This is a genomic window from Chitinophaga sp. sic0106 (genome assembly GCF_019219075.1).
Lineage (GTDB): Bacteria > Bacteroidota > Bacteroidia > Chitinophagales > Chitinophagaceae > Chitinophaga.
Map to the genome: position 1 here is coordinate 1 of NZ_JAHUWJ010000004.1, position 57671 is coordinate 57671.

The following is a 57671-nucleotide window of genomic DNA, read 5'->3' on the forward strand; positions in this document are numbered from 1 at the left end:
CTACCATCACGGTAACACCTGGTGATCAGGTACAACTGACCTGGACAGTCACCAGCATGGTAAATGGTGTAGTAAACACTAACTGCCCAGCTACCACTGATGTAGTAACTATCTATAACTACGCTGCTAACCCGGCTGCCAACGCAGGTTACGACCAGGTGGAATGCGCCAGGACTACTGCCTTCACCCTGAATGCAACTCCGGTAATATCTACTGGTAACATCCAGCAAATTGGTACCTGGACGGTAGTATACACTGGTACTAACATAGCTCCAACTGTAAGTGATGTACACAATCCGAATGCAACAATCGTTGTACCGGTAGGGGATAGCGTTCAATTGATCTGGACTGTTACCAGTATGGTGAATGGTACAGTCATCGAAAAATGCCCTGCTACACAAGATGTAGTTGCAATCAGAAACTTCGCTGAATCTGCCATTGCAGTCGCAGGACCTGATCAGGAAGATTGTGCAAGAACCAGCGCATTCAGACTCAGTGCCACTCCTGTTGCAAATACAGGTAATATCCAGCAAACCGGTACCTGGACTGTTAACTATCTCGGCTCGAATCCTGCGCCAGTAGTAAGCGATATTCATGATCCGTATGCCACCATCGTGGTGCCTGTTGGCGACAGTGTTACCCTGATCTGGACCGTTTCCAGCATCAACGGAACCTGCGCCGCTACTATGGATCAAATGATCATCCGCAACTATGCCATCGCTGCGAAAGCAAATGCAGGCAAAGACCTGACCGATTGTAACAGAACGACCGACTTCACACTCGAGGCAGAACAACCAAGCCTCGCCACTGCAAGCGGTATCTGGACTATCATAAAGGGTAATGCTACCATCCGTAACAAATTCCTCCACAATTCCGGAGTGTACGTTGCGCCTGGCGACACCGTTACTCTACGCTGGACGATCACAAATGGTACTTGTGCATCTACCGAAGATGAAATGACCATCATCAACTACCTGCGACCAGTAACCGCAGTAGCCGGCCCTAACCGCGAACATTGCGATGTGGATACCTTCCACCTCCACGCAAGTGATCCTGGTGTAGCAGGTGCTATAGGAACCTGGATTGTAACAGGTGGAGACAGAACAAAAGTCACTATTGACAATATAAACAGCAAAGATGCAATCGTAACCGTTGAAGCAGGGCAAACTGTTCAGCTCACATGGGTGGTAAGCAACGGCGTCTGCGATGCTACCAGCTCCAGCCTCACGCTGATCAACCGCAAACCGATCCTGGGCAACACCATCAGTTCAGATCAAACACTCTGCTTAACTGAAGCTGCTCAAGGTCTCACCGGTGCTCAGCTGACAGGTGGCGACGGAACCTATACCTACCAATGGCAGTCCAGTACTGCAGGTGCTAACGGTCCGTTCACCAATATCAACGGTGCCAACAGCGACACCTACCAGCCTGGTACGCTGACTCAGAATACCTGGTACAGAAGACTGGTAACATCCGGTCAATGTATCGACAACATCAGCAATGTGGTAAGCATTGTGGTGATCACGATACCTCCGATTGTAGTGTCTACACCGCCGTCCTTCACTACTGAATGTGTACTCAATAAAGATTACACCACGATGTTTGGTACACCGGTATTCAGTCACGCTCCTTATATCAATGAGCAACTGCAAATCACCAAGAATGATGTAGCCGTAACCGTGAATGCTTGTACCAGAACCATCACCCGCACCTGGACCGCCACCAACAGATGTGGTACCAGCGTGAGAACATCACAGACGATCACCATCGTGGATACAAAAGCACCAGTGTTTACCACACCTGCTCCACAGGATATCACTGTTGATTGTGATAAAGTACCTGGATTAGTAAACCTGACCGCTAAAGACGATTGCGGTGGCGACATCAACATCGCTCCGGTTGAAACCAGAAGAGATATACCTGGCAACTGCGCTAACAACTACCAGCTGATCAGAACATGGACAGCAAAAGACGCCTGCAACACCGGCGTAACACTGACCCAGATCATCACAGTGGTAGATAGAACAGCTCCGGTATTCAATATGCCTACACCAGCCAATATCACGGTTGATTGTGATAAGATCCCTGCGGGTCAGCCACTCACAGCCGCCGATAATTGTACAGCAGGTGTAATCACTGCTCAGCCAAAAGACTCCATCGTTCACAAACCTGGAGACTGCCAGAGCAACTACCTCATCTATCGTAAATGGACTGCGCTGGATGAATGCGGTAATGGTAACACCACCGTACAGATCATTACTGTACAGGATACTACCAGACCAGTATTCTCCATGCAGGCACCTAAAGACACCGTGGTAGATTGTGATAAGCTGCCTGGATGGCCTGTAATCAGCGCAACGGATAATTGCACCGGTAGCGTACAGGTTATCACCAGCTCCAAAATTGTGAAGATCCCGGGTTCCTGCGCAGGTAACTACATCGAGATCCGCACATGGACAGCTACAGACGCTTGCAACAATATCGCTACCATGCAGCAGCGTGTAACCGTACAGGATACCATCAGACCGGTATTCACGATCTTACCGCCAGCTGATACCACCGTAAGCTGCGATGCTATCCCTGCACCTGCTCCGAACGTAACGGTAACAGATAATTGCAGCACCGGAAATGATGTGAAATTAATCAGAACGATTACCACAGAACGTATACCGGGTGCATGTAACAACTCTTACCGCATCATCAGAACATGGACCGCTATGGATGCTTGCGCTAACAAAACAGTTGTTCGTCAGGTGATCACCGTGGTAGATACGACCCGTCCGGTTGTAATGCCTGCCCCGGCTGATATCGAGATCTTCTGTCAGGATAAGATTCCATCTTCTCCGACACTGATCGCAACAGACAACTGTGATCCTTCATTCCCGAAAAAAGTGACTTATACAGAAGATCCGTTTGTAAAAGATATCTGTAACGGTTACACCATCATCAGAAGATGGACCATCACTGATGCATGCGGCAATAAAGCAAATGATGTGATTCAGCGGATTATCATCAAACCTTGTGATAAACCGAAACTGAACGCTAACCTGCCACAAAACTGTTCTGATAATCCAAGAATAGTGCTGCAGCCAATGGGAGGCGTTACCCGTCCAACTTACACCCTGGTAGGCATCACGCCATCCAACGCTGTAAACGGCCTGCCGATCACACAAAGCAGTAATATCTTCAACCTGAACGGTGCAACAAGTGCATCCTTCATCGTAACCGATGGTAAAACAGGTTGCTCTTCCGACACCGTGACCTATGACCTGAAATACACCCAGAAACCAATGGTAAATCTTGGAAAAGACACTACCATCTGCGGTGGCAACAGCCTGGTACTCGACGCGGGTGCAACCAACTTCGGATACAACATCCGCTGGAATACGGGAGAAACCACACAACGTATCAACATCACAAAAGCTGGTACTTACTGGGTGAACGTTTCCAACGGTATGTGCGGAACTACCGATACCATCAAAGTTGGTCTGATTCCTACACCACTGGTAGATATTCCGGACACCACCATCTGCCGCGGACAGTCAGTGAAACTGGATGCATTCGTAAATGGTGCCACTTACCTCTGGAGCACCGGCGCAACCGCCGCTTCCATCCTGGTAGGGACACAGGAACAGTTCTGGGTGAAAGTAACCAAGAGCGGATGTATCACCATCGATACCGTGAAAGTGAGTGTGAATCCGCCACCAGACATCAGCCTGAGCCGTGATACGACGATCTGCCCTGATCAGTCCATCATGCTCACCGTTAACTCTAACGGCGGACGTATCCAATGGCAGACCGGCGAAACCGGCAACTCCATTGTGGTGAACAGACCAGGTAACTACTGGGTAGCCGTAAGCAGAGACAACTGCGTGGTAAGAGATACCGTTAACGTTCGTATGAAACCAACGATCAGCGTAGATCTTGGCCCAGACAGAAATATCTGCCCAGGCGCTACCATCACCCTGAACGGTACCACTGAAAATGCTATTTCCTATCTGTGGAATGACGGAGATCCTAACCCGATCAAAAACATTACCGCATCAGGTAGTTACAAAATCGCTGTAATGGATAAATTCTGTCAACGCGTATTCATGGATAGCGTGAAAGTAAACGTGACAGGATTACCGAAAGTGAACCTTGGTAACGACACCGTAATGTGTAAAGGTGAAACACTCACCCTCCGCGCATTCGGAAACGGTATCACCGCAGTACGTTGGGATAACGGATCTTCCGCACCAACACTCAATGTAAGAGATGGCGGTACCTACACAGTAACGGTATTCAACGACTGTGGAAGCGCTACGGATCAGATCCGTGTAGACTTCACAGAATGTGAACCTAAACCTGAATTACCAAATGCATTCTCTCCAAACGGCGACGGACGTAACGATGTGTTCAGACCAGTGGTTCGCGGACCAATGTATGAATACGAACTGCGCATCTTCAACAGATGGGGTGAACTGATCTTCATCTCCTCCGATCAACACAGAGGATGGGACGGTAAACACAGAGGCGTTCCTGTAGAAGTAGGCACCTACGTATGGTGGCTCACCTATAAGAAATATGCCGGTGGTACACCAAATGTCCTCAAAGGTGAAGTAACTGTTATCAGATAATACCAAACCCGAATAGTCAAAAAAGCTGATCTCTCCGGAGATCAGCTTTTTTGTTTTAAAAAGAACATTCAGATTTGCTAAATTGTATAAGACAAAAAAGGGAACTATGAAATCATATGAGACAGTAACAGAAGCACTGCAGGACCTACGCCAACGTGGTTACACCACTGACTTTAATCTGCAGTTTGATTGCATTCAGTGTGAGCAACAGAACAAGAAATTGAATCCGGAAGAATTTGATATTGAAGAAGTTTACCGCTTCGAAGGGGATACTGACCCGGGCGATGAAAACATTGTATATGCCATCAGAACCCTGGACGGTACGCTGGGTACGCTCATGCACGGTTACGGCGTATACGCGGAAGATGTATCAGATGATATGATCCGTAAACTCGGAACGGAATAATTGTGTCAAACAGGACAGCACTTACTCACCTGACGCAGTACGTGTCAGGTGTTTTATTTTATTTGAAATACGCTAAATGCTTTGTCCCACTCAATTGCAGGTATTTTATTTTTCGGGTAGATGCCAACCATCGTTGATCCACTACCACTCATAGTCGCATAAATGGCTCCGCTGCCATACAGTTCCTCCTTAATCTTCGCTAACTCCGGATGGGCAGCAAACACAGGGGCTTCAAAATCATTACTCACTATATCTTTCCACTGTTCCACCGGCTGCTGTATAGCAGTTTTCAACGCGTGCAGCGGCGCGGCAGGTGTCAGCTGTTTGAACGCCCAACCCGTATTTACGTGAATGCCCGGATAAATTAACAATAGGGAATAGCCGGATAAATCCAGCGATAGCGGTGCTAGTATCTCCCCACGACCAACAGCAAAACATGGTTTATTAGGAATGAAAAAGGCACAATCACTCCCTAACTGTGCCGCATATCCGATTAACTGCTCCTCGCTAAGGCCGAGTTGAAATTTATTATCCAGCAATTTCAGCATGAAAGCCGCATCAGCACTGCCTCCACCAAGCCCGGCACCAATGGGAATATGCTTATGCAAATGAACCTGTACCGGCTGCACGGCAGGATAATCGCGCTGCAGCAGCTCAAATGCCCTGATGCAGAGGTTATCGGCGCTGTTGCCTGGTACCGCTATCCCCGTACTTGTAAACTGAAGGGCAGGAGCCGTTAGTATCTCCAGGGCATCCTGAACCTGGACCGGATAAAACACCGTTTCCAGGTCATGAAAGCCATCCGGGCGTTTGTTGGTGACATACAGCCCCAGGTTGATTTTGCAATTAGGAAATACTACCATGGGAAATATTTTACATAGTAACGGCAGCCAGGACATCTAAACCCCGGAAACCACCTGCTGACCAATAAATTTTGGATTATCTGCTTTTACGACTGTTGATCTCATCCCGGATAGCAATGGCGCGGATATAATCTTCCTGCTCCAATACTTCCTGCAGCAACTGCTGGAGCTCATCCACATTCAGGGCCTTCAGGTCGTCTTCTGCGCCTTTTTCATGCTCCTGGATAGTAGGTGTAACTGGTTTGTTGCTCTTTTTGCCAGCCGGATCATCCAGCAGGATGCCAGCACTGTTGAGAATATTTTCGAATGTGTATATCGGACAGCCAAATCTAACGGCTAATGCGAGCGCATCTGAAGTCCTGGAGTCTATTTCTATGGTTTCGTCGTTGCTGGAACAGATCAGTTTGGAGTAAAATATGCCTTCCTGCAAGTTGCTGATTACTACTTCATGTAATTCAATGTTAAATGCATTCATGAAATTCTTCATCAGATCGTGTGTTAGGGGCCTGCTGGGTTGCATTTTTTCAAGTGCCACGGCAATCGCCTGCGCTTCAAAGCCGCCAATCACAATCGGCAAACGGCGTAACCCATTGACCTCTCCCAATACCACGGCATATGAATGAGTTTGCGTAATGCTGTGCGATAAAGCAACTATTTCCAGTTCTATTTTTCTCATATCTGTCGTGCGTTGTCGCTGAAGGTTTTATAAGACCGTGAAGTTAGAAAATTATTTTTTATCTAAAAAAAAACTATAAGATTCGGGGCACATTTATCAAAATCAGCGTACAACCACAAAATTGAAAGGAGATGATGCATTGCCTTTGCGGTAGCACCATCTCCTTAATTATTTAGCCTAGTTCAGGCCTTTATATTTCTTCACTGCCTCGGTAAGCTTAGGAACGATTTCGAAAGCATCACCCACAATGCCATAGTCGGCTGCCTTAAAGAACGGCGCTTCGGGATCTTTGTTGATCACCACAATCACCTTACTACCGTTTACGCCGGCCAGGTGCTGGATCGCACCGGAAATGCCGATTGCTATATAGAGGTTAGGACGAACCGTCAAACCAGTTTGACCCACATGCTCATGATGCGGACGCCAGCCGGCATCAGCCACCGGGCGACTACTAGCCGTTGCCGCACCCAGTACATGTGCCAGGTCTTCCACCATGCCCCAGTTTTCAGGTCCTTTTAAACCACGGCCACCGGATACAATGATTTCAGCCTCTGTTAACGGAATCTCCCCGCTCAGGGTGTTCGTCTTCACCACCTTCACTTTGAAGTCCGCGTCATTGATAGCAGGGGAGAATGCCTCTACCGCCGCAGTTTCAGCGCCCGGACTTACCGCAAAAGTGTTTGGTATAATAGAAATGATTTTCTTTTCAGAAGTAATGTTGATGTTAGCAAAAGCCTTTCCGGAAAATACGCTCTTTTTCACCACAAAGCCATTGCTGGTATCAGGATAGGAAATGGCTCCAGCCACCAGGCCTGCTTTCAGTCGCGCTGATACGCGGGGCGCAATTGCTTTACCATCAAAGTTATGTGGGAAGATGATCACGGCAGCACCTTCTTTTTCTGCTGCTTCCGCAATCACTTTGGTATACACGGTGGATTCCACTTCGTGGAGGCGTGCATCTGCCGCATGTAATACTTTTGTAGCGCCATAGTTACCCAGGGCCGCCAGTTCTGCTGCATCTGCTGCGCCCAGTACCACTGCGGTAGCGGTAGTACCCAGCTGTGCTGCTACCTTGGCGCCGTATTGTACGGCTTCCAGGGCCGCCTTTTTGATTTTACCTTCTGCCTGATCTGCAAATATTAATACTGACATTGTTTAATTTTTTGAAGTGGGAAATTGGTTAACCTTGATTCAGCCTTAGATCACTTTTGCTTCTTCGTGGAGCAGCTTCACCAGCTCGTCCACATTGTCGGCATTGATCAGCTTCACGCCACTCTTGGCAGGAGGCAGCTCAAAGCTTACCACACTGGTCAGGCTGTCTGCGGCAACAGGTTCCACCACGGTGAGAGGTTTAGTTTTAGCCGCCATGATACCACGCATATTAGGGATACGCGCTTCCGCCATCCCTTTCTGACAGGATACCACCACCGGCAGTTCCACTTCACATACTTCCTCGCCGCCTTCAATTTCCCGGTTGATGGTAGCTTTGGTACCACTCAGGTCAAATTTGGCTGCGATGGAAACATAGGGTAATTCCAGCAGTTCCGCTACCATGCCACCGATGCCGCTACCATTGTAATCAATGGTTTCTTTACCGGTAAAGATGAGATCGTACTGCTGTTCTTTGGCATGTGCTGCTATCTGCGATGCGATATAAAAACTATCTCCACTGCTGGCGTTGATGCGGTAGGCATGATCGCCACCCAGCGCCAGTGCTTTTCTGATAATTGGGTCGTTATCCGCTCCTCCCACAGTGATCAGATGTACATCGGCTCCAACTGCTTCCTTCAGTTCCAGGGCGCGTACCAGGGCATACCATTCGTCATATGGATTGATGATGAACTGGACCCCAGCTTCATTGAATTTCGTGTTATTGTCCGTGAAAGCTATTTTTGCAGTCGTGTCCGGAGTTTTACTGATACAAACTAAAATCTTCATGGCCGTAAACTGTTTTGTTTAATAATGCGGTATTAGCAAATATATTTAAATAATATAAGCCAACCGCCACCATGTATTATGATTTTACTCAGTTTTAAGTTATAGCTAAATTTGGCAATATGATTATCTTGCGGACTGAAAAACAATTACTTATAAATTAATTGCAGAATGGACAGAATCGCGCAGCTGAAGCAGTTCCTGGAAGCTAGCCCTAACGACAGCTTCCTGAAACATGCACTTGCTCTCGAACATATTAAGCTCGGAGATGATATTACAGCAAGGAGACTATTTGAAGAATTGCTGGCTTTTGAGCCCGGCTATACCGGCTCTTACTATCACCTGGGCAAGTTGCTGGAAAGGGCGGGAGATAAGGATGCTGCCGTAAAAACATACGAAACGGGAATGACTATGGCCAAATCGGCCAACGAACGTCATACCTACAATGAATTACAGTCGGCCTACGAGGACCTGCTTTACTAATCCAACAACTATTGTATGCCGCATCAACTGCTTACGAACTTTTTAAATTTCATCAGGGAGCACGGATTATTTGACCCATCGCAGAAAATTTTGCTTGCCGTGAGTGGGGGAGTGGACTCCATGGTAATGGCCTGCCTGTTTAAAGAAGCTGGCTTTAACGCCGGCATTGCCCACTGCAATTTTCAGTTGCGGGATGAGGAGTCAGTAAGAGACGAGTCTTTTGTACGGGACCTGGCCGCGCGACTGGAACTGCCCTTCCATGAAACACGTTTTGATACTGCTGAATATGTAGCCACCCACAAAGTGTCTATCCAGATTGCAGCCAGGGAGCTTCGCTACCAGTGGCTGGAAGGGGTGCGCCTATCCAATGGTTACGCCTATATTGCCACTGCCCATCACTTGCAGGATAGCGTGGAAACAGCGTTGATGAATTTCGCTAAAGGTACTGGTATTGCTGGTTTGCACGGTATACTGCCAAAATACGACAAGATCATCCGGCCGATGCTGTTTGCCGAAAAGGATACACTGGTGGCCTGGGCAACCCGCAAAAATTTGCAGTTTGTGGAGGATAGTTCCAATGCAACTGACAAGTATACACGTAATTATTTCCGTCACCATGTAATCCCGGTAATACAGGACAGCATTCCGGCGGCGGTAAAGAATATGGCGGGTACCATTGAAAAAATCAGGGAAGCTGAAATGCTTTACCAGGAATCCGTAGTCCGGCATCGCAAAGGCTTACTGACGGAAAAAGCGGATCATTGGGTGATCCCTGCGCTGAAGCTGCAAAAAACAGTACCCCTGCAAACTATTGCCTGGGAAATCTTCCGGGAGTTTGGCTGTAGCTCCGCACAACTGCCGCAGGTATTGAATTTGCTGGAGAGTGAGTCAGGGAGATATGTAGAGACGCCCACACACCGTATCCTGCGTAACCGCGCATGGCTGCTGATTACAGCGCTTCAGGAAAAGGCGGCACCGGTTATTGCTATCAGCAGTGAAACAACCAATGTACACTATGGCGGAGGGCAACTACACCTGCGTCATATCGATAAATCGCATGCGGGCAGCATACCGCAGTCGCCTGAAACGGCCTGGGTAGACGCCTCGCAGCTGCGTTACCCCCTGATTCTCCGTAAATGGAAACAGGGCGATTATTTCTATCCTTTAGGTATGCGCAAGAAAAAGAAGCTAAGCCGTTTTTTCATCGATCAGAAATTATCTATTCCGGAGAAAGAACAGGTCTGGGTACTGGAGTCGCAGAAGAGAGTGGTGTGGGTCATCGGAATGCGCATTGATGACCGGTTCAAGATTCTGCCATCAACAGAAAAAATTCTATCCTTAGAATTACATAAATAAATTGAAAAGAGGGTGTATCAGGAGTCTGATACACCCTCTTTATATTCGGGTGCCTGACGGAGTCAGGTCGTCAATTAAGTCGTTCGTTTACTATTATCTTTTGAGTAGTGTATCCAGGAAGTTTTGCGCCAATTCCGGTCGCAATACAATGGGCGCTACAAACCCAAATATTGCACCCCAGATGTGTGCATCGTGCCCGATATTATCCATCCCGCGTTTAGACATATAGCTGGAATACGCCAGGAACAGCAACGCATAAATTACTGCCGGAATACCGATGGCAAAATACAGGTAGATTTTTTCCCATGGATACAGGAGGATTGTGGTAAATAATACCGCAGAAACCGCACCACTGGCGCCTATAGCCACATAGTGACTGTCGTTCTGATGCTTAAAGAATCCAGGAATGTTTCCGGCGATGATAGCCAGAATATAATACACTACATAAGTTACTTTTGAACCGGTGATAGCAAAGAATAACATCTCCGCATACCTGCCAAAAAAGTAAAGTGTAAGCATGTTAAAGAACAGATGCATGTAGTCGCCATGGAGGAAACCGCCTGTAATAAAGCGGTACCACTGGTTATGGTGTTTTACCATGTAAGGTTGCATGCTCAGCTTATCCCATTGAGAGCCGTTGCTGAAGGTGGTAATAGAAACAACGCAGGTAATGATTATAATAATAAGTGTTGTAGACATAGATTGCGGGTTGTTAGACAGAATGTAAATGTAATTATTGGTGATGATATTTTTCACGGTTTAATACAGTATATGCCCTGTATAATTGTTCTGTGAAAATCAGCCGTACCAATTGATGCGGAAAGGTAAGAGGGGATAGGGACATGGTAAGTTGCGCCCTTTGCAGCACCGTTTGGTCGATGCCAAAAGCGCCGCCAATGAGGATAATCAGCTGCCTGGTGCCGGCGTTGGTACGCTGTTGCAGGAAGTCGGCAAACTGCACCGTCGTCATCATTTTTCCCTTTTCATCCAGCGCCAGCAGGAAATCTGTAGGCTGAAGGAGGTCCATGATAATTTTAGCCTCCGCTTTTTTGAGCTCAGGAATGGAGAGACTCGCCGCTTGTTTTACAGTAGGGATGAGTTTTACGTCAAAATCCACATAATGTTGCAGGCGTTTCTGAAATACCGCCATGCCTTCCCGGATATAGGGATCATGTTCCTTTCCAATGCTCCAGAGTTGAATTTTCAATTCCTATAATTATTTAATGACAGCCGTAAAAGTACGTGGAAATCAGAAATTTACGAGGGAATGAAAAAAATATTTGGCGAAATAGAAAAAACACATACCTTTGCAATCCAATCACAAACGAATGGCTGCGTAGCTCAACTGAATAGAGCATCTGACTACGGATCAGAAGGTTTCAGGTTTGAATCCTGACGCGGTCACCAAGGATTGCAAAAGCCGCTAATTTAGCGGCTTTTGTTTTTTGTACCCACACTCTTTTTTGCCCACATTTTTCTGTCTGGTCAGACTGCCAAACAACGATTTTTTGGATACTCGTCAAGTATTCACTTTGATATCCTTTTTCTTTTCGGAGAGATATAAAATTCGCTGCTAATACCCAATCGCTCCTGCATAAAAAGTCGGATTTGTATAATACAAAGTCTTGAATGCCGCTCTGATTTTATTGGCATCCTTGCTATGTTGTGGCCAATATTCATTTCCACGATAACTGAAACTCTCATGAACAGAAGAACATTATTGCAACAACTGGCATGGTCAGTGCCGGCACTCGCATTATCCAAACAACTCCAGGCAGCAGCGGCTTTTGTGCCGGCTCCCAAAGGCCCTTTCCATGCGTCCTGGGAGTCACTGGGTGCTTATAAGGTTCCGGACTGGTTCCGCAATGCCAAGTTTGGCATGTGGGCACACTGGGGGCCGCAGTGCCAGCCGGAAGCGGGCGACTGGTACGCCCGTAATATGTATACAGAAGGCAGTGGACAATATAAAAAGCACCTGGAAAAATATGGACACCCCTCCACCTTCGGATTTAAAGACGTGATCCATAGCTGGAAGGCGGAAATGTGGAATCCGGAGGAGCTGGTGACGCTATATAAAAATGCCGGTGCCAGGTATTTTATGGCCATGGCTAATCATCACGATAACCTCGATTTGTATAAAAGCAAATACCAGCCTTCCTGGAATTCTACCCGGGTGGGACCACAGAAAGATATTATTGGCGGATGGGCAAAAGCTGCCCGTAAAAATGACCTGCCATTTGGAGTGAGCGTACATGCTGCCCATGCCTGGAGGTGGTATGAATCGGCCCAGGGAGCAGATAAACAAGGGCTGTTTGCTGGTGTGCCTTACGATGGTAAACTCACAAAAGCAGATGGTAAAGGCCTGTGGTGGGAGGGACTTGATCCGCAGGAACTTTATGCGCAAAACCATCCCCTCAGCAAAAAAAGTGAAGACCCCCACAGTATCCACCCGCAATGGCATTGGGGAGCAGGAGTATATCCACCCTCCACCGCCTATTGTGAAAACTTCTACAACAGAACAATAGATCTGATCGACAGCTACGACCCTGCCTTTATTTATTTTGATGATACCGCCTTGCCACTATGGCCTGTAAGTGACGCCGGACTCCGCATCGCCGCACATCTGTACAACAAAAGCATTAAGGAAAAAGGAAAACTGGAATCCGTGGTATTTGGAAAAATACTGGATGAGCAACAGCGCAAATGCATGGTGTGGGATATTGAACGGGGACAAAGTAACGAGATAGAACCGCTGCCATGGCAAACAGATACCTGTATTGGCAGCTGGCATTATAACCGGGAAATCTATGATAAAAAGCAATACAAAAGTGCTCAAAACGTGATTCATATCCTTTGTGATGTAGTGAGTAAAAATGGTAACCTGATGCTGAACATCCCGGTCAGAGGCAATGGAACTATTGATGAGCAGGAACGCAGTGTGGTAGAAGAAATCGGCCGCTGGATGGCGCTCAACAGTGAAGCGATTTATGATACCAGGCCATGGCAGGTATTTGGAGAAGGGCCGGCGATGGAAGATGCAGCGCCACTTTCCCATCAGGGCTTCAACGAGGGTAAAGGAAAACCATTCAGAGCAATGGATATACGGTTCACTACAAAAGGAAATAGCGTATATGCGATCGCGTTAGGGTGGCCGGAGAATAACAAGCTGACCATAAAAAGCCTGCAATCATCCAGTCATAAAAATATCTCTGCTGTAACCATGTTGGGAACCGGGCAGCAACTGGCTTTTACCCGCGATCAGGAAGGGCTGCACGTGACCTTGCCCTCACAAAAACCAGTACTTTCTTATGCATTCGCCTTAAAGATTTCAGGATAATTTTTCGGTGCAGATTTTACATCTCCCTAAAAAAAACTAAAAAAAATTTGTTCAATTTAAAAACATTCCTACATTTGCAACCCGTTACACACGGAATGGCTGCGTAGCTCAACTGAATAGAGCATCTGACTACGGATCAGAAGGTTTCAGGTTTGAATCCTGACGCGGTCACAAAAAAGGACAAGCAAATCGCTTGTCCTTTTTTTATTGATTTATCCATACATTACTCGTTGGCGCCCGCTCCACATAACGCGGCGGTTCATTATCCCTGCCAGGCTCCAATACCTGTGTAGACGCAGGGAACACTGTAGGCGCCACCCGGTTCATTCTCGCAAAATTCGGGATCGCAAGCAGGGGAGTGCCATCGCTCCATTTACCGGTAATGACCATCACCCCATCCAGCAAATCCGGACGCCATTGTAACGTCAACGGCTGTACGCTAATTGCTTTATTGATGTTCTGATCCGCAGCCTCCACATTGTAGATGAGTGGGCCGTAACGTAGTGCCACCATGCCTTTGTCGGCAGTAATTTTAGGGTCAGCAGTAACGCGCTGTATCTCCATCGGCAATTCCAGTTCAATATGGTCACCCTTTTTCCAAACCTGGGTAATGGCAGCATAACCGTTTTTAATAACCGGTGTGATTTTTTTTCCATTCACAGCAAGGGCTTTCAAACCTTTAACAGTGGGGAATGCCGTATAAAGCTCACTGGTACTGCGATCCGGCACGCGGATATACACCGTAAATGCCTTGCTGTCTTCCGGATTAACGGTAATACTTACCTTGCCACTCCAGGGATAATCCGTTTTTTGTACCATCTCTACGTTGGTACCGGCTACCTGATCCACTTTAATGGTACTGCCCGCGAAGAGGTTTACATACACGCCGTCATCCCCGCGAACATAGGCCCAGGTGGGCATCATGAGCAAGGTGCGGGGGATGTTGCCCACACAGCAGGGACATACATGCCACTCATATCGCGGTTGCGAAGTAGACAATGCATTGGTATAGGTGAAATCTTTACCATCCAGTGAAAGTGAACCAAGTAGCGCATTGTACATGGTTTCTTCGTACAGATCCGCATATTTTGCATCATGATAGGCGATGTTCATTTTATGCTGAAAAAAGATCAATCCGCAGCTCGAACAGGATTCGCAATAGGCATCGTTGCCCAGGGAATAGTTGCCACCAAAGCCTTCTGAGGTTTCACCGCTGCCGATGCCGCCGGTGATGTAATATTTTTTGTTCACCATATTATCCCAGAGCGACATCACTGCACTCTGATAGTCGACATCGCCGGTTTCAGCGGCTACATCGGACATGCCGGAGTAGTTGTAGGTAGCGCGTACGGCATGGCCTACCGCTTCGTACTGTTGCTGTACGGGGAGGTGACTCTGGTCGTATTCGCTTCCGCCACCTCTGCTATCCAGCAGAAACTTGGCGAGCTGAATATAGCTGTCGCCGTGACTTTGATGCCCTTCCATATCATTCACAAAACGTCCGAAGCGCACCAGTGCCTGTTCCATTTCCTGGTGGCCGTCGTACCATTCTTTTTTTCCGGGGCCGATGTTGGTGACCCAACAGTCAGCGAGTTTCTTGGCGGCATCATACAAGCGTTTGTCTTTACCTTCCGTAAGGGTGTAGTGGTTAATGGCTGATTCCAGGAAGTAACCGGCTACGTAGCCTTCGTGGTTACCGCGACTCTCAACCGGGGACCAGCGTTGGTGCCAGTGGCTGGTGTCACGCAGCGTCCAGGCGGTTTGCAGGTAACCATCTGGTTCCTGTGCTGCAAGGATGATGGGAATCCATTTATCCAGTGTACCCTGCATGTGTTGCTGTGCGGCAATAATGGCGGTATCACCCTGTGGGTCTACCATCAGCGCTTCGCAGATAGCCTCCACGGTTTGATGTACCCAGGCGTTCGAGAATACATAGCCTTTATGTTTAGTGTGTGCCTCTCCGCGGATAGCTTTGGCAGCTTCCAGAAAATTATCGATGCCGCCTTCGCCGGTATTGAGGTCAGTGCGTTCGCATTGCGCAATGCAGAATGGTATCCAGTTTACGATCATTGCTTTGGCGCGGGCATTCCAGAGCTTGCTGTCGATTTTGTAGCGGCGGGTGTATACCACATCTAACCGCTTTGCTGGCGGTGGTGTTACTACTTTTACTTTTAGGGGAGATGTAATGGCTTTGCCATTGGAAGCTGTCAGTGATAAAATGTAATTCCCTGGTGCGGAGAAGGTGGCAGTACCAGCGCTGTTGCCGGTGTTACTGAAATTTACATTTCCCGGGCCGCTTACTTTTTTCCAGATAATACTTTGTATAGGTGTAATCGATTTTATTTTTCCGGAGAGATATGTTTTACCATTTAGCATAACTGCGCGGTCGGGCCCGGCGGCTACTACCGGAGGGTACGCTGTACCGGGCGTCTGGTAAACAATCCATTCCTGCAATGCGGATACATGCAGATCGGTGGAATCAACTACTAGTCGCAGTTTCGAAGTTTTTATTTCATCAAAGGAGGCCTGGTTCATTTGGTGATTAATAATGCCTTCGTTCTTTGCATTCTTCACAGGTACAAAACGCTGACCATCCCAATATTGGATGCGGTAGGAGAGCGGGAGTCTGGTAAAATGTTGCTGGTGCCAGTACAGGGCTATTTCCCGGATGGCTACCGGTTGTTGCCATTCGTATTGCACCCAGTGTACACCGGGTTTCGGTGCGCGCCAGCGGCTTGCTACAGGAGCGTTGGCCGGCATTACACCATCCTGGAGATGCTGATAGGACTCGTCAGGATTTTCGCCACTGGAGGTGGCGATGGTAGCCAGATTGGGTTTGTGAGCGGCGGATTGGGCGTTTGCTGTCAGTGCTGTTATCAGCAATATGCAGAAAGCTAAAATCGTCTTTTTCATAACGGTGGAGCGGTCTTGTATCTAATATAATCATCAATTTAATAATTCTGTAGCCGGTATTGCGCATGAAAATTACCCGGTAATATAACAGCGTGTATTCGTTGCAGTTACATCTCTCTAAAAAAAATCAAATAAAATTTGTTGATTTAAAAACAATTCCTACATTTGCAACCCGTTCAAGCGGAATGGCTGCGTAGCTCAACTGAATAGAGCATCTGACTACGGATCAGAAGGTTTCAGGTTTGAATCCTGACGCGGTCACAAAAAAGGATAAGCAGCTTGTTTATCCTTTTTTTATGTCCTAATATAATAATTGTAGATTTAACAATTATAATATTAGTTGATAGTTAAAAAGAAGACCACATTTCTCCCCCCCCGTAGCACCTTTTAAACTGTTGTTATTTTAGCATAAAACGCTGTCGCTATGACAATGGTTTATGATAAATTATAGTTACCTTGTTTGGTGAAAACAGACCTCAAATATTTTTTGTATAAAATTTAATTCTTTGCGTGCCTTTGTGGCTTTGCGAGAAAAAACCTGTTGTGACATGCCCACTATTTCGCTCTGCATGATTGTTAAGGATGAGCAAGAGGTGCTACATCGTTGTCTCTCCTCCATAGCAGCCTTAGTTGATGAGATCATTATTGTAGACACGGGTTCGGTAGATGATACGGTGGCCATCGCCGGCAGCTTTACGGACAAGATATATCATTTAACCTGGCAGCATGATTTTGCGGCTGCCAGAAATTTCTCTTTTAGTAAGGCGACTGCCGATTATATCCTTTGGCTGGATGCAGACGATGTAATAGAACCCGCATCACTGCATGCATTGATGGAACTCAAGCCCGGCCTCTCCGCTGATGTTTATCTGTTAGGCTACGATTATAGTCAGGACGAATATGGCAATAGCACCTGTACACTTACCAGGGAACGTATCGTCAGAAACAATGGCATCTTCCGGTGGAAATATCCTGTGCATGAGGTGATCGATAACATACACGCACATTTTGTGCAGCAGGTGGAAATAACGGTAAAGCATGTACGAACCGTGATGGGGGTAGCAGCAGATCAAGGGCGTAACCTTCGCATATTGGAACATGCCATGCAACAATCTCAATATTTCAGCGACTGTAGAATATGGTTTTATTACGGGCGCGAACTACAGGATCATCAACAATTTGAGCAGGCTATTAAGGTGTTTGGCCGATGTCTGTTGTTTGAAGAACAATGGCACGAAGAGCGCATGATCACCTTATTCCGGCTGGCGCAATGTCATTGGCAGCTGAGGGCTGTTGACGAGGCTCATTTAGGATTATCCACCCGCTACGCACAGCAAGCAATTGCTTTTGATAGCCGGTGGGCAGAACCCTACTTTATGCTTGGAGAAATTGCTTACCACCAAAATAATTATGAAGCCGCTGCCAGCTGGTTTAAACAGTGTCTCCGGGAAATTCCACCCGTGCTGAATGCTGTCAGTCGCGCGTTATATGAAGTGATGCCTGCATTGTACCTGGTATTTTGTTATGATCGCCTGCAGGATTATCACCAGGCCTGGTATTACAATGAGATAGCGCTTGGCTACAAAAAAGATGATAAAGGACTGTTGTTTAATCGTGCATCTATTGGTAAACAGCTATCAGCGAAAACACCGGTAGTATGGTACGGAAAGAATATCTCACCTATGTTTCCTGCATACCGAATCCGGGCTTTGCGGATGCATCATACATTGCAATGGATGGGGGTAGGGAATGATATGACAGACGATGCGGGTGAATTATATATGTACGAGGTGGTCATCTTTTTTAAATATTTTACGGAAGAGGAATTTGAGGTGATGTCCCGGATGAAGGCGTTGGGCAAAAAGGTGGTCCTGGATGTTTCGGAAAACCTGCTGCCACACGCCAATGAGCGGCCCTGGTATTTGCCTATGGTGATGCTGGCTGATACGGTGATCTGCTGTTCCGCCGTGCTGGCCGATCTGCTACGGCCATATAACGCCGTTGTTGTGGTAATAGAAGACGCCACGGAACCTGTTACGCATCGCAGTGAGCTGCGTATTGATAAACCAATGCGTGCCGGGTGGATAGGGATGCCTGAAAATGCAGTGCATGTAGAAGCGCTGCGACCATTGCTCCTCGCTAACGGCTGTGAGCTGATAGCCATCCATAATGGCCCCGGACACGACCGCTACTGGACGATAGAAAGCTGGCAGTATCATCTCGCCGGGTGTGACTTTGTCATCGCCCCACAGGACATCAGCCGGCAGCCTGCCAAGTCGAATAACAAAGTTACCACGGCCATGGCCATGGGGCTTCCTGTCATCGCCTCCCCACTGGATGCCTATGCATCAGTCATAGTACATAATTATAATGGTTTCCTGGCAAGTTCTCCGGAAGAGTGGAGAGAAGCGGTTTTAAAGCTGCAATCAGCCGCGTTAAGGGCTTCTTTTCGTGATGCAGGCTATCGGGCAGCCATGCGGTTTCGTCAGGAAAATATCGCCTTAAAATGGTGGAGGGTATTGCTAGATAATTATAACGATACGGCCGTGGATATCATCATCCCGACCATAAACGATACATCGCATTTGCATCATTGCATAGCCAGTGTTATCGCCTGTACACAGGTGCCATATCATATCATTGTTGTTAACAGTGGCTCGCATGAGCTGCAACTAGATCCGGATATACGTGTGATAAAAACGGACGCGCTCAACTATGCGGCAGCCCTGAACATCGGCATCGCCGCATCGAAGTCGCCCTACATCTGCATGATGAACGATGATGTCATCGTATCCGATGGCTGGTTGCCCCCTTTAATCGCGGATATACGTCAGGGTGCTGGTTGCAGCAATCCATTGTCTAACTGCGACAAAGGCTGGCTACATGACTATGATCTCCGTTGCGAAGGTATTTCCCTGGGGCCCGCTACCAACGTGCTCCATGATGGCCTTATCTGTGAGCGGGAAAATATAAGCCGCGGCATTGACCCTTCAGCAATCTGGAACTGGCAACCCGGTATCAAACAACGGATATTCCAGCGGGAATGGGTGCCTTTCTTTTGTACACTTACCAGCAGAGAAGTGATCAATAAAACTGGTGTCCTGGATGATGCTTTTCATAATGGTTGTGAGGATGTAGATTACTGCACACGTGTACAGAAGCAAGGCTATCACTGCGTAGTAAATGAACATAGTTTCGTATTTCATTTCGGCGGTACCAGCACAGCTGCATTAGCAGAAGCCAATCCCGAACGGAACAAGGCAACACAGCACTATTTAAAGGAAAAATATCAATTACCCCTCTTATGTATACACGCCGGCTATGCTTTTGAGAGCTGGAACGCGGCAACCATCCGACATACTGGTATGGGTGGTTCTGAAACTGCCGTGGCGGCCATGGCAGAGGAGTTTAAAGCCAGAGGTTACAGGGTAGTGGTTTGCTGTGAATGCGAAGGCAATGAAGGGATGGTAGATGGTGTGAAATACCTGCCACTGGAGGGTTTTCGTGATTTTATTGATCGCCATTATATCGATGTGATGGTTATTTCCCGCGTTGCCGCCACGCTGAATTTTCCCATCAGAGCTGGCAAAACCTATTTCTGGCTCCATGATATCTATGCGGTAGCCAGCGCAGAAGAGCATGTATTGATCACCCAAAATGCAGCGCAACTGGATGGCATATTCTGTTTGAGTCCCTGGCACATGCAGTTTGCGGCCAACTTCTATCAGTTGCCAGCGGATAAATTTATCCTTACCGGTAATGGTATAGATCTGGAAAGATTTACATCTGTAGTAGAAAAAAAAACCAACCGATTTATCTATTCATCCAGCCCGGACAGATCACTGGATGTTGTGCTGCGGCTATTTCCGAAGGTCCGCCACCTGATTCCGGATGCCACCCTACACATCTACTATGGTTTCGAAAACTGGGAACGCAATGCATATCTGCATAATGATTTGGCAGCAAAGGAAAAGATCAGCGAAATAAAACAACTGATGCAGCAGGAGGGCGTGTATTATCATGGACGCGTAGATCAACGCCGCCTGGCAAAAGCGTTTCAGGAGAGTGATGTTTGGTTATATCCCACTACTTTTACTGAAACCTACTGCATCACTGCGTTGGAAGCCCAGGCAGCGCGCACATTATGTGTTTGTACAAATCTGGCAGGGCTCAAAAGCACTGTCGGGGATCGTGGCATTCTGCTGGATGTTTTACCAGATGATCCTGCTTTTGAAACAGTCCTGCTAACGGAGATCATGGCCATACAACAGGATACCTCACGGAAAAATTGTTTGCTCGATCATGGTCAGCAATGGGCCAGCCAGCAGTCATGGTGGCACATTGCTGAGCAGTGGCAGCAATTATTTGAAGGCCGTTCAGCTGAAGTCGATTATGTTGGTAGGCAGATAAACGCCCTCCAGTGTTAATACCGGGTGATGCATATCCCCACTATTGGCAGCAAATAGCGTAATGATAAATGCCAGCTTTCCTGAACCTGCGACGCCTACCACAGACTGTTGCGTAAACCAATGCAGAATGGCTTCCGCGAAAGGCGCGGTAAGGGTTCCGATGGTATTGCCGGTAACAGGATGTGGTATGGTAAGTACGACAGGGAGTGTAGGACCTAATTGCACTGCTGCTGTATTGTTTTGTAACTTGTACGCATATCCCGCCTGTAGCTGTAAAGTAACTTTCCGTTCCGGATCGGCTGCAAATAATGCAGTAAAGAAGTTCTGTAAAATAACAGGCAGCTTCAGTTTGCCGCTGCTGAAATCGGAGTAGTCGGCCATATTGATGGCCACGTCATTCAGCAGATTTGGATAGCATATACTTGCAAAACGTATATACGGCGTAATATATCTGAAGTCGGTATTGGCAGGTTGTCCTGCTAGTTCTTCATTGCGGTGTACGGCTACGCCTGCCCATCCGTTTTCATCTACAAGCACATTATTCCCCCTGATGATAATTTCCCGTTCACTGAATTTTTTGCGTTCACTAAATAGCAATGGTGCTGGAGAAGAGGTGGTTGGCTCCTCAAAGGAGTAAGTCTGCTTGTTATTCACCAGTTCTCTTTTGATAGTGTTAAAGCCAGGTATAGCGATAAGCGGCATCGTTATCAGCCCGGGTGCCTGATCCACGGCGGATATGGTGATCAACAGATTGCCTGTCTTATCTTCTGCGGCTTCACTGATGGTAAAGTTCAGGATCTTAGTATTGGCGGCAATTGCCTTTGCCTTGGTCGGGAACCATAATGGCCACGCATTTGAGATCTGTTGAACAATCCAGGCAAATGACTGCAAAGCTACAATACTGTTGGCGTCGCCTTTGGCAATATCATCCATCATGGCTTCGTGGCAGGTGTTGAACTGCACCAGTGCCTCGAACAAATCAAGTGGGTCGGCCGTGAAACCATCGCGTTGCGACTGATCGGCTGTGTTGAGCAGGATGTTCAGATAGATGAGGTCCTGCCGTGCGATGATATAATTGTAGGAGAACTTGTAATCCCAGAGGAGCGCACTTTCCAGGTCGGCACCATCGCCGTCATCGGGTGGTGTTGGTGTGGCGTTTTGTGTTACCAATGCAGGTGCAGTAGGATAGGCCTTGAGCGGAACCGGAATATCTGCATGGATCAGCGGTGTATTGTCTTTACCTTCCAATACGATTGGAATGGCAAAGGTGAGCCAGGAAGAAGGGATGTATCCATTAATTGGTGTACCGAAATTATGTTCCAGCCCCGTAATCTGTAGATTCAGCCCTCCCTTGAACTGATCGGTGAGGTCTATATCCTGCCCGGCGCCAGGTGCTTCCTGCCTTACAGAAAACAGAGAGTTGAGGTCTTGCTTTCCTTTGGTGAGGGATACTTTTACCGGTGTAAAGCTATATGCATGGTTGGGGGCCACTTCATCGGCGAACACCAGTTGTCCGTACAGGCTGGCAGTAGAAGTGGCGAAGCCCTGACTAACGGTAACGGCTGTTTGTACAACCGCATCTGTTTTATACATATTGTCCATTAGCACCAGCATCTGCTGCTCCATGGCGTTTTGCGCGCTGCCAATACGATCGAGGTCTACACCCTGTAATATATTGGTGAGCTGTGTATTAGCAACGGTGTGGGATATACTGCGTTTGGCCTTTTCTAACGATTCAAATGGGGCAGGGAAGTGATTGCAGGTACCCGATTGCGCTACCTGCCATGCCTGGGTGCTATTCTGCGCGGAGAGGAAGTTATCCATGGAGGCGATAAACGTTCGTGCCAGCAGTTCTATATCCACGCCGGAATAGGCCTTGCCCTCTGCTGGTGCTGTACCGAGATACTGTCCACTGGTGTAAGTGCGTACAGGAACGGGTCTGGTGTGGGTATCATCCGGTCTTGATATCAGGGAGGTCGACAATGGCCTGATGCCAAAGCTGGAGAAGGTATTGTTGACGCTAAAGCTGATACCTGCCGCTGTATCCGTTGCAAAGCGTGCCAGCCATATCTCTTTGTCGATATCTTCTTTGTGGCCCGCACCTGCTGCCACTTTCATTACGGGAAGTGCTAATTCAAGTGCTGCCGCAAATTTTGACAGCGCTGTTTGTGAGGCAGTATTACCATGGTACAGATCGGGTGGTATCGTAGTAGTAGCTGTGGAGATGGCCGTTTCTGCCACAAACTGCGGATCGATGAACTTTGTTCGGGAGATCGTCATGGTTACGCTCAGCTGGAATATTAGGTTGGCGTTGAGTTGCTTGGTGTCAATACCATACAGTAATACCGCAGTTATGGGTTCATCGGTAACGATAGGAGTTATACCTTTTAGGAAGGTGATAATCTCTGCTACATAAGTTTGTAGTTTTTGTAACGCAGGGGTACCTGGCGTTTCTAATGCGCCGATGGTACAGGCGATGGTGGCGGTAACTCCTTCCTGGGTGAGCTGCCAGTATATCTCCTGATAACGTTTCAGGTCCTGCCGAGCGAGCGTTACCGGATCGGTAGCGTTCTTGTATCGGGAAGAATCGAAATGTAAAGTGATGGTCAGCGTTGGTTTACCAGAAACGGCATCCTGGCTGATATCATAAATTCGGGATACATTAATCCATTGATCGATTCCCACAACCGGGTCAGTGTAGCCAGGTGTTACGGATTGTGTAATACCACTGTCGCCTTCGGCTGTTAAGGTATTGCCGAATACGTCGAGGAAGTTGAAATACACGTCGGCCGTTTTTCCATTGGCACCATAAGGATCGGTTGATGGGTTGCTGCCGTTATCAACGAAAGGATAAACAGGCAGTACGGCACTGTAATTCCATACCTGATCCTGCTTTGGTGTAGGTAGCCTGGTGATGGAAACCTGTGGATTGTCGCTGGTGTCTAGTGGCCCGGCGGGCAATGCGTAATGGGAAGTCTTATACACGCCTGGTTTGGCGGTTATGGAGTATTCCATTAGCTGAAACAGTTCACTGATCTGTTGGTTGGCACTGCCAGCCATTGTTGCCGAAAGCATTGTTTGCGGATTGGTCCTGCTGCCTTTGAACATGCTCGTTCCTGGCAGTATAGTAGCCTGTATTTGCTGCAATACCGGGTTGAAGTTCTGTTGCTGTTGGGCTGACAGTGTAATGGTTGCCAGCAGTGTATCCGTATCCGTTAGCGGCTGCTGCATCACGGCACTATTGGCATACGGAGGCAGCAGATATCCGCCGGAGGCGTTATCTATGGGCACATGATAGGTAACAAGTATCCTGATGCTACCTATGCCATCTTCATCAAAAATAAACCCTGGCAGGCCACTTCCGGTGCTGGTGGCATAATGTAGGTAATACCCACCGGAGCGCACAATGGAGCATTCCCATAGATAGGTCAGGAAGGTCATGGCCTCCATGCCTAGAAGGTTGGGATTACCGGATGCTGTTGCGTTGGCGCTTGAGCCGGGATTGGAAATCGTAGAGAAATTTGTTTGTAGTAAGAAGGTCTTATAATTTTTTATGCCGATAGATATAAGTCCGTTGACTTGCTTGCCCTCATTGGGTTTGGTGGTATTGTCGGCATAGAGCACGTCCAGCGAAGTGATGACCTGACTACTGGTAATTAATTGCTGTAGCAGCTGTCCGTCGGCCTCACTACAACCCTCCACCACGTACACCTTATCGACGTAACTGCCAGGCGTAGCAGCATCCGGCACCCGGCGAATACTAACGGTAACGAATGAACTCCAGCTCATTACCGGCGTGTTGGAGGCTACTGTTTGAGTAAATGCTGTTGTGGCCGACTGTACTTGCAACTGATAGGGGATGTTATCATAACTGTTCAGGTATTGCTGTAGCTGCGCAGGGAAGGTGCGTATAAACGTTTCTCCGGCAGTAGTTTTAACTTCCTGGAGGTTAGGATCCTGCCATTTGAAGGTAGTGGAGATGGCAAAGGTTCTTGGTTGCAGTTTATATCTTTTTACTGCTCCCTGGTCATCCAATGTTATAGCCGGTACATAAGTGGCACTAAGCAGCTGATCGGCTGCATCCGACATTGCCTTGTTAAACGTGAAGGTAAGCTGGTCACTCAGCCCTAATTTCAGCCAGGCCGGATTGCCTTTGGTGACAAGCAACGCTACTTGTTGTCCTTCAATATTACCGACCAGGTTGAATTGCTGCCCACTGCCTTCGTATAATCCTATACGTTCGTCGCTACTAACGGTTTTGGGTATACGTAGTCCGCTCAGGAAGAATCGGCTTACTGTACCGCCGAGGTTCGATAGCTGATGGGATGCATCCTGCTGCAGCTCGTCCAGTATCTGCTGTACCTTTTTAGTGGCCACAAAAGCATGTATAAGGCGTGTGCCTTCGTTGAATATGCTTTCTTGTGTGATATTGATCGCAGCGAGGGAGGCTGTATCGGAATTAAACTTACCTGCCAGTGACTGTAGTGTATGCGTTTCCGTTACAGGAAGGCTATATGTGAACGATGGTATATACAGAATGCCTTGTTCGTTGGCCTGTAAACTGTTGCTGACCTGAAATTTTGCCGACAGCATTTCCACTGTTTCGCCATCTTTTAGCTGATAGCTAAAGCCTGGTATATGTATTTTTGCAGCTGCCCTCAGCGGTTGATGCCTGTTGTCGTGCGCCAATGAAGTGGGTGTAACGCCATAGGAATGGTATCTGTTGGCTACAGACTGAAGGCTGTCGTTTTTCCGGGTAGTGATGGCCATTTCCTTAAAACTATTGATAATATCCTGGAATGCCGATTTAGCCATCATCACAAAATAGTCTGTGAAAAGGAACTCCGCCATAGTGAGGCTTTGACTTTCCCTTATGAGTTTTTCTTGCTGTTGGTGCTGAAACTGCACTTGCATCTCCCTGAAATAATCGCGGATATGTTGCAGGTAATCCGGGCTGCAGGTATTGTAGTCAGAAAATTCGAGGGCAGGACCTTTGTTAACTTGCATAGCCAGCATAGGAATGATAGGGAAGTAGGCCACTTCCACTACGGTATCCTGCGAAATGTTTGCTGCACTGGCTTCCTGGGTAGTGATACTAACGCCTTTAAATGCTTTTGCAAGGAAATAATCATAGAGGTCAGTTGTTTTGAATGCATCAATCGCACCACTGGCTATTTCCGGTTGGTTGAAATATGCAGCAATGGCATTAAGGTCGTCAATGGTAACTTCTTGCTCCAGGATTTTCCCACCGCTAATACCTTTTCCGGCGAAATAGGCATTGAATACCCATGCCAGAAATGCCCTCGATAATATCGTAAAATTGCTACTGTCAGCCGAGTCAGTAAGGTGCTGTACGTAGAGCAGACTGGCAGCTACGGCCTGTTTTCTGCTGGTTGCATCCGCATCATATTTTAAGGAGAGTTGCGGGATAAATAATAAATTCAGTTGCTCCGTTGGATAATCCAGCGCTGCGGACCATATCATTTCTGGAATAGTAAAATTGACCGGGGCATCAAGTGGGGTGAAGTAAGCACTGTTGTCGGCTTGCGGTAAGGTACCCCATGGTGCCGATGGATCATTTTTGCCGATGGTAAAAGCGTCAGAAATGGTAGCTCTGAACGAGCAGCTGATGGAGATCTTAAAGAGCCCGAGGTTGATACGTACGGTAATGGAGGCAAATACTTCTGCAGAAAATGTAATGATTGTTTGCCGGTAGGCTTCCAATGTAAGCTGTGCCATGATACGCGCCACCACATCAAGAGAAGCACTGATGATCACGAAATCTATCTCCCCGTAAATACGCCCTACGAGTGCTGCCTGTGCCGACAGTTTGTAGTACAATACTTCGTTTTTTCCGGATGGTACCAGCTGATCCTGCGTAGGATTGAGCTCAAACCAGGCGAGGATACCTTCGAGGATCACTTGTATAGTCAGACTCAATTCAGCCTTTAATACTCCTTTGTCAACAGACTTGCCCAATCCTGCTCGTATACCGATGCCAAAGATGATCACCGGGTTGAACTGCCCCTTACTGGACTTGAGCATAGTGGCGGTTTCGCTGCTTAGCTTTCCGAAATAGAACCCGCCGGCACCAGTGAAGATGGAAAACTCCAGACCAAAAGAGCGGGAGAAATCGGCATTTTTAGGGAAACCCATATCAATGACGAAATCACCGTTCGTATATACAGACAGCGTCAGAGAAGGTAATGTTACGGCTACCACACCAAACTGTTGTTGTCTTACAAAGTCTGGCAACGTAAGGTTTATCTGGAAAACTCCAACGTTATCATTTATTTTTTTATAAAGAACTTCAAAAGAGAGATTTTTGAACTGCCCGTCTTTCACATCGATGCTAAGTCCATATAGCTCCGGATCGTAGAACACCGCGGCTATACGAATATATTTCACGAGGATAAACTGTACACCGAAAAGTACGCCATAGTTCTTATCGAACTTTAGTGATACAGGGAGCTTGTCGGTATTGCTTAGATCAAAAGCTTTGGACATATTGTCGATGGCTTGCACCACGGTTGCCGGAGTTGCTTTGCTTTTGATGGCTACCTGGTTGCCTATACCCAGGAACTCGAGTTTGAATTCGCTATCGCCAAAGCCAGGAACAGCAGGCGCTTTGGCTGGATCGCGCAGGTCCCAGTCAGGCTTGTCTTGTGGAGGCACTTTATCTATTGGCATTCCCAGGAAAGTACCTTTGGTAATAGCAAACATGACCGGCCCGTTTTGTCCGTTTTCTTCTGGCTGGTAGCTCAGGCTGATTTGTTCAATATTTACAAAACCGAGGTTGATATTGGTATCCCACAACAGGCTAACAGTTTTTTGTTGGGTGTCGTTGTTGAGGATATATTCGAGACTGAAATCATTGATGCCGATGTTGAGGATGAAATCCCATGGGGCGGGGATTACCACCACATCGCCGGTAGCGGCTTCGATCATGGCTGCAATGACATCACCTAAGGTCAGTTGTTTGGTAGGGTCGGTATTCTTCAGCGTGAAAGTAAATACTGTTGTGTTATTTACAGGCGTAACAGCTGCAATGGCCTCAATATTTTTGAAGGTAAGAATGTATTTATATTCACTGAACTTATTTCCTTTGTAGGTACCCACTGCTGAAAAGGATAAACCGCCAAAAGTAACGTCGCCGCTGATTTCGGTACCGTCATACGGACTCGTTGTATTGCGGGAGTCGCACATGATATTCATTTTCGCTTTGATCAGCAGGTTGCGGAGGTCGGGAGCACTGAGCTCTCCGGCGATAATGTATTGGAAGGTATTATAGGCGGTGTTGGTGTCGGTAGTACCTTTTTCTATCGCCACCAGTATTTTTGTAATAGAAAGTTTTGGTATAGATGTGCCGTCGATACCTGGAATATATTCTTCCAGGATCTCGTTGATGGTGATGGCGCCAACAGTGCTGTTATCATAGGTACCATTGAAATTCCAGCTGCTCTTGCTATACTGGGCTGTCAATGTAACGGTAGCCTCTTTTTTGGCGCTAACCAACGTGAAGTTGCCGCTGGCAGCGAGGTTGAGGTTGGTGTCATATTTCTGTACACTGAACCCGATGTTGTCCATGTTGATATTGAGCGAGCCGATGCTAAGGATGGTCCATGTTTCCACAGTAGCAATGGTCATCGCGATGGAGAATGATCCGGTGGCTGGTTCTATGGAAAGATCAAATTTTGTTACTGTAAGGCTTGGGAGCAGGTCTATTACTGATTGTGGCGTTTTCAGAGCCATAAGCAAGTCCTTAAGGATCAAGTCTTCCGTCAGGCTGCCATTGAATTTCCATGGAGAGGCAGAAGATGTTTTACTGGCGAGCATATAGAGTACCAGTTTACTTTTCGTTTCCGGATTTAGTATCCAGGTAACGGTGGTGCCTATATTTCCTGAAATATCTTTATCACTAACGGTTTTATTTTCTATAGCAAAAGAGATAAATAGATCAGATAACACGAAGTAGCCTGGTACAAGGTTCCAGGCTGGGGTACCTGGTGTGGATTTTACAGTAAGACCAAAGAACTGTAGTTTGGATGCCGCTCCGAATATCCAGACCAGCTTCAGGTTATAGATCGCAAAGTTGCCGATGCCCATCAGCCCTGATGGAGAGGCTGATTCCAGTACGCTAAGGCCCATAAAGCCGGATAAGGTACTAAGCGAAGGAATGGGTATCTTCTCGCTGGTTACCAGCAGCGACCAGTCTGTATCGGTGGGCGATTTGGACAGTTTGATGGGTATAGTTACCTGGCCGCCGGCAATCTGAATAATGCCGGATAGTTCACCTGTCATGGTTGCAGTAGTAACCGGGAAAGGCACGTCCAGCTGCATTTTGAAACCCTTGTCCAGGTAAATGGCTTGTTGTAGGCCTGGTAGTTGCCATGCTGCATTGGAATAGATAGCGAATGAAATATTTGTAAAGGAGAAGCCATTGTCGAATTTAAACCGGATGGTGAGGTAGTCGAGGATGATATCATTCAGTTTATCGTATACTCCCGGAGGCAGGAAGCTATTCATGCCGGGAATGAGTATAGCTAGTTTCCCTATGCCTAATGGCAAGGTATCGTTTTGCAGTGTAATCGTCCATTCTCCCTCGCCAATAGGGATGGGAATGTTGGCGCTGGCTTTTACTTCTTCTTCCGGATTGCCATAATTTAAAGCGGCGGTGCCTTGGAGGTAGCCGGAGTAGGAGAGTGGTTTGTTTTCCGCTTCTCTTTGGCCATTTAAAACTAAGGTAATACCTTCTGCCAGTTTCAGTTTGTCCTGGATGATTACCCAGTCGGCAGTGGTTGTTACGAACAGCTGCGTTTCATAGAGTGTATTTGTTTTAGGGTTGAATCCGGCAGAGAAAGAACTGATCTCAATCTCTGATAGGCGATCGGTAAATCCTTGTGGGAGTATAGATGTAAGGTCAACACCAGTGAGTGCGTCAATAATACCCAGCCCGTTAACTAAAGAAGCTGGTCCTAGTGAAAAGCGCCATCCCAGGATACCAATAGGAAGTTGGATGGATACGGGGATATTGACATTTGCCGAATCACTTTTCAGTGTACCGGATACGTTCCAGTAAAATTGCTGCGATTCATTCTGGTAGGTGTTTACCAGCGTTAGCGCCGGACTGCCTACATACAGGCCGGTATAGCCTAGGAAGGTCCATTTATCACCCTGGCCTTTTAAGGTGAATGCGCTGGCGGCCGAATCAAATACAAAGGAAATACCACTGATACCTACCGGAGGGATGTAGTCTTCCGACGAGCCGCCAGGTACCACCCCTGATGAATAAAGGATTGCCAATGGCAGGTCAATATCCACATAAGGGTTCATTGTCATCGACAGCTTATTTGCCTCATCCATAACAAAAACTGCTGTGATCTTTATCTGTTGGGTAAATAGTGTAGCCGTAGCCGTTACCTGCAAAGTGTTGTCATTGGGGTTGGAAAACTCCAGGCCGGATAAAGTGATGGCTGTTTGGTTCAGTAACAATGGAAACAGGCTGACAATACTGTCGTCTTTGATGCTGGCAGCGCTGAAATTGTTATTGGCAGTTATGTCTTGCTCCAGCTCCTGGATACGAGGAAGAACGGCGCTGATTACCGGGGTGATGTCCTTTGTCATACGATCAGTTATTGTGCGCGGAAAAGCGCATCGTGGTCGTTATTTAAACCATAGAATTCATGAGTGTTACCGGCAAATGCTGTTCGGAGTAGTTCAAGGTCATTGGTTTGCTGGTAAAATACCGTCATCCAAACCGACCAGTTACCGGCCCACCAGGCTGTTAATGCGATCTGATTGACAAGAAGTTTCCTTAAAGCTGCAAAGTTTGGAATGGAGCCATCATTGGCCTGGTCCGCCTCCTTCAGGCGATTAATTGAATCCAGTGCGTCAAACCAGGTTTCCGTCCTTTTAAACATTCGGTTATCCAGCCTTTGCTGATGAACGGACAAGGGTACACGTAATTCACCTTTGGCCTCCTGGTAAAACTCAAGTTGCATGTTTAGCTGGAAATGGGTGATGGTGTTGAACGCCTTCTCATATAATACTTCGCCTGCATCTTTCGCCGCTACAACAAATACCAGTTCTTTCATCTCCTGAGAGATGATTTCACCTTCATTTTCTACTATATAATTTACTTTCCGCAGTTCATATTTCAGTGGACTATTAAACAGCGAAAAGCTCGGGTCTTTATCCGGCCATAACATGGCTGCTGCACTAAGATCATTCAGTTCCGGTATGCGTATGTGGGTGCGGCAATCATTACAGATCAACAGCAGTTCGTCCCATTGACGGAAGGTTACCTGCTCCGGCCATGCGGCGTGGAATTTCAGGTGTTCTACGTGGTAACCACTCAATGGCATTTCACAATAGGAGCAATAGTTGCCTAACGATTCAATTAGCGCGTGATGGACGGCATTGCTTTCCTTTTGGCCACCAATAGTGTCATCTGTGGAGATGTTTGCCGGAAGTGTTTTAATTATTGGTCTCATGATTCAAAAATTAAATTAATCAGTAGTGAGTAAGCGTGCAGCATCTATCCCGGTAGAATAAGTATTAGCTGTTGGGTCTATAACATACTGCCTGATCTCGAGGTAGGCAGATTGTGGCCCGAGGTTACAGGGAGAAATCCTGTATATCAAACGGGACCAAATTTCCAGGAATCCTGAATATTTGAAGGTTAGCGCCATCTGTTTGATCATTATCTTCCAGAGGGCAGGATTAGTGGCAAATGATTGAAGATCATTCATGGACGACAGCGTATCAAACCAGAGAATGGTACGGTTAGTTGCGCGTCTGTCGGAGCTACTGTCATCTTCATAGATATTTATCTGGGTCGCCTTTAAGAAGTTGGATTCCTGTTTAGCTAATTTATCATCACCAAACGATTCCGCTCTAACCTTGGCAACTACAGGTATTGGATCTGTAAAACCTTCCACTTGTGCTTTCACCACATTTTTTTTTACTGATACTACTTTGTTATTCAAATTTCTCGCATCGCTCATATCTATGTCATTCTCCGTTTTACTGTTTATCATATACCCCACAAGGCCGTCCCATGCATGGTCGGAAATAGGCCAGATGAAACTGTCAAGACCTCCGGCGAGTATCTGAGTCATGGTGGGTTTCTTTTTTTTAGAGATATAATCAAATGCCCAGTCGTAGGAGGTGTCGTAATCAGGTCTGGTGCCTTTATAGGAATTGCACACCGGGCAGGCGAGGAAAAAATTTTCGTATTCAAGGATTTTACTCGGGAAGGCAGCTTTTGGGAGCCGGTGCTCCACCGCCAGTGCGGAATCTCCTACAAACATGCCACAATACGCACAGTAATTTCCGTAATTGTTGATTAGTGTCGACCTGGCTCTGCCATATTTAGCGTAGTCATTTTCCGAGAAATATTCTATCAATGCTGGTACAAGTATCTGCCCTTCTGGAGCTAATCCTGACCATTTTTCCTTGATGTTATTATCTCCTGTCAATTCCTGCAACAGGTCTAGTACTTTCTGAGTATCAAAAAATGTTTTTTTCCGTTTCGGCATAATATTATAGTAAGCCAGGTTGTCTACGATTTCTCCTTTGATGGCCTGCATCTCATCTGGGATCTCATACGTGGTTTGTGCCGTATTCATTATTACTGGTCTCATAACTTATAGATTTATATATGCACTATACCATCCCAAATTGCCAGGTTGGTCAGCATCTCCCACTAATACCAAATTTGTATTACCGGCAGGAGGAAGCTTAATACCAAAGAGACTTATGGAAAGGTTGATTAAATAGAAATTATAACTGATGTTGTCATTGCCTTTCACCTGCGTTAACTGGAACGGGCCTGCAGACAGCTTCAGTACATTTTGAATACTAAAGGTATTTGCACTGCCCGATCCTGGCAGTTTTACAAATATTTCTACATTGACTGCGGCGGCACCCGGGCTCCAGGATAATAGAAGCTGTGGCAGGAAGCCAGCAGCACTGGCCAATCCGCCGGGGCCACCCCAGTGCAGATCGAAGTTGATCGCATACCACTGCGATTGTATTCCTCCTGTTACAAAATCGACCGGTGGTACTACAGAGAGGTAACGTAATTTTTTAGGATTATTATCGCCACTGCCGCGCAGGATCGCATTGGGACTCACCGGAAATGCTGCTGCAAAGCTTTTGGTACGATATGAACTCATCGACTGGTCAAAGGAGGTATTATCAGGGTTGAGCACAATTGCAAGGCCGGCGGTGGTATTGTTTTTTGTGTTCAGCGTGAAGCCGACATCCAGCGCGAGGTTACTGAAATATAGTCCTCTTTGCTTTATCAGTGGCTGATCTGCTTCGCCGCCATAAGAGAAGCAGTCAAATTTATCCAGTGGATTAAAGTTCAGGTAACCATAAAAGCTAAACCTTGCATTGACTGTTTCAAAATCGGGTGAGTTAGGATTTACTACCGTAGCTGTAGTCTGGAACTGTGCTTTCACAAACTCAATGTAGTTGAGTACACCGCTGGTAAGGAAATATTGATAAGTGAGATTTTTGTCTGTCAGAAAAGTATAGGTACGATGTCCGTCATGATTCTCATAATGTCCGTTGAAGATCATGGCGTAATTCGCCGGAGGATTTTCTTTATACTGCCCCGGCACATTTAAAGTGGCGGCATCTTCAAACCATTTGCGGGCAGTGAGTTGTAGCTTGCTGTTAAAGTTGGTGATAACAGTATTGGAAAAGATGACTTGTAGTATTAGTACCTTATATGCGTAGCTGATATCATCCGTTGTGTTTTGCGCAATCTCCAAGCGGAGGCCGGAAGCCAGCGCTGATGCAGTGTCGCCACCCTGGTTCTGCTGGTAGGTGGGGTCCATGTAACTAATCAGTCCAAAGAGGTTGCTCCTGTTTACATCCAGGGATTGACTACCCGTATTTTGATTGCCCTGTGCAACGAAATTCACCTGCACGCCAATATGGTGTGCATAGAATCTGGAGAGGTCCATGGCGCCCAACAGGCCACGCAGGTCTTTCGGGAAATTGCCAAGGTCTATATCGGTTTGTAGTGCCAGTATGCCATACCAGTTTGGATCTTGGATGATTTTTGCAAATTCGGCGAAATGATCGTTAGTAGCCGCCATCTCGATTGCATCCTGACAGTATTGGGATAACCAGGTAGAGATAGCAGTTTGTTGGTCGGTATCGTAGTTGAAATCTACACCTGCTGTCCACTGGTTGGTTTGCTGAACCAGACTGGATATAGTGCCCTTCCTGAATTTTAGGATCAGGATATTTTTCAGGTCGGGGGCTGCATCCGGGTTTCTCGTAGGCACGTTTACGTTAAACTGCCATCCTTCTATGGAGAGCTTATTGTCGAAAGTGCCTATATTTTTAGTGTCCGAAATAACCAGAAAGAGGTCTTCTGTTTGGAGTGCAGATCGTAATATGGCTGGCACGTCGGTAAACCTGAAATTGACAGGTAGTTCTGTGTTTTTTGCCAGTAGTACTTCTTGCCAGGTAAAACCATTGATGGTGGCTAACAGCCCTTGTGGTGTAGTAGTGGTAACTGTTTCCGCAACATCGCTTTTCTCTTTTGGTGGCGGCATTCTGTTCATCACTGCCTCCCGCGTAGTGGCTAGTAACCTGCTTTCGAAGGCAGGAATATATTGTTCAGGAAATGCATTGTCCGCTACAGTGATAATACCTGCGTAGGGTACCAGTGGGAAGCTCAGGGCATTGTCGCCAGTGGCAGGCAGCTCGGCAGCAGGAGCAGGCCAGGCCTCCAGTAGTCCGGTAGTAGCAGAAGGTTTGTACAAACTGGCTACCGCAGGTGCGGTAGAGTATATGGTGGGTGCGTTTGTTTGTGCAAGGATAAATGCGTAAGCGGCAGTATAAGTTGTGTCAAGCGTTGGACTCGACAACCCGGATGCTGCATTGGCTGCATTACCCGGGAAAAAGATGATCGCATCACCAGGAACAAACTGAATGCTTTCAGCACCAGATAACCCTGGAAGCAGATAGCAGCGGCCAGTGTCATTAGGTTTCGCTTGTAAAATAAAGGTTCCTTTTGGTGCCAGGTAATAGGCTATTGGTTGGACTGGGTCTGAATAGGTCTGGAATACAAGCTTTGCCGGGTCACCACCGGTGGTAACCGGTTGCAGGGTAATTGGCTGGCCATAGATGGTACGCCACCATGATTCCATAACGGCGTTGTTTTCCGGAACGATCTGGAACCTGTCTGTTGTATCAGTGATTTTTTCCAGTCCGAATGATATGCCGGTGAAGTTCATATATGATCGGCTGGGGTCCAGTGGATGTAACGGATCCCAGTGAATGCCCATATGCCAGTAGGTTTCCGGGTTGTTGTTAAAGATCGGGTAGTACTGACTGCTTGGGAGGGATGTCTGCGGGTCGGGCATATTATAGCGGAAACCCGCTGCCCATCCGGTATAGGAGTTGTTGGAGAAATCATTGATCATGGCTTCTCCAATAATGACGCCTGCCTGGTCGCCTATAACGTTGATGGATAAACTTTTTGAAGGGGCTGCATCCTGGGCACCCGCTACTGCCGGATATCCGGCAGCAATACCTCCTTCCTCAGTGAATAATAATGGAGCACCCTGAAATATAGGTAGCTGGTAAGTGCCGAAGCCTAGATGGAGGTTGGTGTATACAATTACGTTATCATTTTCAACAGTAGCTTGCAGAATGGATTGAACAGTGGCGCTTGCCGGATTATTTAGCAGCCAGCAGGCACCGGTATGTAATGGTTGCTGGAGATCAGTGATGTCAGCGATGCTAGTTTGTAGTGTTTTGAGTGCCGTGGTATCGCTGGCGGCAATCGGTGTTAGCAGAAAGAAGTAGTAACCTTTATAGGTACTCCAGCTTTCTGATAAAGACATAGTTTCCGGAATATTATTTCCAGGGAGGTAAAAGCCCGCTGTTATATTCTCCGGAATGGGGGTAGGGAGAAACAAACCTGTTTTATCGAATGAAGCGTACGTCATTGGAAGGAAGGTTTTCAGAAATTACGAGAACATTTATGAAAGAGGTATTGCCACGATATTGTCTTCGTTCCATGCGCCACCACCGAAGTTCATGATCGCCAGTGTACCGAAGTTGATGGTCTGTGTATGCCCGGCGATATAGTTATATGTTCTGAGCCCACCGGAGGTGTTGTTTACGATGATCATACCACTGAGAGTAGTAAATATGCTGGTGCCGGGCAGATTACCGCTGATCAGTTGGGAACCTACGATATCTGCACTTGGTGCATAAATGTTGCGGGTATCGCCGAAGGAGGTGCGCAGCCAGAAGGAGGAGTTATTTGGGGTTTGTGTTGGTATTCGCATGAGCATGGATACCATAATTACAAATTTTCCTGGCGGCAAAGTAATATATGAACCACTAAGAAACCAGGTGTTAATATTAGAAATGATAGGGATTGGATTGCGTAATACCCCTTGAATTGCAACTGCGCCAGTGGCACCGCCAGCAGGTCCGGTAGCACCCCTTGGACCGGTTGATCCCGGAATGCTAAGTCCATTCAGTCCAGTAGTTCCTTGCACACCAGTAGTCCCTTGTATGGATTTGCCATCTAGTCCGGTAACACCTTGCACACCGGTAGTTCCCTGCACACCAGTCGTTCCTTGTATGGATTTGCCATCTAGTCCGGTAACACCTTGCACACCGGTAGTTCCCTGTACACCAGTCGTTCCTTGTATGGATTTGCCATCTAGTCCGGTAACACCTTGCACACCGGTAGTTCCCTGTACACCAGTCGTCCCTTGTATGGATTTGCCATCTAGTCCGGTAACGCCTTGCACACCGGTAGTTCCCTGTACACCAGTCGTTCCTTGTATGGATTTGCCATCTAGTCCGGTAACACCTTGCACACCAGTAGTTCCTTGCACTCCAGTCGTTCCTTGTATGGATTTGCCATCTAGTCCGGTAACACCTTGCACACCGGTAGTTCCCTGTACACCAGTGGTACCTTGTATGGATTTGCCATCTAGTCCGGTAACGCCTTGCACACCGGTAGTTCCCTGAGGCCCTGTAAGTCCGTTCATTATAGCATAGCTCCAGGTGGTGCCTGGAAACCCGGTGACGCCCTGTACACCAGTTGTTCCCTGTACACCGGTACTGCCTTGCACGCCCGTAGCACCTAGAAGGCCGGTAACGCCCTGGATGCCGGTAGAACCCTGATAGCCCTGATTACCTTGCAGGCCTGTAACGCCCTGGATTCCAGTGACACCCTGTATTCCTGTAGCGCCCTGCGGGCCTGTTGAACCAGGTAAGCATGTACTGCCGTTAATAGCTGTGCTGCCTATAGGATTGTCGGATGATAATGCCATATTCCATGTGAGGATTTAGTAGGAAGTGTGGATATTTTGAAGTATACAACGATCAGTAAATTATTAATTTATCATGAGAAGTTACAACAGAATTGGAAATATTGTTTCTAAATATTTTTATGATTAGCCTGAACAAATAACCAAATAGTTTGATAAACGAGGTGGGCTGCATCGTGGCACGGTTTCCGCAGATAATAAAGCGTGGCAAATCTGCATCGGACAGACGTCCCACTTTAAGTCCAGCAGATGAGGTATATTCTTATCCGTTATAATGATTTTACTGCATTGTTATCCCGGCAATCATAACTTCCCTCTTTGAGCATATTTCACAAATCCGCATAGGTCGCAGCCATGAAATCGTTGGAAACATCTAAGCCACCACTTTACCAAATACTGCCAGCCAACTTTTTTACCATCACCTGGCTGTAAAACTGCCTCCCATTAAATTGAAAGTGGTACGATGATGTATCATCTTTAGAATGATATCATTACATCTAACTAAAAAAAACCAAATAGTTTTTGCTGATTTTAAAACAATTACTACATTTGCAGCCCGTTAGATACGGAATGGCTGCGTAGCTCAACTGAATAGAGCATCTGACTACGGATCAGAAGGTTTCAGGTTTGAATCCTGACGCGGTCACAAAATATCAAACAAAAACAGGTCACTTTCCAAATAGTGACCTGTTTTTGTTTATGATAACTTATACCTTTTTCCTTGAGGCTCTCACTTGGATACTTTGCCTAATGGTATGTCCTATGATATTGAAGCCTATAACAATGCTGTTAGTGAATGGGTAATCAAAAAACTAGATGATGATACCAGCAATGATGGCACACCATATCCAAGGATGAGTGATTATTTTGATGCCACTTACGGTCCATGGTTTGAGGTGATTTATTATGGCCAGTTTGTAAGAACACAATCCAGTCCTACAACAGTGGCGATTGCTCCGGGTACTTATGCTCCCAGAGTGCCTCTCCCTGTTACCTGGTAAAGTATTGTTGATAAACACCGCAGTATGGACAGTGTTTATGACCCGATCAGAAGGTTTCAGGTTTGATGCTTGACGCGGTCATCGCATAAAAGAACCGGTTGTCTTTAAGAGGTAGCCGGTTTTTTTATGCGATGTACGTGAGGGTATTTGCACCCATGCTATTTTGCGCATTTTTATTTCAAATCCCATATCGCGCAGGATTAGAAATTAATATATAAAAACTGGTTCACCACTGCTTTCCCTTTAATCGTCCAAACGACCTCGTAGCTCCCGGCTCCATCACTATTGCTCATAAAAAGATACAGGGTGCCTCCATCGCCTTCGGCTATCCCAAAAAAATCCTTCAGCTTCGTTGGATTCAGCATATTCTTAACGGCAGTGGCAGGAAAAACGAATGCGGCACCATTCCTGTCCACCGTAATGGATTTGATTTCAGTTACTGCTTCTGATATATATCCGTCAATTCCCCATGGCACCTCATTATCTATTTTAGAAACGAAACCTTCGCTTTTAGTTATTTTGTGTTTGTCAGCAAGGAACTTTCCAATGCGGATAGTTACAACTGATGTTCCTTTTCTAAGCAGGAGGGCTGTATCAGTCACTCTTTTCTCCCACTGTGGCAGATCGGATAAACGCTGTATCCTGGTGGCATGAATCAGACCTGAAATGGAGTTGGAAGAGCGTACAAATGCGGTGGATGCAGGTTTATAATGTGGGTAGTCAATGGAAATCCACTTGTCTTTTTCATCCTCCCCCGGGCTGATTGCAAATACCTGGTCGCGAAATAAAGTATCAATAACAGCCTTGCTTTTTTCCGATCGGATGTTAGTGTAACCATCACTGTCTTTTATAATCGCAAATGGGGTAATCTGACATAGTGCTGTGACCGAAAAGTTAAGCAGTAAAAGAGTGAATAGGATTTTACGCAGGTAAGGGAGATGATAGATCATACTAAAAATTAAGTAATCGGAATAAACGTCGCAAATATAGATTGTTATTTTTTAGCGGTGAGTTATAAGAAGCCATAGTGTAACTAAAATACTTATATATCATTTGGATCGTATAATATTTTATCCTTAACTTCGCCGCCCATTTACGCTCTTACTTAGTCCCGGCTTTTACATCTAACTAAAAAAAATAAACTATAAAAAATTGAAAATAAATTTGTTAGATTAAAATAATTGCCTACCTTTGTAAAACAATTACAAACAATGGCTGCGTAGCTCAACTGAATAGAGCATCTGACTACGGATCAGAAGGTTTCAGGTTTGAATCCTGACGCGGTCACATAAATCAACGAAAAGGTCACTTCACACAGAAGTGGCCTTTTTACTTGCATGCTATGCTATCCTTACCTGGTATTGACTTAAGTTAACCTTTGAAAAAGATTGATCATCCGTAATCACCATTACAATTATTTTGATATTTTTATATCGATTCGAGACATATCCCTATGCTGGCAGTAAAAGTTAAAAGTTGGTTTAAGCAATTTAAGCAGTACTATTTCACCTATAGTAAAGGATTCTATCATCTGCCGTGCAATGGCAGTTCTCCCGCCACGCTATTGGAAAGTCTTGGTAGTTTTCCGTTTATCAAACATTCTCCCGAAAAACAGTGCATCAGTTCCAGTAATCCTTTTTGTGCAGGCGGTTTCTATTATCAAAAACTAGAGGACGGCTGCTGGATTATCTATTCCAAAATGAGATTTAAGACAAATGTAGCTTTTGATCTGATCTATGAAGAGGAGGAGAATGCACCGATTGGTCCGGAAGATTACTATATGCTGAGTTTAAACCATGTCAGCAATTCCGTAAAAGTCAGCAAATCAGTCTGTGAAAAACATTTGTGCTTTCCGCAATATAGCTGGACATTTTTTAAACCCCGGGAACGAAACTGCGACCTCAACTTTAAAGGCGGGCAGGCAAAATACCTGACCTTCTACTTTAATGAAGAATGGTTGCGGAAAAATCTGATGCACAACCAACTATTTATTCAGGGAGGACTAGATCGGTTTATACAGTCCCCTGATAAGTACCTGATGTGGCCATTGTCAGGAACAGAACCGGTGATCAATAACTTTGAGCTATATGATCAGATCATGAATATCGGAGGTGACCTGCAACAAACAGACCTGCTAAGTATGAAATATCATACGTTAAGCCTCATTTTTGATTTCTTCCGGTTCTGCAAGGAAGAGCGGGTAATCGATACCCATCTTGCTATTGAGTATGAAGACAAGTTTACAATTAGTAAAGTCGAAAATTATCTGAGAAATCATCTCCTGGAAAAATTTCCAGGCATTCCGCACCTTGCTCGTGAATTCAATATTTCCGAAACCAAACTGAAAACAGAATTCAAGCAGCTGTTTGGAAAACCCGTCTATCAATACTTTCAGGAAAAGCAGATGCTTGCCGCCAAAGAAATTCTAACAGAAAATCAATTACTGATCAAGGAAATCTCCTATCGGCTTGGGTATGAAAATACCAGTAAATTCTCTGCAGCCTTCAAAAAACATCATGGCTACCTGCCTTCTGCATTACCATATCAACAGCAGTAAATTCTTTTTGCCTTTTTGGGAGGGTGATTGTTGTATCACAAACTTTTTGGGCTACCCCGTAAGGTGGCCGTTGTACTACTTTTATGCGGTATAGTCATCCCGGTTTGCAATGTATTGCATACACGGGGGGCATAAACCGTATACCTATGCTGAAAAAGTTACTGCTACTCCTGCTATGTACCTGTTGTAGTGTGCTGCTGCACGCTCAGTCGGGCACGCACCTTCATTTCGACGGCGTGAACGATTATATTGACATTCCAGCCAGCCCATGGAATTTTATGTCCTCTTATACAAAAGAAGCCTGGATAAAGGCAGCCCGTAACGATTACGGTTCTATTTTGTCCTCGAACAGTGCATTATTTCGGTTGAATAATGGTTATCTGGAGGCAAGCAACAAATTGTATGGCGATCAATATTCTGTGCCAACAAGAGCATTTGTAGGTGCTATTACAGGGTGGATGCATGTGGCTGTTGTGTATGACACATACCTATCCAGGATGAGTATATATATTAATGGGAACAAAATGGAATCAAGTTATTTACCGGCTTCAAGTCAGCCAGATATATTCACCGGCGTTCAAATAGGAGGTCTTCATGGCACTGATTTTTTTTCAGGTGAAATAGATGAGGTGCGATTATGGAATAAAGCATTGACAGAATCGGAAATCCGCGATAGGATGTATTGTGGGCTAAGAGGGAGTGAACCAGGTTTATTGGCCTATTTTGATTTTAACCAGGGAATCGCTGGTGGAAATAATGATGACGTGAATGTGCTCGAAAATAATGTAGGTGGTGTCACCGGACAGCTTGTAAATTTTGCACTTACCGGTGCTACATCCAACTGGGTCAGTGGCTCACCGGTAGCTGGTAATATTTTGCCGCCATTACCACCTGTATTAGAGACGCAATACTTGCCCCAGGGTGGTTCCGTTATCAATTTGCCTTCCTCTTTAAATGGGGATTATATCCTTTGGTATGCTGATCCGCAGGCTCAAATTCCAGTGGGAGGGAGTCCCCTAACACCAAATATCTACTATGCATCAGCCAGTAATAATGGTTGTTCAAGTCCAAGGGTTCCCGTAGAGATAAAAGTAACAAGTATAGTTGTTAACAATGTAAACCCGGTTACCTGCTACGGAGGTAGTGATGGTGGTGCAACTATCACTGTTACCGATACCAGGCCCGGTGATGAGCTGACTTACTACTGGAGTACTGGACACAACACTGCTACCATCAGTAATATGTCGGCTGGACAATATGGGGTGCAAGTAAATGTAAACGGAATTTATGCTGCATATACTAACGTAGAGATTCCCGGACCCGACCCGGTTGCCGTAAGTTTAACTCAGTTAACAGATATCCGCTGTTTTGGAGATAAAGGTAAAATTGTGGTGGGTGCTACTGGTGGAAATGGTGACTATACTTATCTGTGGAGCAATGCCGCTACCACCAATACAATACAGAACCTTCCGGCAGGCCTTTATACCGTTACAGTAACAGATAACAAAGGCTGTACAGCATTTGCCGAATACAATATTCACAATCAAACGAAGTTGGAGGCTACTGCCACCTCTACAGATGCCCTGTGCAATGGCAGCGCCACAGGTACTGCTACCGTGGCTGCTACAGGTGGTGTGGGCGGATATACTTATTCGTGGACATCCGCTGGCAGTGCTGCTGCAACCATAGCTAATCTGACGGCGGGAGATTACTTGGTGACCGTTACGGATGCAAATGCATGTACTGCCCAGGCTACCACCCGTGTTGGTCAGCCAACGGCATTGACTATCTCAAACGGTCCGGTAATAAATCTAACCTGTAAGGGCGATTCCACGGGAAGCGCTACGGTAACTGCCTCCGGCGGCAAGGCCCCGTATACCTACAGCTGGTTCCCTTATGGAGGTAGTGCCGCAATTGCTGAACACCTGGCAGAAGGTAGTTACGATGTAACGGTCAGCGATGCAAATGGCTGTACTGCCACGCAAACAATTGCCATCACCGCCCCCCGGCCTATTACCTCTGTACCTGTTACAACGAATCTAAAATGCTTTGGCGACACCAATGGTACTGCCATGATAACTGCATTCGGAGGTACAGGAGCACTAAGCTTTAGCTGGTACCCGGCAGGAGGAACCGGGCCAATGGCTACCGGCCTGGCAGCAGGTGATTATGTAGTTACCATCACCGACGCCAGGCAATGCAAGGTGAAACAAAATATTAGTATCAGTTCACCGGCTGCCATCACTGCCTCAGCTTCCATTACTGATGTGAGCTGTTTCAATCAAGCCAATGGGAGTGCAATACTCAATGTAGGTGGTGGCTCTGGAGGCTATTCCTATAGCTGGTATCCGGCCGGAGGTACTACCTCTTTTGCCAGTGGCCTGTCTGCCCGCGATTATACAGTCACCATTACCGATATTATCGGTTGTACCGCCAAGAAAAACATCACCATCTCCTCACCTCCTCAACTGGAAATCACATCGGCAATCGCCAAACCTATCACCTGCACCGGTGCTACGGATGGTAGCCTGGCGGTAATAGCGGCCGGAGGAGTGAGTCCATATACTTATTCCTGGACAGGTACAGCCAGTAACACTGCCGCCGCCGCAGGTTTGGGACAAGGGGATTATACCGCCAACATTACCGACGCGAATGGTTGCACCGCCAGCCACCTGTTTCAATTGATGGCGCCTGCCGAAGCGGTGTGTACAGCCGTGTCTGCACCAGCACCCGGAACATATACTTTAGGGGATGTACTAACCTTTACCGCCCGATACAACGATACTATCATAGTAGACGGTGCTCCTTCTCTTTCCCTCATTCTTAATTCAGGAGAAGTGCAGGCTAACTATGTCAGCGGCAGCGGCTCTAAGGAACTGACCTTCACCTATGTCATCAAATCAGGTGACAAGGACAATGATGGCATCCGTATCAACAAGCTCAAGTTAAATGGCGGTAGTATGCAAAACACCCATGGTTGCACGGCGTCAGTAGCCTTAAACAATATCGCTTCTACCAACGGCCTCTTAATCCATATTGCCATCCCCCAGACCATCACTTTCCCTACACTGGCAGCAGCAACCTATGGTGATGCCGATTTTACACTGACCGCTACTGCCAGTTCCGGGATGCCTGTTAGTTACAATAGCAGCAATAGCAATATCGCAACTATTGTGAATGGGAAAATCCATGTGCTCCATGCCGGCACAGTTGATATTACCGCTTCCCAGCCCGGCGACGTGGATTACCTTGCTGCGACGGCTGTTACACAGCGGTTGACGGTAAAACCATTGGGTATAACGGTAACGCCTATACTCACGTCAAAAACTTATGGCGATGCCGATCCGGCATTCGACTATTCCTATATCCCTCTATTGATTTCCGGCGATGCTTTTACTGGCGCCCTTTCCAGGGCTGCCGGTGAAGCAGCTGGAGACTACGGTATCACCCAAGGTACACTGACTGTCAGCAACGACTATCAACTTAGCTTCATCAATGCCAGGTTAACAATCAACAAGGCGGTCCTTACTGCCACTGCCGGAAACGCTACCATTTGCTATGGAGATCCATTGCCAACTGTAGCCATCACCTACAGTGGCTTTAAAAGTAATGACAACGTAGCAGTACTGACGGCAGCCCCACATGTATCCATCCCAGCCTACGAAGTGGCCGGACATTATCCGATTACATTATCCAGTGGCGCAGCAGATAACTACCAGCTTTCATATGTAGCCGGCGATCTGAATATATTGGCAATACCAACCGGAATGATCACCCAAAATGCAACCTCAGCTGGCACTACGGCCGGATTTATACTCACTGCCCCCGCTGGAACTGCATACCAATGGAGTACCAGTGAAGCAACACCTGCTATTACGGTACGCAATCCGGGAAACTATCAGGTACAGGTAAGGAATGCGGAGGGCTGTGTTGCCGATTTCTCCCTTGAAGTAGTGATGGCCACCATCAGTGTGCCCAATACCTTCTCACCCAATGGAGATGGAATCAATGATTTTTGGACGATCCCCGCTCTAAAAGATTTTCCTTCGGCTAGCGTAATAATTGTGAATCGTGACGGACAGATGGTATTTGAAACCAATCATTTTACGCGTTGGGATGGAAGAAGAAAGGGTAGCGGTGATTTGCTGCCGGCGGGCGTTTATTTCTACCAAATCCGCACCGCACCAGGGAATACACCTGTTACCGGCTGGATAAATTTAATACGCTAAACTCACTACCGCTTCAAATCTGCAATTATGAAACTACTTATTCGTTATAGCTTTTTGCTGTTGATCATGGCGGTGGGTGCCTCCGCGCAAACACGTCCGCAGCAGTCGATGTATATGTTCAACGTGATGCTTATAAATCCTGCTGGCACCGGCCTGGAAGATTATGGACAGCTACGTGCAGGTGTGCGCCAGCAATGGCGTGGTGTCAGCGGCGCCCCGGCTACATTTTGGGCGAGCGCCGACATGCGTGCCGGCAAAGACAATAGAAACACAGATGGTGCTGCCATCAGTAAAGGACATGGAATAGGTGCCAGTATTTTCTACGATAAAATTGGTCCCTATGCCACAGCAAATGTCAACCTCGCATACGCCTATCATCTCCCTTTATCGTCCTCCCTGGCGCTGTCGGCTGGCTTTTCAGGGGGGCTACAACAAACCAGGTACGACAGGAGCAGCGGAATATATCCGGACCAGGCAGGCGATCCGGCAACAATGTCGCAGGCAGCGGCTTCCAGAAAGTATCTGCCGGACCTGAATGCTGGCCTGCTCTTGAATGGTAATCGCTTTTTTGCCGGGCTGGCACTGACACAGCTCGCCGGCGCCGAATTTGTAAATGCTCCGAAGGCGGAATCCAGTCTGAAACAACAGTTCATTGGCTCCCTGGGTTATCGGTTTCCATTTGGTGAATCCGGGTCTGGTTTGTGGCTATCCGGAATGGCAAAGTCTGATTTTACTGCACCGGTCCGATATGACTTTAACGCCAAAGCCAGGTACCAGGACTTACTATGGCTGGCCGCTAACTATCGCCTGAATGACGCCATCGGTGCTGGTTTTGGTTGTAATCCCACGCAAAGAATTGTTTTTGGTTATCAGTATGAATGGGGGATTGGTAACCAGGTATCCATTTATTCAAAGGGAAGCCATGAGGTATTCATAGGCTTGAAATTTTTGAAAGATGGCCAAAGCAGCCGGCCAAAGATGGGGTGGTAAGGTGTTTCAAAACAGATTTGCATATTGCCGCTTCAGCAATGAAGCGGCAATTTTATCTACCAGCAGCGTCATGCCTGGTTGATGTATATGTATGATACACGCAACCGGCTGATAGAATCAGCGCTGTTGCACGGCGATACATTACTGTATACACGGGAATACCTGCAGAATCTGATGAATACAGCATCTGCTTCGTCACAAATTTTAAGTTATACCATTCCTGCAGTAAAAGATTTGGTGGTAGCAAATGATTATACTAACCGATATGAAGCTACCAACAGTGTAATTATCAATCCTGGTTTTGAAACAGCTATCGGTAAAGAAATAGAAGTAGTAGTTGATCCCAATCTTCCCAGTACTGCTGTTTATACCAGTACGAACACTGCTATTCCCGGCCTGGCTTCATTGAATATTGAACCACTCACCTATATCTATTATGATGAATATAATTTCAGCGGAATCAAATCATTTGTAGGAGAGGACACCCTTAAAATCAGGTCGGCCGGAATTTCCACTTCTGAGGATATGCATCCTTCCAGTATTTTACGCGGGCTACAGACAGGTAGCAGGAAAAGAATCCTGGGAACTGACAAATGGATTACCACAACCAATTATTACGATCAAAAAAAACGGTTAGTGCAACTGGTGAGTGATAATGCATTGGGCGGAACAGAGGTTTTAACTAACTGCTATGACTTCAGGGATAAACTAGTGGGCAAATATGAGAAATTTCAAAACCCGCAAGCTGCCCCAAATGGTATAGTAGGCGTACTTACTACTGTCACCTACGACGCCACAGGCAAGGTGTTGGCTACGAAAAAGCGGTTTAATGATATTGATTCGCTTGATAGAATAATTGTTAAAAATAGCTATAATGGTGTGGGCAACCTGGCAAAGAAGGAGTTAGGCCTGCTAAATACCAACCAGGCTGTAGCTACGCAGGATTACCAATATAATGTGCGTGGATGGCTTAATGGCATCAACGCCAAATATGTAGCGGACGGATTAGAAGAACGAAGGTACTTTGGGGAAGTACTTAGATACGACAGTGGTTACACAATAAATTCTTATAACGGTTCTATTGCTGGAATGGAATGGCGAGGATATAATGAACCAATACGGAAGTCATATGGCTATACTTACGATTATAGTAATAGGTTAATTGGTGGAGATTATGTTGAGCAGAGCAACGTAGGTGGCGCCTGGTCTAGTGCCAATGTCGATTATTCCGTAATGATTACAGGATACGATGCCAACGGCAACATAGGCGGGATGACGGTTAAAGGAATGAAGAACGGACAAAAAATCGTGGTAGATGATCTCAGCTATCGTTATAAGTCTGACGGGAATAAACTGCTCAGTGTCAAAGACAATGGCGCTATAGCCGGTGAGTTAGGCGATTTTAAAGATTCTCAGTCTGATTTAGATGATTACGCTTACGATAGAAATGGAAACCAGGTTTCCGATGCTAATAAGGGTATCACCAAAATTATATACAACTTCATGAACATGCCGGAAAAGGTGGAGTTTGGAGCAAAGGGAAGTATCACGTATGTATATGATGCAAATGGACAGAAACTGGGAAAAATAGTTATCGATAACAGCCAGCAGGTATCCACCACTACCTCCACTTATTATGTGGAAGACCTGGTGTATGAAAGCGATACCTTGAAAAGCTGGAGCTTCAAAGATGGTCGTATGCGTATGCTGACCAATAAAAATAACCAGGTGGTCTATGCTTACGACTTTTTTGTGAAAGATCATTTGGATAATGTGCGTATGGTGGTAAAGGAAACGAATAGCCGCAATATCTACAGTGCTACGATGGAAACTGCCACTGCGGCCACAGAGAATGTATTGTTCAGTAATATAGACATCACTCGTAGCAATCTCCCGGTAGGCTACCCCAGTGATGGAATGACCAATCCCAACCAGTTTGTTGCCAGGCTGAATGCGCAAAATGGGCAGAAGGTTGGCCCATCCTTGGTATTGAGGGTGATGGCCGGAGATACGCTCACTATCGGCACACAGGCATTTTACAAATCAACAGGAGCTAATACTTCTATAACAGATAAAGGACAGTTGCTGACGGCGATCCTATCTGCTTTAGGCGGTAAATCGTCTGCAAATGGCAGCCATGGCTTAACATTTCAGGATATGCCAGGTGGTAATCTGACCGTTGCTAACCTACAGTCCCTGATCGACAACAACCCTGATCAGAATCTGGTGGACAAGCCGAAGGCTTATTTGAACTATGTAATGTTTGATGATCAGTATAAAATGGATGACCAGGTGAGCGGTATTAAACAAGTACAGGCTGCCCCGGATCAACTTCAAACATTGATCAGTGGCGATCTTTACATAAAGAAAAGTGGTTTTCTGTACATTTATACCAGTAACGAAAGTGCACAGGATGTATATTTCGATAATCTTATTGTTGCTCATACCACCAGCCCGGTTATGGAAGAAACCCATTATTATCCTTTTGGTGGTACCGCACATGGGCTTAGCAGTACTGCCTTAAGTTCAGGCGTATATAGTCCGAACAAGCGGCTCTTCAATGATATGGAACTACAGACGAATGAATTTGATGATGGAAGTGGCCTGGATCTCTATGACTTTGGAGCCCGAATGTATGATGCTAATACCGGCAGATTCGGACAAATAGATCCATTGAGTGAACTACACTATGACAACAGCCCATATGCCTTTGCCTTGAATAATCCGGTGTTGTATAAAGATTTGTTTGGGTTGGATACAACCCGCGGGTATACTCCCCCTGTAGATCCCAAACCAGGAGATGTTGTTGTGGTGCCACGTCCGAACGGTGGTGAATCCTATTATAGCTACGACCCGTCAGGAGGCTGGGTTGGAAATGGGATGAATGGTGGAACATTGCCGACTGTAACCGCCACTCCGGGCAATAATGATGGGAAACAACCACAGGTGGTTTATGCCAGCTTTGTTGATGGTAACGTGAGTTTTCTGGATGGCGTTGGTTTTGGGTTTACAATGGTGGGTGCCGGGTTAACAGTAATTCAAAATAAAATGAATAATGGGTTATGGCAGATGGTAAAGAGTTCCCGCAAGGCCATTCAAAAGTCGGACTTGAAACTTGGGAATATAGGTAGGAAATTAGGTTATTTTGGTGCTTTATTAAGTGTTTCAAAAATACTTCTGAAAATTGCTGATGGACAACCCATTTCTAAAAAGGAAATTTTTGATGGCCTTGTGGGAGCTGTATGCGCCATTGCGGTAGTTTCAAACCCTGTTAGTGTCTTAGTGATAGCGGCATATGGTGTGTTAGATGGGACAGGAAGTTTGGATGGAATTAAAGCGGCGGTCGGTATTGACGATTCCGAAGCAGTACCGGCGTTTGATACACCGGAGATCCTGCACAACAGCTTATATAAGCTATAATTATATTTTTATATTTGCATCATGGTTTATCGATATTTATTTGCTCATTTTGTTGCCATAAGCAAATTTATGGGAAGTAGTGAACCTGCTTATTCAGCTACGCTTTATATGAGCCTGGTTCTGGCCTTAAATACAATGATGCTTGTATTGCTATTGTTTGCTTATATCACAAAACAAATGTTGGTTGCAGCAATTGTATCTGGAATCTATACATTTTTAGTGTATCGTTGGAATAAGCGGTTTATTTTCAAGGAGGTAGAATATAACAAGGCATTAGCCTACTATCAAGAAGAAACAGTCATCTGTCGTGTTGTGGGTAATACAATCGCTGTGGTACTATTGGCCAGTAGTCTTGTTTCGCCAATTCTCCAATTGATTTTATTCTTGCGGCTATATCAACAAATAAAAAATTAGTGGAAAAGTGGCTGTCTCAAAAGTAATTTGAGATAGCCTCTTTCTATTTTTAGAAAAAAAGAGGCCTTTATTAAGGTTTTGTGTTGATAAATAGTCTTCTGCGGTCCATGTTTGTTCGGTAAATTTGGGAATGGCACGAGGAAAAAGCTATAAAGTATCTTTCAAGCCCACTTTTCAAAACCAGGTGATGTTATTTCCACCCGATTTGAATGAAATGGTATCGGCAGATCATCCTGTTCGTATAGTTGATCAAATAATTGATGGAATCGACCTGAGGGTTTTAGTAGCCAGATATAAAGCTGGTGGCACTAGTAGTTACAGCCCATCGATGTTGCTGAAGGTGTTAGTGTACGCTTATATGAATAACATATACAGCAGCCGCAAGATCGAGGACGTATTGAAACGGGATATTTATTTTATGTGGTTAAGTGGAATGAGCAAACCTGATCATAACACAATCAGCAGATTTAGGAGTAACCGCCTCCAGGAAATACTTCAACCCATCTTTAGCCAAGTGGTGCTGTTATTATGCACTGAGGGGTTATTGAGCCTTAAAGAACTTTATACTGATGGGACAAAAATAGAGGCTAATGCTAACCGTTATAGCTTTGTTTGGGGCAAGAGTATTACAAATAATCGTGAAAAAATTAAAGAGCAACTCAATGAACTATGGAGGTATGCACAATCTGTAGCAGCAGCCGAGCTAAATAGTCCACCGGATCCACCAGATCCTGGTCCCGTGGATAGTAGTAAGGTAAGAGAGGCCATTGAGCAAATCAACCAGGCACTTGATAGTGTTAAAAATGAGAAAAAGGTTGATCCCAAAATAAGGCAGAAACTGAATTATGCGCATAAAAACTGGCCTGATACATTAGACAAGTATGATAAGCAAGAACAAATATTAAATGGACGTAACAGTTACAGTAAAACTGATACGGATGCTACATTTATGAGAATGAAGGAAGACCATATGAAAAATGGTCAGTTAAAGCCCGCTTATAATGTACAAATCAGTACCAATAACCAATATATTCTATCTTATAGCATACATCAAAACCCAGGTGATACTTTAACCCTTCCTACGCATCTATCATCACATATCAAGCATCTAAAAATAAAACCTTCCAATATTACAGCTGACGCGGGCTACGGAAGTGAGCAGAACTATAAATTACTGGAAAGCAAGAAGATCACTGCTTATGTAAAACACAATCAGTTTGATCGTAATCAAAATGAGAAAATTAGACTCAAAAAGAGATTTACAGTGGATCAGCTTCCCTATGACCAACAAGAAGACGCCTTTACTTGTCCGGCAGGTAAGAAGCTCATCAATCAGGGAAGCTTCCAAAGTCAATCCGGTAGTGGATATCCTCAAGTAATAACAAAATATCAATGTGAATCTTGTTCCTATTGTCGTCTAAAAAGTCAATGCCATGGACAAAAAGGGAATAGGGTCATTGAAGTAAATCTTCAATATCGCCGTCTTAAAACGAAGGCTGACAAAAGGCTAAACACTAAAAAAGGGATTGCAAAGAGAAAAAAAAGATGCTACGATGTTGAGCCTGTTTTTGCTAATATCAAGCATAACCATCAATTTAAAAGGTTTATGCTGCGTGGACTCGAAAAAGTAACCGTAGAAATGGGATTATTGGCATTGGCCCATAACCTGCGTAAGGTGGCCTAGAAAAGGCAGTTCCATCTCCAAATCTTACAGCTACCCCTCATCTTAGCTTCCTGTAAGCCAAAAAAGAAAAATCAAATCATATAAATCTCCAAAAAATCAAAATGAGAGAAAAACTCTCATAATGTGACATATATACTTAAAAAGGAAAGAGGGCGTCTCAGGTGTTTTTGAGACGCCCTCTTTTTTTATTTAGTAACCGTAGCCAGAACTATTTCTTTGCTACGTCACTTAGTTTCTTTGTTCTCTATTATCACTAGGGTCGATAATATTATATTGCCCTCGCCAGTTTATGCTCTTATTGAGGTTCTTTATTTATGTTAAGCTGTTCCGCCGCGCAGGTTGAATATAATGTCACTGCCATGTCTCTCCGCCATCACCATCCCTTTGCAAGAAAAAAACTAACTTTACCTAAACCAGTGAACCATGACCATCCGACAAGCCTACAACGACTGGGCGGCCCAATATGACACCAACGAAAACAAAACCCGTGACCTTGAAGCCTTCGCGCTCCGTGAAACCTTGCACCCATTTACTTTCAAACGTGTACTGGAAATTGGCGCCGGCACCGGGAAAAATACCAGATGGCTGGTAGAACAGGCGGAGCAGGTTACTGCTGTTGATTTTTCTGAAGAGATGCAGGCCATCGCCCGGCAAAAATTCGCGGGCAATAACACCGTTACCTTTCAGCAGGCGGACATCACCAAACCCTGGGACTTCGTAACAGAAAAATATGATATCGTCACATTCAGTCTGGTACTGGAGCACATTCAGGACCTCGATCATGTATTTGGTGAAGTAACCAAAGCCTTGCACAGAGGCGGCCTTGTATACATGGGAGAGTTGCATCCGTTCCGCCAGTATGGCGGCAGCGGCGCTAAATTCCAAACCAGTGAAGGGGAGCAGCGGGTGGAAGTTTATACCCATCATATATCTGAATTTGTGCAGGTGGCCGCCCGCCACGGTTTGCAGGTATTTGATGCCAAAGAATATTTTGATGATAATAATACCAGCAGTATTCCACGCATCCTGGTTTTATTACTCAGTAAAAACTAGTATTTTGTCCATTCCACATTATGTCAACTGATAAAAAAAGACTTTCATGCCCGAATTAGCATCTGTGACGGCCGTTTCAGAAGAAATGGCGCCTAAAAAATCTGTATTGTTCTCCCTCACTGAAGACTGGTGGGCCACCATTGTAGGTGGATTGATATTGCTAACGGTCCTGGTAATTGGCATCACCAACCCGGATCTGAAATTTACCACCCCTAAATTGCAATGGAAAGATGGTGAAACCCTCACGCAAAATGTGTTCACCGCATCTAATTTCATGCTCATAGGTGGTATCGGCATTGTGTACCTGGTGTTATCCAGCGTAGCCACTTACTACCAGGGCGCCTCCTTTAAAAAATACCTGCCCGGTTTCCTGGTCATATTTGTATTGGCAGTATGCTCCCTTGTTATTGCCGGCAACGCCACACTCAACTATTACGGGCTTGAATATGTAATTTTTGCCCTCATAATTGGCCTTCTGCTGGGCAATGTGGGGCATCCCCCGGCATGGCTCCGCGAGGCAGCAAGATCTGAGTTCTTTATCAAAACAGGACTGGTAATCCTTGGTTCCAGTATCCTGTTCGAAAATATCGTAGACGCAGGACTGCCAGGCTTATTGCAAGCCGTAGTGGTAGTGGCAGCCGTATGGTTTTTCAGTATGTGGCTCAGTCGCAAACTGAAGGTAGACGACGAATTTGGCGTCATTCTCGCTTCTGCAGTGTCTATTTGTGGTGTATCCGCTGCAATAGTGGCCAGTGGCGCTATTCAGGGTGATAAGCGCAAGCTGTCCTACGTGACAACGCTGGTACTGCTGGTGGCCATTCCCATGATGGTACTACAGCCCTGGATCGTGAAAATCTTTGATATCCCCGCTGTAGTAGGAGGGGCCTGGCTGGGCGGCACACTCGATACCACCGCCTCCGTTGCCGCAGCTGCCCAAATGGTAGGGCCGGAAGCAGTAACCACAGGGGTGATTATCAAATTTTCCCAAAATGTATTGATTGGTGTAGCGGCATTTTTCATCGCTATCTGGTGGAGCTACCGCAGTAAAAATGAAAATCCCGGCGGACAAAATCCAGGTCTGAAAGTAGTGTGGGAGCGCTTCCCCAAATTTGTACTGGGCTTTATTGCCGCGTCACTGATCTTTTCTTTTGCAATCAGCACAGGCACCGTAAAACAAACCAGTGGCGTGTTCAATAGCCTGCGTACTGTTTGGTTTGCACTGGCATTCGTGAGCATCGGTATTGAAGCCCGGTTCAGTGATCTGATGACGATGGAAGGTGGAAGGCCGGCATTGGCATTTATCGGGGCGCAGGTTTTCAATATTCTCTGGACATTGCTCTGGGCATTTATCCTCTTCGGATACTTATTCAAATAAGGTTTTCACAGGATACTGATCGAAATAACTGCTAAATTTATAGTTATATAATAAGCCTGTCAATGTTGACAGGCTTATTATTTGATATCTTCCAGACGCTACAGTACATGCTGTTGTTGTTCTTTCAGCTTGTTTTTGCCACGGTTGGTACCGCCCTTACGGCCTATAGCGGCCATGTGTTCCCTGTTCCGGCTTACGGCTTCTCCGCCTTTTTTGCCAGCAGCACGGGCTTCCTCTGAAGTAAACTTGTGTGCAACTCCTTGTTTGTGTGCTGCTCGTCCACCTTCTCTGGATATGGCTCTCTGTTGCTCAGGGTCCATGGATGCGAAACCCCTTTTGCTGTGTCTAGGTTTTTCTACCGCACTATGCTGCGGATTGCCATTGGGAAATGATTGATAAGTCATGTTTTCCATAATGCAATTTTTATAGTGTAGTGAACAAATTATAAGAATAGGGCTATCAATATTGATGCCATCGACTGAAAGTCAATGCTATAGAGCGTTTGGAAAATTGCCTCCCTGTGGTATTAGTGCAATTCGTTACACAACTCATAGAAAATTCCACACATTCCACACCTGCATTCCCCGATTTTTTGCCCTAAAACCTTCATTATCTGCTGGCTTGCGTTTTGATGTCTATAAAGCGTTATCACTTTTTATAACCCATTCAATCTTCTATTATGGCAAAGTATTCGAGTGCTGTTCAGCGGAAGGTGAAAAAAGTAATGCACGAAATGCACGAAGGAAAGCTGAAGAGTGGACGCACTGGTAAAAAAGTTACTAATCCAAAACAAGCTATCGCTATTGGTATCTCCGAAGCAAGGGAAGAAGGAGCTAAAGCACCTAAAAAACCTGCTACCTCCCGGAAATCATCCGCCACTAAATCTCCCACCACTAAATCTCCCACCAAAAAATCTCCCACCAAAAAATCTACCGCAAAAAAAGCTACTGCAAAAAAAGCTACTGCAAAAAGAGCCACTGCAAAAAGAGCAACAGCTAAAAAATCTACCACCAGAACTGCTGCTTCCCGCAGTAAAACTGCCAAAAAATCTACCGCCAAAAAGGCCACTGGCAGAAAAACTACCGCTAAGGCAGCTACCGCAAAAAAATCTACCAGAACAACCACAAAAAAAGCAGCTACCCGTAAAAAGGCCAGCAGCCGCAAAAAAATGGCACACGCCTGATTCCATTTTCTCATACTCCCCATCATATACGAAAAAAGACCGGTATCGCACGACACCGGTCTTTTTATATGGCACATACCTTGCCCATATATTAATATGGAACAGCATCGTGTAACAGTTATAATCAATGGTAAGGCTTATGGACTTAACATCACGGTTAGTGCACAGGAGCATGAAACACTGTACGAAGTAGTGCCTGATGTGAAACCTTTTGTTTTACAGGATTTTGAACCCGAAAGTCTTCGCTTCACGGCAGATCATACCAATACCGTTGCGGAGCGGGTACGTATCGTGGAAACGGAACAAATCGCCCGGATCATCTGGAACGAAATTCTGAATAAAATGGGTTAACCGCCATCGTTTTTTACCAGCTATTACTGTCAGTCATTTGGCAGTAAAGTACACGCGTTGTACTTTTACATTGCTATGATGGTCACTGACGAAGTTTATAAACGGAAAAACCGCAAGGAACGCATCCTGTTCCTCGTAAAATTATTGGTGTATCTCGCCGTAGTCTATTTTAACCTGGAACACGCTGCTGTATACGATAAATTCGCCTGGCTGTTTCGCATTACCAACGCACTCACGTTCTTCCTCGGTGCTAACCTCGTCATCTCACTGGCATGGCTCGTGATCATCTCCTGGTATACCCGTCGCCGACTCAACAAACCGGTTGAAAAAGATAATTTCATGCTGGGCCTCAACCGCATCAGCTCTGTGCTCAATACCATTTTTGTATTGCTGTCCATCATGATTCTCTTCGGGATCGATCTGCTGAAATTCGTTACCAGTATCACCATTGTGGCGGCAGCCATTGCACTGCTTTCCAAAGACTACATTACCAACATCATCAATGGTCTGATCATCATGTTTTCCGACCAGCTGTCGCTGGGCGATCACGTGCGGATCGGCGAATTCAAAGGCAAAATCCTGGATATCACGCTCATCAACCTTGTACTGCAAAGCGACGATGATGAACAACTTATTGTTCCCAACTCACTCGTGTTTACCTCCATCGTGGTGAACCAGTCCAAACAGAACGTGAAAAAAATCACGATCGAATTTGAGCTGGACAGAAAGCTGCCTTACACACCAGATCAGTTGGAAAATCGCCTCAAAGAGGCCATCAAAGGGTTTTCCGACCATTATGTGAAAAACAGTTTTCTGCTCCGTACCCTCGATATCAGGAAAGACCATGTCGTATTCAAAGTGCAGGTCATCATCCCTTTTGCAGATAAAACCGTGGAGCAGAGCATCCGCCGCACCCTCAATACGGAAATCATTTCCATCGCTGAAAAAGGCGTTTAACAGGCTATTACAGCAGTGGCTTCCAGTTCGGCTACAAACGTGTCTATATGCGCATGGGTAACGCCAGGCATGCAGATAATGTGTGACCAGCCATTTTCTGAGGCCAGCTGCCATTTATTACGTATACCCTCCTCCGGGGCGGGAAACACGACGGTGAGGGTATCCGGGTTGCGCCAGGCTGCAATGCCAATGGCCTGCAGCTTTTCAGTAGCATAGGCCGCCACTTCCAGCGCTGCCTGCGCGCGTGCCGCCAGGCCTTCCGCACCATAACGTTTAAGGGCATACCATAAAAACAATGGTGAATGGCCGTTTCGGGAACCGGTAATGGTGGTGTCCATGGTGCCTATGTAGGCCACGCTGCGGGCTATACGATCCCGGAACGATTTCTGGGCCACCACCACCCCGCATGGGATAGGTGAGCCGATAAACTTATGGCCGGAAATGGCAATGCTGTTGGCGCCATCCGCAAAATCAAATGAAGGCCTGTCGGGAAGAAATGCGCTGTAGCTGCCGGATAAGGCGCCATCAGCATGGATATAATGCTGGCGTACCGCCATCCTGTCCAGTATCCTGCGGATGCGTTGTACATCGTCCCGGGCCTCCGTCATAGTAGTTCCAATGTTGGCCAATATGATTACAGGGAGATGCCGGTGCTGGCTGATCATCGCCTCCAGGTCCTCATAATCGATTTCCCCGTTTTCCAGGGTGCGGATCACAATGCCAGGCATGTTCAGTAAATGAATGTTCTTTTGCACGCTGTAATGCGTGGCAGCACTATAGTACACCATGCCTTTAGGATACAACTCCCTGGCCAGATACAGACCATAAAGATTGCCCTCCGAGCCGCCGTTGGTCACGTAACCCCACCAGTCGTTTGCAGGCGCACGAAACAGTTTGGCAAAAAACTCCACCACATATTTTTCCATCTCCCGCGTGCCCACACTATACGTCGATGGCACAAACGGGTCGCCCAGGTTGTTCAGCGGGAATTGCAAAAAAGGCATCAGGGGGCTATAATCGAAATCCTTTGCTACCGGGTAGCCTAAAAAGTCGGCCGTGCCCGCGGCTACAGTTCGCAGCAACTCCTCCAGCTGCGTTGTGTCAGCCGGGAGTAATCCAAATCTACGTTTCATGGTAA

33 protein-coding genes and 5 tRNA genes are annotated in these 57671 nt (G+C 46.2%); 23 read left to right on the forward strand and 15 right to left on the reverse strand.

The window, feature by feature from the left end; all coding sequences use genetic code 11:
* The coding region (locus KW844_RS07210; protein WP_218376049.1) for a gliding motility-associated C-terminal domain-containing protein at positions 1–4619 on the forward strand (4619 nt) is incomplete at its 5' end.
* Positions 4620–4725: 106 nt separating this feature from the next.
* Entirely contained in the window at positions 4726–5025 is a 300-nt protein-coding gene (locus KW844_RS07215) for a phosphoribosylpyrophosphate synthetase (protein ID WP_218376050.1), read from the forward strand.
* Positions 5026–5078: 53 nt separating this feature from the next.
* On the opposite strand, the gene ispE is transcribed toward KW844_RS07215, so the two are convergent.
* The 4 genes from ispE to KW844_RS07235 form a co-directional block, all read right to left on the reverse strand.
* Entirely contained in the window at positions 5079–5888 is an 810-nt protein-coding gene (ispE, locus tag KW844_RS07220) for a 4-(cytidine 5'-diphospho)-2-C-methyl-D-erythritol kinase (RefSeq protein WP_218376051.1), read from the reverse strand.
* 76 nt (positions 5889–5964) lie between these two features.
* On the reverse strand, positions 5965–6564 hold the full coding sequence (locus KW844_RS07225) for a bifunctional nuclease family protein (protein ID WP_218376052.1): 600 nt from the start codon (positions 6562–6564) through the stop codon (positions 5965–5967).
* A gap of 177 nt (positions 6565–6741) precedes the next feature.
* Positions 6742–7716 (reverse strand): electron transfer flavoprotein subunit alpha/FixB family protein, encoded by a 975-nt coding sequence (locus tag KW844_RS07230; protein ID WP_218376053.1) that lies wholly within the window; start codon positions 7714–7716, stop codon positions 6742–6744.
* A 45-nt stretch (positions 7717–7761) separates the two neighbouring features.
* Positions 7762–8502, reverse strand: a complete 741-nt coding sequence (locus KW844_RS07235) for an electron transfer flavoprotein subunit beta/FixA family protein (protein ID WP_218376054.1) — start codon at positions 8500–8502, stop codon at positions 7762–7764.
* Between the two features lie 168 nt (positions 8503–8670).
* On the opposite strand from KW844_RS07235, the gene KW844_RS07240 reads away from it, so the two are divergent.
* Together KW844_RS07240 and tilS are read left to right on the forward strand one after the other, a co-directional pair.
* The gene (locus tag KW844_RS07240) at positions 8671–8982 is read left to right on the forward strand and encodes a tetratricopeptide repeat protein (RefSeq protein WP_218376055.1); all 312 of its coding nucleotides are present in this window, start codon (positions 8671–8673) and stop codon (positions 8980–8982) included.
* Positions 8983–8997: 15 nt separating this feature from the next.
* Positions 8998–10338, forward strand: coding sequence for a tRNA lysidine(34) synthetase TilS (gene tilS / locus KW844_RS07245; protein ID WP_218376056.1), 1341 nt, complete (start codon positions 8998–9000; stop codon positions 10336–10338).
* 93 nt (positions 10339–10431) lie between these two features.
* Here tilS and KW844_RS07250 read toward each other — a convergent pair whose 3' ends face one another.
* Together KW844_RS07250 and KW844_RS07255 are read right to left on the reverse strand one after the other, a co-directional pair.
* The gene (locus KW844_RS07250) at positions 10432–11037 is read right to left on the reverse strand and encodes a rhomboid family intramembrane serine protease (RefSeq protein ID WP_218376057.1); all 606 of its coding nucleotides are present in this window, start codon (positions 11035–11037) and stop codon (positions 10432–10434) included.
* A gap of 34 nt (positions 11038–11071) precedes the next feature.
* Positions 11072–11545, reverse strand: a complete 474-nt coding sequence (locus KW844_RS07255) for a 23S rRNA (pseudouridine(1915)-N(3))-methyltransferase RlmH (RefSeq protein WP_218376058.1) — start codon at positions 11543–11545, stop codon at positions 11072–11074.
* Between the two features lie 123 nt (positions 11546–11668).
* Between KW844_RS07255 and KW844_RS07260 the strand changes: the two genes are divergently transcribed.
* The 3 genes from KW844_RS07260 (at position 11669) to KW844_RS07270 (ending at position 13846) form a co-directional block, all read left to right on the forward strand.
* A tRNA-Arg gene (locus KW844_RS07260) sits at positions 11669–11745 on the forward strand.
* A 295-nt stretch (positions 11746–12040) separates the two neighbouring features.
* Positions 12041–13675, forward strand: coding sequence for an alpha-L-fucosidase (locus tag KW844_RS07265; RefSeq protein WP_218376059.1), 1635 nt, complete (start codon positions 12041–12043; stop codon positions 13673–13675).
* 97 nt (positions 13676–13772) lie between these two features.
* A tRNA-Arg gene (locus KW844_RS07270) sits at positions 13773–13846 on the forward strand.
* 33 nt (positions 13847–13879) lie between these two features.
* Here the strand turns inward: KW844_RS07270 and KW844_RS07275 are convergent.
* Positions 13880–16588 carry a beta-L-arabinofuranosidase domain-containing protein gene (locus KW844_RS07275; protein ID WP_255578270.1) on the reverse strand — a complete coding sequence of 903 codons (2709 nt, stop codon included), beginning with the start codon at positions 16586–16588 and terminating at the stop codon, positions 13880–13882.
* 187 nt (positions 16589–16775) lie between these two features.
* Between KW844_RS07275 and KW844_RS07280 the strand changes: the two genes are divergently transcribed.
* A tRNA-Arg gene (locus KW844_RS07280) sits at positions 16776–16849 on the forward strand.
* 287 nt (positions 16850–17136) lie between these two features.
* Positions 17137–21015: a glycosyltransferase gene (locus KW844_RS07285; RefSeq protein ID WP_218376060.1), complete on the forward strand. Its 3879-nt coding sequence runs from the start codon at positions 17137–17139 to the stop codon at positions 21013–21015.
* Here the strand turns inward: KW844_RS07285 and KW844_RS07290 are convergent.
* Genes KW844_RS07290 through KW844_RS07310 form a run of 5 tightly spaced genes read right to left on the reverse strand, consistent with a single transcriptional unit; the run spans position 20965 to position 37322 of the window.
* Positions 20965–30621: a hypothetical protein gene (locus tag KW844_RS07290; RefSeq protein WP_218376061.1), complete on the reverse strand. Its 9657-nt coding sequence runs from the start codon at positions 30619–30621 to the stop codon at positions 20965–20967. The two genes, KW844_RS07285 and KW844_RS07290, sit on opposite strands and share 51 nt — an antisense overlap.
* Positions 30622–30629: 8 nt before the next feature.
* Positions 30630–31490, reverse strand: a complete 861-nt coding sequence (locus KW844_RS07295) for a hypothetical protein (protein WP_218376062.1) — start codon at positions 31488–31490, stop codon at positions 30630–30632.
* A gap of 15 nt (positions 31491–31505) precedes the next feature.
* The gene (locus KW844_RS07300) at positions 31506–32642 is read right to left on the reverse strand and encodes an HNH endonuclease (RefSeq protein ID WP_218376063.1); all 1137 of its coding nucleotides are present in this window, start codon (positions 32640–32642) and stop codon (positions 31506–31508) included.
* Positions 32643–32645: 3 nt separating this feature from the next.
* On the reverse strand, positions 32646–35975 hold the full coding sequence (locus KW844_RS07305) for a hypothetical protein (RefSeq protein ID WP_218376064.1): 3330 nt from the start codon (positions 35973–35975) through the stop codon (positions 32646–32648).
* A 33-nt stretch (positions 35976–36008) separates the two neighbouring features.
* Positions 36009–37322, reverse strand: a complete 1314-nt coding sequence (locus tag KW844_RS07310) for a collagen-like protein (RefSeq protein ID WP_218376065.1) — start codon at positions 37320–37322, stop codon at positions 36009–36011.
* A gap of 569 nt (positions 37323–37891) precedes the next feature.
* On the opposite strand from KW844_RS07310, the gene KW844_RS07315 reads away from it, so the two are divergent.
* Positions 37892–37965 (forward strand) — tRNA-Arg (locus KW844_RS07315).
* 109 nt (positions 37966–38074) lie between these two features.
* Entirely contained in the window at positions 38075–38320 is a 246-nt protein-coding gene (locus tag KW844_RS07320; RefSeq protein ID WP_218376066.1) for a hypothetical protein, read from the forward strand.
* A gap of 200 nt (positions 38321–38520) precedes the next feature.
* On the opposite strand, the gene KW844_RS07325 is transcribed toward KW844_RS07320, so the two are convergent.
* Positions 38521–39270, reverse strand: a complete 750-nt coding sequence (locus tag KW844_RS07325) for a hypothetical protein (protein WP_218376067.1) — start codon at positions 39268–39270, stop codon at positions 38521–38523.
* A gap of 263 nt (positions 39271–39533) precedes the next feature.
* Here KW844_RS07325 and KW844_RS07330 point away from each other — a divergent pair.
* The 9 genes from KW844_RS07330 (at position 39534) to KW844_RS07370 (ending at position 54042) form a co-directional block, all read left to right on the forward strand.
* A tRNA-Arg gene (locus tag KW844_RS07330) sits at positions 39534–39607 on the forward strand.
* Between the two features lie 412 nt (positions 39608–40019).
* Positions 40020–40877: an AraC family transcriptional regulator gene (locus KW844_RS07335; RefSeq protein ID WP_218376068.1), complete on the forward strand. Its 858-nt coding sequence runs from the start codon at positions 40020–40022 to the stop codon at positions 40875–40877.
* Positions 40878–41023: 146 nt separating this feature from the next.
* On the forward strand, positions 41024–45106 hold the full coding sequence (locus KW844_RS07340) for an MBG domain-containing protein (protein WP_218376069.1): 4083 nt from the start codon (positions 41024–41026) through the stop codon (positions 45104–45106).
* 27 nt (positions 45107–45133) lie between these two features.
* The gene (locus KW844_RS07345; protein WP_218376070.1) at positions 45134–46096 is read left to right on the forward strand and encodes a PorP/SprF family type IX secretion system membrane protein; all 963 of its coding nucleotides are present in this window, start codon (positions 45134–45136) and stop codon (positions 46094–46096) included.
* An 87-nt stretch (positions 46097–46183) separates the two neighbouring features.
* Complete coding sequence (locus tag KW844_RS07350) at positions 46184–49516, forward strand: RHS repeat protein (protein ID WP_218376071.1); 3333 nt, start codon at positions 46184–46186, stop codon at positions 49514–49516.
* Between the two features lie 69 nt (positions 49517–49585).
* Positions 49586–49930: a hypothetical protein gene (locus KW844_RS07355; protein WP_218376072.1), complete on the forward strand. Its 345-nt coding sequence runs from the start codon at positions 49586–49588 to the stop codon at positions 49928–49930.
* Positions 49931–50060: 130 nt separating this feature from the next.
* Positions 50061–51614 carry an IS1182 family transposase gene (locus KW844_RS07360; RefSeq protein ID WP_218376073.1) on the forward strand — a complete coding sequence of 518 codons (1554 nt, stop codon included), beginning with the start codon at positions 50061–50063 and terminating at the stop codon, positions 51612–51614.
* Between the two features lie 423 nt (positions 51615–52037).
* On the forward strand, positions 52038–52667 hold the full coding sequence (locus KW844_RS07365) for a class I SAM-dependent methyltransferase (protein ID WP_218376074.1): 630 nt from the start codon (positions 52038–52040) through the stop codon (positions 52665–52667).
* 46 nt (positions 52668–52713) lie between these two features.
* A complete protein-coding gene (locus KW844_RS07370) occupies positions 52714–54042 on the forward strand; it encodes a YeiH family protein (protein ID WP_218376075.1) in 1329 nt (442 codons plus the stop codon).
* Between the two features lie 98 nt (positions 54043–54140).
* Here the strand turns inward: KW844_RS07370 and KW844_RS07375 are convergent, their stop codons facing one another.
* Positions 54141–54455: a KGG domain-containing protein gene (locus tag KW844_RS07375; protein ID WP_218376076.1), complete on the reverse strand. Its 315-nt coding sequence runs from the start codon at positions 54453–54455 to the stop codon at positions 54141–54143.
* A 266-nt stretch (positions 54456–54721) separates the two neighbouring features.
* Here KW844_RS07375 and KW844_RS07380 point away from each other — a divergent pair, with 266 nt between their 5' ends.
* From KW844_RS07380 to KW844_RS07390, 3 genes are all read left to right on the forward strand, one after another.
* On the forward strand, positions 54722–55225 hold the full coding sequence (locus tag KW844_RS07380) for a DUF6496 domain-containing protein (protein WP_218376077.1): 504 nt from the start codon (positions 54722–54724) through the stop codon (positions 55223–55225).
* 96 nt (positions 55226–55321) lie between these two features.
* Positions 55322–55576, forward strand: a complete 255-nt coding sequence (locus KW844_RS07385) for a hypothetical protein (protein WP_218376078.1) — start codon at positions 55322–55324, stop codon at positions 55574–55576.
* Between the two features lie 75 nt (positions 55577–55651).
* A complete protein-coding gene (locus KW844_RS07390) occupies positions 55652–56533 on the forward strand; it encodes a mechanosensitive ion channel family protein (RefSeq protein ID WP_218376079.1) in 882 nt (293 codons plus the stop codon).
* On the opposite strand, the gene KW844_RS07395 is transcribed toward KW844_RS07390, so the two are convergent.
* Positions 56530–57666 (reverse strand): histidine decarboxylase, encoded by a 1137-nt coding sequence (locus tag KW844_RS07395; protein ID WP_218376080.1) that lies wholly within the window; start codon positions 57664–57666, stop codon positions 56530–56532. The two genes, KW844_RS07390 and KW844_RS07395, sit on opposite strands and share 4 nt — an antisense overlap.
* Positions 57667–57671: the final 5 nt, after the last annotated feature.

Excerpts from the sequence above, each read along its gene's own strand:
- KW844_RS07345 (WP_218376070.1), top strand. The coding sequence starts at position 45,134 with ATGAAACTACTTATTCGTTATAGCTTTTTGCTGTTGATCATGGCGGTG.
- KW844_RS07275 (WP_255578270.1), bottom strand. The coding sequence starts at position 16,588 with ATGAAAAAGACGATTTTAGCTTTCTGCATATTGCTGATAACAGCACTG.
- KW844_RS07320 (WP_218376066.1), top strand. The coding sequence starts at position 38,075 with ATGTCCTATGATATTGAAGCCTATAACAATGCTGTTAGTGAATGGGTA.
- KW844_RS07300 (WP_218376063.1), bottom strand. The coding sequence starts at position 32,642 with ATGAGACCAGTAATAATGAATACGGCACAAACCACGTATGAGATCCCA.
- KW844_RS07340 (WP_218376069.1), top strand. The coding sequence starts at position 41,024 with ATGCTGAAAAAGTTACTGCTACTCCTGCTATGTACCTGTTGTAGTGTG.
- tilS (WP_218376056.1), top strand. The coding sequence starts at position 8,998 with ATGCCGCATCAACTGCTTACGAACTTTTTAAATTTCATCAGGGAGCAC.
- KW844_RS07215 (WP_218376050.1), top strand. The coding sequence starts at position 4,726 with ATGAAATCATATGAGACAGTAACAGAAGCACTGCAGGACCTACGCCAA.
- KW844_RS07360 (WP_218376073.1), top strand. The coding sequence starts at position 50,061 with ATGGCACGAGGAAAAAGCTATAAAGTATCTTTCAAGCCCACTTTTCAA.
- KW844_RS07375 (WP_218376076.1), bottom strand. The coding sequence starts at position 54,455 with ATGGAAAACATGACTTATCAATCATTTCCCAATGGCAATCCGCAGCAT.
- KW844_RS07370 (WP_218376075.1), top strand. The coding sequence starts at position 52,714 with ATGCCCGAATTAGCATCTGTGACGGCCGTTTCAGAAGAAATGGCGCCT.
- KW844_RS07265 (WP_218376059.1), top strand. The coding sequence starts at position 12,041 with ATGAACAGAAGAACATTATTGCAACAACTGGCATGGTCAGTGCCGGCA.
- KW844_RS07225 (WP_218376052.1), bottom strand. The coding sequence starts at position 6,564 with ATGAGAAAAATAGAACTGGAAATAGTTGCTTTATCGCACAGCATTACG.
- KW844_RS07235 (WP_218376054.1), bottom strand. The coding sequence starts at position 8,502 with ATGAAGATTTTAGTTTGTATCAGTAAAACTCCGGACACGACTGCAAAA.
- ispE (WP_218376051.1), bottom strand. The coding sequence starts at position 5,888 with ATGGTAGTATTTCCTAATTGCAAAATCAACCTGGGGCTGTATGTCACC.
- KW844_RS07385 (WP_218376078.1), top strand. The coding sequence starts at position 55,322 with ATGGAACAGCATCGTGTAACAGTTATAATCAATGGTAAGGCTTATGGA.
- KW844_RS07395 (WP_218376080.1), bottom strand. The coding sequence starts at position 57,666 with ATGAAACGTAGATTTGGATTACTCCCGGCTGACACAACGCAGCTGGAG.
- KW844_RS07335 (WP_218376068.1), top strand. The coding sequence starts at position 40,020 with ATGAGATTTAAGACAAATGTAGCTTTTGATCTGATCTATGAAGAGGAG.
- KW844_RS07250 (WP_218376057.1), bottom strand. The coding sequence starts at position 11,037 with ATGTCTACAACACTTATTATTATAATCATTACCTGCGTTGTTTCTATT.
- KW844_RS07350 (WP_218376071.1), top strand. The coding sequence starts at position 46,184 with ATGTATGATACACGCAACCGGCTGATAGAATCAGCGCTGTTGCACGGC.
- KW844_RS07310 (WP_218376065.1), bottom strand. The coding sequence starts at position 37,322 with ATGGCATTATCATCCGACAATCCTATAGGCAGCACAGCTATTAACGGC.
- KW844_RS07295 (WP_218376062.1), bottom strand. The coding sequence starts at position 31,490 with ATGAGACCAATAATTAAAACACTTCCGGCAAACATCTCCACAGATGAC.
- KW844_RS07285 (WP_218376060.1), top strand. The coding sequence starts at position 17,137 with ATGCCCACTATTTCGCTCTGCATGATTGTTAAGGATGAGCAAGAGGTG.
- KW844_RS07325 (WP_218376067.1), bottom strand. The coding sequence starts at position 39,270 with ATGATCTATCATCTCCCTTACCTGCGTAAAATCCTATTCACTCTTTTA.
- KW844_RS07380 (WP_218376077.1), top strand. The coding sequence starts at position 54,722 with ATGGCAAAGTATTCGAGTGCTGTTCAGCGGAAGGTGAAAAAAGTAATG.
- KW844_RS07365 (WP_218376074.1), top strand. The coding sequence starts at position 52,038 with ATGACCATCCGACAAGCCTACAACGACTGGGCGGCCCAATATGACACC.
- KW844_RS07240 (WP_218376055.1), top strand. The coding sequence starts at position 8,671 with ATGGACAGAATCGCGCAGCTGAAGCAGTTCCTGGAAGCTAGCCCTAAC.
- KW844_RS07390 (WP_218376079.1), top strand. The coding sequence starts at position 55,652 with ATGATGGTCACTGACGAAGTTTATAAACGGAAAAACCGCAAGGAACGC.
- KW844_RS07230 (WP_218376053.1), bottom strand. The coding sequence starts at position 7,716 with ATGTCAGTATTAATATTTGCAGATCAGGCAGAAGGTAAAATCAAAAAG.
- KW844_RS07290 (WP_218376061.1), bottom strand. The coding sequence starts at position 30,621 with ATGACAAAGGACATCACCCCGGTAATCAGCGCCGTTCTTCCTCGTATC.
- KW844_RS07355 (WP_218376072.1), top strand. The coding sequence starts at position 49,586 with ATGGGAAGTAGTGAACCTGCTTATTCAGCTACGCTTTATATGAGCCTG.
- KW844_RS07305 (WP_218376064.1), bottom strand. The coding sequence starts at position 35,975 with ATGACGTACGCTTCATTCGATAAAACAGGTTTGTTTCTCCCTACCCCC.